Below are 57,671 nucleotides of genomic sequence, written 5' to 3'. Positions count from 1 at the left end.
AATCAGGTACGTGGTGCAACAACAGAATTTACCACCATGCAGGGCCGTTACCAGCAGGTCAGCCAGATTGATGACATGTTAGGGGATGATACCAATAACATCTCCACGACGCTTGGCAATATGTTTACGGCAATGGAAGCGGTCAGTGATAACCCGCTCGATCCTGCTGCGCGTCAGGGTGTATTGTCGCAATTTGAAGCGCTGGCGAATCAGTATCGTTCTAACAGCAAGACTCTGAATGGCCTTGATAAAAATACCAACACGCAAATCAGTCAAAGCGTTGAAGATATCAACTCCTGTACCACTCAGTTAGCAAATCTGAATGCGGAGATCGACAAGATTCATGGCCAGACGGGCGGAATGCCTTCCGATTTACTCGATAAACGCGATCAACTGTTAAATAAACTGAGTACGCAGATCGGCATTAATGTCACGGAAAATAAAGACACGGGCAGTGTGAATGTCTCAATGCAAAACGGCATGTCACTGGTCAATGGCAGTAAGTCTTACAATTTAAAAGCGACTCCGTCAGATAAAAATCCGTCTCAGATGCAGGTTGCTTACATCGATGCCACCGGTAATCCCCAGTTGCTGGATGAAAATGCCACGACAGGTAATCTCGGCGGTTTGTTTAAATTCCGTAATACCGATCTGGTCGATGCCCGTAATCAGCTTAATCAGTTAGCGCTGAAAATGGCGTCGAGATTTAATGAGGTCAATAAAGGTGGCTATGATCATAACGGTAATCACGGTGGCGATATTTTCAGTCTCGATGCTCCGCAGGCAACAGGCTATAACTCTAATAGCGGCAGTGCTTCCCTGGGAGTGACCATAGATAACGCCTCAGCGGTTAATGCCGAAGATTATACTATCACCTGGAATGGCACATCTAATGCCTGGGAAGTGAAAAACAGCGAGGGTAAAGCCGTTACGCCAACCGTTAATCCTGGTGGTTCACTCTCATTTGACGGCATCACCGTGACACCGACAGGTACACCCAATGATGGTGACAGCTTTACGCTGAATCCTGCTTCCGGCGCGGCAGATAGCATTAAAGTGGCGATTACCGATGGTGATGGAATTGCTGCCTCCGACTCGCAAGATGTGACAGACCAAAGCAACAACAAAAATATTGCGATACTGCTCGGTCTTAAGGATGAAAAGATTGTCGGAGATATGACCCTGACCGGTGCTTATGCCAACCTGGTAAGTTCTGTGGGATCGACGGTCAGCACCCTTCAGGCAGAACAGGATACCGCCGGAAAAGCCTGCGACCAGTGGGCAATGCAACAGCAGGCGGTTTCAGGGGTAGATATGAATGAGGAATACGTCAACTTACAGATGTTTTCTCAATATTATCAGGCCAATGCCGAAGTGCTTAAAACAGCTAACAGTCTTTTTGACACACTGTTAAGCCTTAAATAATACGTCACTGACATATTCTATTTTGAGATAATCGCTATGCGCCTTAGCACCAGTTTTATGTATCAGCGTCAGTTAGACAGTATGTCTAAAGCCATGACCAATTATAACGATCTCTCCGTGCGCCTTTCTGCCGGTCAGACTCTGTTGAAACCGTCTGACGATCCAGGTCAGGCATCACAGGCGGTGATGTATCAAAATGCGCTTTCACGTCTGGGCGAGTTTGATACTGCAAGAAAATATGCTCAGGATGCCCTCGGGCAGGAAGATAACACGCTGACGTCTATATCCGGCTTACTGACCGAAGACCTTGCTGGCAAAATTGTTCAGGCGGGATCTGAAACGTACAGCAAAGCGGACCGCGAAGCGCTGGCGACAGAATTATCCGGGATCCGCAGCCGTTTGCTCGACCTGGCGAACAGCAAAAACAGCGATGGACAGTACATTTTTGCGGGCTATAAAACAGGTGCTGCACCGTTTCAGGCCGATGGCACCTACGTTGGCGGTACGACGCCAATGACACAGAATGTGTCAGACAGTACGGAAATGCAGACCGGTACGACAGGTGATGCGCTTTTCCCGACTGATGCGGTAACGGGCGATAATATCCTGCAATCCTTACAGAAGACCATTGACGCGTTAAATAATCTGCCGGAAAACCCGAACGACGCTGAACGTAAAACGTTTGAAGAAACCATTGGGCAAACCAATACTGATGTACATAAAGCCATTGATAACCTGGGAAAAATCCAGGCGCGTGTAGGCTCAAGTCTGCAACAGCTGGAAACGCTGGGAAGCAGTGCTGATACTCAGGCGATTACCGTACAGAGTCGACTGCAGGAATCAACCGGTTCTGACTGGGACACCATGATCAGCGTATTATCTGAATCGAAAATGTCTGAATTTGCTTTAAATTCATCCATGAGCGTTTTTCAGGCAATGCAGCAGCTTTCTATATTCAAAACGCTTGGGTAAATATTGAACCCTGACCTGATTCAGGGAAGGGGAAATATATCTATTATTAGGGTAATCACTTACCAGTAGGGTATTTTTTACTTTGGTTAAGAAATCATGTTAAAACACTTTAATATTTCGACCTGGATGAATATCCTGCTGGGTATGTTCATCTTATTTCTCGTGTTGGTATCCGGTTTGAGTTATGTGAACTCAAATAACGCATCAAGGAATTTTGACAGAGCCATCTTATCTCTGGATAAGAATGAATCTCTGATGATGGCGGCTATCTATACGCTTGACAGTTTCAGCGGAATTAATTCGCTGATGATGCACAATATTACCAAACAAGAAATTACTCAGGATGAAATAGATACTTATCGTGATGTGTTAAATAAATCACGTAAGCTAATCAGCCAGTTTATGGATAAGCCGTTCACCACCCAGGAAGAACATAACCGGGCGCTGGTTGTCAAAAAAAGCTTTGAGGATGCTCTGGACAGAGAAACCAATAAAATGGGATTCATCACGCATCCGGAAGATTATCCAGGCAATATCGTTGCTGACGATATGGACGTGCAACATGCATTACGCACTAGTATTGACGCTTATCTGGACGAAGCCGCTCGTGTTACCAACAAATTTAATGTCGAGTCAGACATAGAAACGCAAAGAATAACCACCATCTCGGTGATTACGCTATTGCTGGGCTTTGTAATATTTTTAGTTTCGCGGATCTGGTTGAAACGCAATCTTTTTCAACGACTTGAGATGGCAAAAGAGGCGTTCAGGGCAATAGCCAGCGGCGACCTGAGCCATCAGACAAAAATTGGTAATCTGAATGAAATCGGCTTAATGCTGGCTGAAGTTGAAAAAATGCGTTTGTCGCTGACGGAAACGGTTAATGGCATCCGTGGCGGCGTGAAGCAGATTTACCATAATGTTCATGAAATTGCTAGTAGCAACAATGACTTGTCATCACGCACGGAAGAACAGGCTTCTGCACTGCAGCAAACTGCTGCCAGTATGGAAGAGCTAAAAATCACCGTTCGTCAGAACGCCGATAACGCCCACAGCGCCAGACAACTTGCAGAAAGCGCCAGCATTAGCGCACGCAACGGCGGTGATGTGATGAGTAATCTTGACGGAATTATGCGTGAAATATCAGACAGTTCCCGCCAGATTGCAGATATCAACGGCGTTATCGACAGCATTGCTAATCAGACCAATATTCTGGCGTTGAACGCGGCAGTAGAAGCGGCGCGTGCAGGTGAACAGGGGCGCGGGTTTGCCGTTGTTGCCGGTGAAGTTCGCAACCTGGCTAAACGTAGCGCAGATGCAGCAAAAGAGATTCGTTTGCTGATTAATACTTGTGTCGCCAACATGAATACCGGTTCTCAGGAGATGGTTGTCGCCGGGGAATCGATGAAGGAGATCGTCAAATCTGTCATTCAGGTTACTGATATCATGGCAGAAATTACCTCAGCTTCTGATGAGCAAAGTATCGGCATAAGCCAGATTGCGCAGGCAATCAATGAAATGGATCTGGTTACGCAACAAAATGCTGCGATGGTAGAGCAGGCCGCTAAAACCACCAGTGATGTCGAAACGAATGCCGGGGAATTGGATAATATGGTTTCTTCTTTTGTTGTCGAAGAAGAAAAAGATAAACGTTCCTGGAATGTTAAAAAACAAACCAGAAAACATGTATTACCTGATGTATCGAAAAAAACACCAATTCAGTCAGATGATGAGTGGGAATCATTCTAAATTAAAATAATAGTAAGATACATATCAGGATAATTATTAGGTATATAAAAGATGAATTTACCTTTGATTATTGAAGTCCTGATATGTTTCACTTTAATCGCTTTTATCAGGCTATGTGATTACCCGGGAATGCCGAATAATAAGCCTTCATTGTAATAATACGGAATATGGTAAAGTGAAGGGGTTATATAATCTGGCTGTAACATATAATAAGAGTGATTTATGGGCGCAATTTGGCGGATTGGTCCGCCACGAAGCCCTTAAATTGCAAGCTCGACTCCCTGCCGGGGTTGAACTGGATGACCTGATGCAGGCTGGTGCAATAGCAGTGATGAACGCAGTCGATCAGTTTGATCCCAGTATGGGGGTGAAACTGAAAGTTTTTCTGGCGCAGCGTGTTCGCTGGGCATTCATTGATGAACTGCGTGAAAATGACTGGGCGCCGCGCCGCATAAGGCGAAAATCGCGTGAAGTTAGCGCAGCGATAGCTCGCGTGGAACAGCGAACCGGCAATGCAGCGACAGAACAAGAAGTCGCAGCGGAACTGGAAATGTCGCTGCAGGATTACCAGACTGTTTTACAGGAAACAAACTCAAGCCTGATATGTTCGCTTGATGAGCTGATGGAAGATGGGGTTGAAGGGTTCGAACTTTCTGAATTTCAAACTGATGAGGAAAATCCTTTAAACGATATTCTGCGTAAAGATCTTATGCAGAAAATTAGTGAAGAAATTCAGCAGTTACCCGAGCGAGAGCAGTTTCTATTAAATCTGTATTATCAGCAGGATCTTAATATGAAAGAGATTGGCCTCTTGTTATCTGTGACAGAAACACGCATCAGCCAATTACACAGTCAGACAATCAAAAGATTAAGAGCAAGGCTTGAAATGCATGCAGATATTAATCTGCAATAACTTGATGTCCTGAGGTTGGTCATTCAGTTACAGATATTATTATCTAATATGTGATTGTCGTTCCTCCTGTACAGATATGCAACCATGAGCATTCGCCTTCGTGATTTTATTATCACGATAGAGATTTCTCTTTGTCGTTGTTTACGCTGCCGTCGGGATGTTCGGTAGTTTTTCATCGTAGTGAACATCTCTGTCAGCCTTTTTTATACCAGGCATGACCGATGGTAAGGAGCGAACATGCTTGTTTTATTAGGATATTTTGTAGTTTTTGTGACTGTGTTTGGTGGTTATGTCCTCGCCGGAGGATATCTGATGTCATTATATCAGCCAACCGAATTTTTGATTATCGCTGGCGCAGGTCTGGGTGCATTTATCGTTGGTAATAATGGCAAGGCTATTCGTTCAACTATAAAAACATTTCCTGTCTTATTCCGGGCTAAGGCACTTTACTCAAAAGAAATGTACATGGATTTACTGGCCATGATGTTTTTACTGCTAAGTAAAGGACGTCAAAAAGGGCTAATGTCACTGGAAAATGATATTGAAGATCCTGAAAGCAGTGATATTTTTTCTTCTTATCCCCGCTTATTGAAAGATAAAAGCGTGATGAATTTTATGGTTGATTACCTGCGACTGATGATCAGTGGCAGTATGAACGCCTTTGAAATGGAATCTTTAATGGATGAGGAAATTGAAACCTGCGAAATGGAATATGAAACAACGGTTCACAGTTTGCAGACTGCAGGTGATGCTTTACCGGCATTCGGTATTGTGGCGGCCGTTATGGGGGTCGTAAACGCCCTTAGCGCAGTAGATAAACCCGCCGCTGAACTTGGTGCTTTGATAGCCCATGCGATGGTGGGAACCTTTTTAGGGATCCTACTGGCCTATGGTTTGGTGCTTCCGCTGGCGTCTCTGTTACGGCAGAAAAGTGCCGAGCAAATAAAAATGCTTCAGTGTATTAAAACTACGTTGCTGTCATGTATTCATGGTTCTGCGCCGCAAATTGCGGTTGAGTTCGGTCGAAAAACCCTCTTTACCAGCGAACGTCCGGGCTTTGCCGAGCTTGAGGAACATGTTCGCCAGGCGAAATATTCGGCCAATAATTCTTCCACAGGTGAGGCCCCATGAAGAACAACGGGACCGGCAACATTGTTGTTGTAAGACGCTCAGGTAATAAAAAAGAAGGTTTACATGGTGGTTCGTGGAAAATTGCTTATGCCGATTTTATGACTGCCATGATGTCCTTTTTTTTGGTTATGTGGCTGGTTTCTTCCTCCACGCCAGAGCAGCGTCATCAGCTTGCAGAGTATTTCAAAATCCCCATCGGCGTACCTATGGCCGAACATGGCGACAAAGATACTCAGAGCCAAAGTATTATTCCCGGCGGTGGCGAGGATGTTGTTCATCAGAATGGGGAAGTTCAGAAAACTGTTTTGCAAAAGCAGGAAGATCATTTCTATTCGGGAAATAAAACGCTGAAGCATGCAGAGTCAAAGCTGCACGACATCATGAAGACGGATGCCCGTCTGAACAAATTCCGTTCAAATTTACGTTTATCGTTGACCCCGAATGGACTGTTGATACAGATAACGGACAGCCAGGAACGCCCGATGTTTAAAGTTGGTAGCTGGACACCGGAAACCTATATGGTCGGAATTCTGGAGGCATTAGTGCCTGTTTTGAACCAATTACCGAATCACATAATGGTAACCGGACATACTGATTCGTTGCCTTATGCCGGCGGCGACGCAGGCTATAGCAACTGGGAACTTTCCGTTGATCGTGCTAACGCGGCGAGAAGAATACTTATTAATCATGGTCTGGAAGTTGGCAAATTCTTACAGGTTATCGGTGATGCTGACAGTATGAATCAGACCGGTACAGCGAAAGACGATCCCGTCAACCGTCGTATCAGTATCCTCGTGCTGAGTGAAGAGAAAGAACAAGAAATTATGAACGAGGATAAGTTGCTTAACAGTGATGTGACAGAACAAAAACTCTCTGCGCCATCCAGCACACTTGGCACCGCTAACCCGCCGTTACACCCCGCGTCCGAAATTCCTGTTCAGGAGAAGACGAAATAAGATGGATATCAGCGATTTTTATCAGACTTTCTTTGATGAAGCCGATGAGCTATTGGCAGATATGGAAGGGCATTTGCTTGAGCTTAATCCGCGAACGCCTGATAAGGAAAGCCTGAACGCTATCTTCCGAGCCGCTCATTCGATTAAAGGCGGCGCGGGGACATTTGGTTTTACCATATTGCAGGAAACAACGCATATTCTGGAAAATATTCTGGATGATGCCCGCAGCGGAAAACTCCAGCTCAATGAAGGCATCATTAATCTTTTTTTAGAAAGTAAGGATATTATGCAGGATCAACTTGATGCATATAAATCTTCCCGCTCGCCGGATGAGGACAGCTACCGGTATATTTGCGAGGCACTGAGACAGATGGCCCTGGAATCCAGGGAGGGCACTGTTAATAACAACACTCAGTCCGAGCCGATAAAAGAAAGTAAAAAAGATACAGGAACGGGAGAAGATATTTTAAAGATTACCCTCAGGGATCTGGGAGAAAAGGATTTCGAACCTCTTGTTGAGGAACTTAAAAATCTTGGCGAGTTGCAGGATCTTAAAATTGAGAAAAGCAGCCTGCAGGCTCGTATGTTTACCACTACCGCTGCGGATGATATTCTGGCGGTATTATGTTTTATTCTGGAACCAGAACAAATCACAATTGATGTTTGTGATGACGATTTTGTAGAAAATACCTGTCCGGATACAGGCGGTGTTGCGGGAGAAACAAACGATAGTGGATTTTCTGCAACAGCCAGTTCCCCGACTGGCGCTGCGCCAGCAAGAAAACTGCGTGGTGCCAGCGAATCCCGTAAACAAGGTACTGAATCCGGTAGTATTCGTGTCGCCGTAGAAAAAGTAGATCAGATAATTAACCAGGTCGGTGAACTTATTATCACCCAGACCATGCTTACACAGTTATCTGCGGGGCTGGATCCTGCTCAGTACGATTCGCTGATTAACAGTATTGCGCAACTCGAACGTAATGCACGGGATTTGCAGGCATCGGTGATGTCGATCCGTATGATGCCGATGGAATATGTCTTCAGCCGTTTTCCGCGTTTAGTTCATGATCTTGCTAATAAATTAAATAAACAGGTAGAACTGACGCTGTGGGGCGGTTCTGCTGAACTGGATAAAAGTTTAATCGAACGCATTATCGACCCTCTTACACATCTGGTACGTAATAGTCTGGATCACGGTATTGAGCCGATTGATGTCAGGCTCGCTAATGGTAAACCTGCTACCGGTAGCCTGACGCTATCGGCAGAGCACCACGGCGGTAATATTGTTATCGAAGTCGTGGATGATGGCGCCGGCCTCAACAGAGAAAAAATCCTTAATCGCGCTCATGCGCAGGGCGTCGCTATTAGTGATAACCCCAGCGATGAAGAAGTCTGGATGCTCATTTTTGCAGCGGGTTTCTCCACCGCAGAGAAAGTTACCGATGTCTCCGGTCGTGGTGTTGGTATGGATGTCGTGAAACGAAACATTCAGGATATGGGCGGCCATGTGACAATCCATTCAGAGCAGGGGCGTGGAACCACTATCCGGATAATATTACCTCTGACGCTGGCAATTCTGGACGGTATGTCTGTACGCGTTGGGTCAGAAATTTATGTTCTTCCGCTTGGCGCAGTGATGGAATCGCTGATGTTACTGGAAATGCCGTTAAACAGAATGTCCGGCGGTGAGCTGGTATTGAAAGTCAGAGAGGAATATCTGGCCCTCATAGAGCTGAATAATCTTTTCGGTATCCAGAGTGATTTACAGAGTGTAAATGAAGGTATTGCGGTCGTCGTGCAAAGTGCTGGCGTTCGTTATGCGCTACTGGTTGATCAACTGATTGGTCAGCATCAGGTTGTCGTCAAAAATCTCGAACAAAACTATCGTAAGGTGCCGGGAATTGCTGCTGCCACTATTCTGGGGGACGGCAGCGTAGCTATGATCCTGGATGTTGCTGCGCTTTATTCCAGAACAGCAATGACGCCTGCAATAGTGGATTCCGGCAAGGTTCTCAATTAAGGAATACATTATGAAACTCACAGATAACGATAAGCAGTCGGCAAAAGAAAATGTCGGTAATGAATATTTAATTTTTACTCTTGGACAAGAAGAGTATGGGATCGAGATATTAAAGGTTCAGGAAATTCGCGGCTATGAACGTGTTACACGCATTGCGAATACCCCTGATTTTATTGCCGGTGTGACAAACCTTCGCGGCGTTATTGTACCTGTAGTTGACTTTCGCGTTAAATTTCATCTCGACACTGTCGCATTTGATGAAAACACAGTCGTTATCGTGTTAAGTTTTTCTAATAAAATAGTTGGGATAGTGGTCGATGGTGTCTCTGATGTGCTCTCCTTGTCACCCGAACAAATTCGCCCGGCACCTGATTTTAGTGGCGCAAAATTAGCTACGGATTACTTGCTTGGCTTAGGTACGCTTGATTCCAGAATGCTTATTCTCGTAGATATTGAAAAATTGCTTAACAGTGAAGAAATGCAATTGGTTGAGCGTACAGCAGAAATATCAGTTGACTAAAATGTTGCTTTAGTAATTTTCATGCTTACAGGTCAGGTGAATAATGATTTTTTCATCAAAAATCAGCGAGAAGCTCAGGTTCTTACCTGACTCATTATCTCTAAAAACAACTTTTATTATTGCCGTTTCTTTTGTTGTTTTGCTCTTCACTATGTCAAATATTATAACATTATATCATTTTATTGAGATTAAGAATAACGTTTTCAGGCTAACGACAGGTTTAGATCAGATCAATAAATTGTCAAAGACACGGCAAGCGCTTGAACTTGTCTTTGAAGAATGGGATTACCGTGACAATAGTAAATCCATGCATAACATGGAATCTGCTAAAAATTATTTCCATGAGTATCTGAATGTAATTTCTGATGATGCTAAAGTTGGTTCGAAATCCACTCAGGCAGTCAGTAATGCTTTTGCAAATGTTGAAAAGGCGTTTAGTTCGGGTCGACTGAGTGAAGTGCAAAAAGAGGTCGATAATTTTGTTATTCAGGAAAATGCTCTGGATGATTATGTCTATAAATATGATGAGCCTGAAGCTAAGGATATTATTAACTGTCTGTTAACTGACTCTTATTATGTTAGTATATTCTCTTTCGGTTTTTGGATAATATTATCGGTTGTTGGCTGGCTATGGTTAAAAAATAAAGTATTCTCACGATTTGAATACATTAAAGAATGCTTTTCTTTAATTTCTAATGGCGAACTTAACCATACCTTAGACATCGGTCAGAAAAACGAAATTGGCGAAGTTATTGAGCAACTGGATACTATGCGGCTCAATTTAAGCGAAATCCTTACAACGTTTAAAAGTTCAATTGAATTAATCAGTGACAGTACTGATGAAATGGCGCATGGCAACAGCGACCTGTCAACTCGTACAGAGGAGCAGGCGGGGGCATTACAGCTTACGGCTGCCAATATGGAAGAGATTAGTACGACAGTCGCGCATAATGCTGACAACGCAAAAAAAGCGAATGAATTTGCCAGCGCGGCAAATACGACGGCACAGGAAGGGCTGACGGCGGCGCAGGCGGTTACGGAAACCATCCGTACTATTGAGCAAAGTGTTAAAAAGATATCGGAAATTAACAAAGTTGTGGATGACATCGCTCGCCAGACATATATCCTGGCGCTTAATGCTGCTGTTGAAGCGGCAAGAGCCGGAGATCATGGACGTGGATTTGCTGTCGTTGCCAGTGAAGTACGGCATCTGGCTCAAAACAGCGCCAGTGCGGCAAAAGAAATCAATGAATTGATAACCACAGCCGTTGAACATGTTAATACAGGCAATGCGCTGGCTTCCAATGCGGGTAAGACGATTAATGAAATGGTAGATGCCATTTATGATGTCAACAGCATTATGAATGATATCTCACAGGCGTCTGAAGAGCAGAGCAAGGGAATTCAGCAGGTTGCGTATGCACTGACTGAAATGGATAGCGTGACGCAGCGTAATAGCATATTGGTCGGCGAATCGGAAACCATCGCACTGAGTCTGCATGATCAGGTCAGACAATTACAGGAAATGATCGCCTTCTTTAAATTACCGATTAATGATCTTTGATTATCCCCGATGCACATCAGATATAGCACCCTACCAGGGTGTTATATCTGCCATCGTTGTCGATAACTACGATTACTATTCCTGTTTTTCTCGTTACTACTCCTGGTTTGGACTGGTTAATTTTTAGTAGTAGGCTTAATCTATTTATATAGGATTAATATAAATGCCTTTATATTAGCCAGGGTAAACACCTGAGTTAATCTCATTAAATATCTTAAGTTGGTTTATTTTTGCTACAGATTTAACTTATTTTATGGTTAATAATATGGAAACAGATGCAACAATTGAAGAGGGTGTTAATATCTGCATATAACAAGCCGTTTTTTGGAGCTAATTTTATGCAGCAACCTGTCGTTCGAGTGGGCGAATGGTTAGTCAGTCCCGATGTTAATCAAATCAGCTGCAACGGGCGGCGGACAACACTCGAACCGCGATTAATCGATCTTCTGGTTTTTCTTGCTCATCACCCCGGAGAGGTGCTTACGCGCGATGAGTTGATTGACCATGTGTGGAAGCGTAATATCGTTACCAGCCACGTTGTAACACAATCTATTTCTGAATTACGCAAGTCATTAAAAAATGGCGATGATGATGAAAATAATGAATATATCGTTACTATCCCCAAGCGTGGATATAAACTCACCGCGCCGGTAATATGGTGTGCTGAAGAAATGGAATTGACGCCTGAACAATCCGATATTATGTCTGATACTCCGCCACCGACCAATGCCCCCACCATTACCGCACCTCAATTAACGGATAATCAGCCGCGTAAATATCATCATTTCCGTGTTGTTATCGTTTGGGCTATATTTTTACTAGCCGTGCTCAGTTGTGTATTTATGGTTGCAAAAACAGCAATTAAATCTAATTTAACGACGACCAATACTCAGCTTCTGCTGAATCCACTTGATATTGATATACACCTCGTTAATGGAAATGCATGTAATAACTGGAATTTACAGCTTTTTTATGCCGTTGGCTTAGGAAGCCTGGTGACATCCACGCTTAACACATTTTCTAATTATATGGTGCATGACAAAATAAACTACAGTGGCCATGTTTCGGGAAATTCAGGGAAAACGTTAACGCTGGAGTTTCTCAATCAACGTCACTATCGCGCACAGCAATGTTTTATGTCTGTCCGCCTGGTCGATCATGCGAACGGCGAGGTTATGCTGGATAAACGTTACTTCATTACGGGGTCTAATGAGGTTGCGATCCAGAATGATTTACTGAGCAATTTATCATCGGCGCTCTCGCTATCCTGGTCAGACAAAATGACGGAAATGATGAACCATTATCAACCCATTAAAAGTCAGTCTCTGGCACATTTTTTTGAAGCACATCAGTTGTTAATGCAGGGGGATGCTGCATCGCTAAACAAAGCCAGTGAAATCCTCGAAGACGTGGCGAAACAGTCCCCGGAATTTACCTATGTTAATGCTGAAAAAGCATTGATCGATATTTTTCGCCATACGCAGCAGTTGCTTGATGACAAACAGCTTAAAACGTTATATGCCTCGATGGAGAAAATTCGTAACAGCCCAGGGATCAAGGATTCAGCGATTTACTATCAGATTAAAACTGTCGATTTGTTAGATCGTGGCAACGTGGAGGAGGCGTATCAGGCAATTAATCTTGGTATCCGAAATGAGCTCTCCTGGCTAAACTATATCCTGCTGGGAAAAGTCTACGAAATGAAAGGCGAAAACCGTCTTGCTGCTGATGCCTATATTACCGCATTTAATTTGCGTCCTGGTGAAAACACGCTGTACTGGATTAAAAACGGAATATTCCAGACATCACTAAACCGCATCGTACCCTACCTTGAAAATTATTCTTCAGCAGAATAAATGAAGCCTTATCATATTTTTTCTTAAATAATATGATAAGGCGTTTTTTTCATGTCATCAGTCACCGTATTTATATTTTACGTAATCCATCATAAGTCAGATGAACTACGGTTTTATTCTTAAGAAAGTTACTTTAATTTGTTGATATTCAACAAGATTTATCTTTTCATGATAACCGTAGATAATCCAGATAACCTTTATGGTTCTCTAAAAAACATCATTTATATATCGTTTATTGTTTATTCATTTTATCTTTAGGACTTCATTCTCCTGAATTAGTACTCTTTTCTGTAGTCGGCCAGTCTGCAGCGTTGTTTACATGTTGACTAGTGCCTTGAATATTAAATCCAGGAGATTGAAAATATGAGTTCTGCCAAACAGATCGGGCTATTTGCCTGTACTGGCGTGGTAGCCGGTAATATGATGGGCAGCGGGATTGCATTATTACCCGCGAATCTTGCCAGCATTGGTGGTATTGCAATCTGGGGATGGATTATCTCTATTATTGGCGCGATGTCGCTGGCCTATGTTTATGCCCGCCTGGCGACCAAAAACCCGCAACAAGGTGGTCCAATTGCTTATGCGGGGGAAATATCTCCGGCATTCGGTTTCCAGACCGGTGTTCTTTATTACCATGCGAACTGGATCGGTAACCTTGCTATTGGTATTACCGCAGTCTCTTATCTTTCTACTTTCTTCCCTGTATTAAATAGCCCAATTCCAGCCGGCATTGCCTGTATTGCTATCGTCTGGATCTTTACGTTCGTCAACATGCTTGGCGGTACCTGGGTGAGTCGTTTGACGACGATTGGCCTGATACTGGTACTGATTCCTGTCGCGCTGACTGCTGTTATTGGCTGGCACTGGTTTGATCTGGCGACTTACCAGGCGAACTGGAACACCTCCGGTACGACTGACAGCCGCGCTGTGATTAACAGTATTCTGCTCTGCCTGTGGGCTTTCGTTGGCGTTGAATCTGCTGCGGTGAGCAGCGGCATGGTGAAGAATCCAAAACGCACCGTTCCGCTGGCAACCATGCTTGGCACGGCAATGGCCGGTATTGTTTATATTGCCGCAACCCAGGTGCTTTCCGGGATGTTCCCTGCCGACCGTATGGCTGCTTCTGGTGCTCCGTTCGCCGTTAGCGCCGCGACGATGTTTGGCGGCTGGGCCGCACCGGTGGTTTCTGCTTTTACCGCTTTCGCCTGTCTGACTTCCCTCGGTTCCTGGATGATGCTGGTTGGCCAGGCGGGTGTCCGTGCGGCAAACGACGGCAACTTCCCGAAAGTTTATGGTGATGTTGACAGTAATAACATCCCTAAAAAAGGCCTGCTGCTTGCAGCGGTGAAAATGACAGCCCTGATGGTGTTGATCACGGTGATGAACTCTACCGGTGGTAAAGCTTCTGACCTGTTTGGTGTGCTAACCGGGATCGCCGTGCTGTTAACCATGCTTCCTTACTTCTACTCCTGTGTTGATCTGATTCGTTTCGAAGGCGTCAACCTGCGTAACAGCGCCAGCCTGGTTTGTTCAGTGCTGGGTTGTGTCTTCTGCTTCATCGCTCTGTCAGGCGCCACGTCCTTCGAGCTGACCGGGACATTTATCGTCAGCCTGATAATCCTGATGTTTTACGGTCGTAAATTGCACCAGCGCGAACATGCTGCTGACGACGTTAGCAGCGTAGACACCCACTAATTCCCTTCGTTTCTCTGCGTTCCTCTCGTTCTCCCACAACGAGACGGGAGGAGCCAGCTCTATCAGGAGATATAAATATGAACGTTATCGCGATAATGAATCAGATGGGTGTTTACTTTAAAGAAGAGCCTATCCGTGAATTGCATTGCGCCCTTGAAAAACGGGGCTTCCACGTTGTCTATCCAAACGACCGCGAAGATCTGCTGAAGCTGATTGAAAATAATGCTCAACTTTGCGGCGTGATCTTCGACTGGGATAAGTACAATCTTGCTCTGTGCGAAGAAATCAGCGCCATGAATGAGTACATGCCACTGTATGCGTTTGCAAATACTCACTCTACCCTGGATGTCAGCCTTAACGAGCTGCGTATGCAGGTGCGTTTCTTCGAATACGCGCTGGGCGCGGCAGAAGATATCGCCTTAAAAATCAAGCAAAATACTGACGAATATATCGATACCATTCTGCCGCCACTGACCAAAGCCCTGTTCAAATATGTTCGTGAAGGTAAGTACACATTCTGTACCCCTGGTCATATGAGCGGTACGGCATTCCTGAAAAGCCCTGTCGGTAGCATTTTCTATGACTTCTTTGGTGCAAACACCATGAAATCAGACATCTCCATCTCGGTATCTGAGCTGGGATCTCTGCTGGATCACTCTGGTCCGCACAAAGAAGCGGAAGAGTATATTGCTCGCGTGTTCAACGCTGAACGCAGCTATATGGTCACCAACGGTACGTCAACCGCTAACAAAATCGTCGGTATGTATTCCGCTCCGGCGGGCAGCACTGTGCTGATTGACCGTAACTGCCACAAATCGCTGACCCATCTGATGATGATGAGCGATATTACGCCGATCTACTTCCGCCCGACCCGTAATGCTTACGGTATTTTAGGCGGTATTCCGCAGAGCGAATTTCAGCATGAAACCATCGCCAAACGCGTGCAAGAAACTCCGAATGCCACCTGGCCTGTACATGCTGTTATTACCAACTCGACTTATGACGGCCTGCTGTACAACACCGACTACATCAAGAAAACGCTGGACGTAAAATCCATCCACTTTGATTCCGCCTGGGTGCCTTACACCAATTTCTCGCCAATTTACAAAGGTAAATGCGGGATGAGCGGTGGTCGTGTTGAAGGTAAAGTGATTTACGAAACTCAGTCTACGCATAAATTGCTCGCAGCGTTTTCTCAGGCATCCATGATCCATGTGAAAGGGGATGTCAACGAAGAGACGTTCAGCGAAGCCTATATGATGCACACCACGACTTCACCGCACTACGGTATTGTCGCATCGACTGAAACGGCTGCGGCAATGATGAAAGGTAATGCCGGTAAGCGTCTGATTGATGGCTCTATTAATCGTGCAATCAGGTTCCGTAAAGAGATTAAACGCTTAAAAGGTGAATCAGAAGGTTGGTTCTTTGATGTCTGGCAGCCAGAGCAGATTGACCAGGTTGAATGCTGGCCGCTCAATTCTGACAACGGCTGGCATGGTTTCCAGAACATTGACAACGAGCATATGTATCTGGACCCGATCAAAGTCACTCTGCTGACGCCGGGTATGACGAAAGACGGCACGATGGACGATTTCGGTATTCCAGCGAGCATTGTGGCGAAATACCTTGATGAGCATGGCATTATCGTTGAGAAAACCGGTCCTTATAACCTGCTCTTCCTCTTCAGCATTGGTATCGATAAAACCAAAGCTCTGAGCCTGTTGCGTGGTCTGACCGAGTTCAAACGCGCCTTTGATTTAAACCTGCGTGTGAAAAACATGCTGCCGTCACTGTATCAGGAAGATCCTGAATTCTATGAAGACATGCGTATTCAGGAACTGGCACAGAATATTCATAAACTGATTTCTCACCATAATTTGCCGGATCTGATGTATCGCGCGTTCGAAGTTCTGCCTGAAATGGTGGTAACGCCGTATCGTGCATTCCAGAAAGAACTGCATAGCGAAGTGGAAGAAGTTTATCTGGATGACATGGTCGGTCGCGTGAACGCCAATATGATCCTGCCGTATCCTCCGGGTGTACCGCTGGTGATGCCTGGCGAAATGATCACCGCTGAAAGCCGTCCGGTACTGGAGTTCCTGCAGATGCTGTGTGAAATTGGCGCGCATTATCCGGGCTTTGAAACCGATATTCATGGTGCGTATCGCCAGGCCGATGGCCGTTATACCGTGAAAGTACTTAAGTAATTAAAGTAGTAAATTGATATAACAGTTTATTTCCTTCTGTCTTATATCGATCTATTGGAAGGGGCCGGTGAATACATGCTGTCGTTCACCGGCTTTATTTTTTTCCGCTGCTCATTCCTCTTTAGCAATATTCTCAACATCTCCTGGCCGTTAAACTAAGGCCAAATCCTGATGGTTTTCTCTTACGCTGAGTGTCAGTATGTGATAGTGCGCATACTACAAAAAAGTTAATTTCGAGAAGAAAATTAAACATAATTAAGAAATAAGATAAAAACTTTCTTTTCACCCAGAAAAGTATTGTAGATAAATGTTGCTCTGTAAAATATATACCTGCTATTAACCAGCACAGAAAAAGGAGAAGCAAGATGGAAGGATATGAGATTATGTTCAGTAACCGAAAAATTAAGTTTAGTCATCAGGTATCGATCAGTTTGTTACTCGGCGTTATCGGTTTTTTTGTTGTCATCGCAGGAATAGTTCTGTTGTGGCACAATTATAATTCATAGGTAATGCCTGAGTATTTCGTTTCACCATCAGGTATTTGACTGCTGATATAGCTGATGTGAAGGGTAATTCATTTTCCTGCACGTCAGCTCGTTGAATTATCTGATGTTAACGGGATATTTTTTGTTGAAATTGTCAGCAATATCAGGTTATTACATGAAGTAAGCGCTTACATTTACATAAATCTGTAGGCCGGATAAGGCGTTTACGCCGCATCCGGCAAGAAACTACGTCGGGCTAAATAGCCATTACCGCGCACATTCATGATGTCCGCGCGAAAACACCTACTCAAGATGTCTGGCGAGTACGTCATTAATTGACTGCTCCAACTCGTCCATAACTTCTTTTGTCAGACGATTAAATTCAAAAGAGATTGTTCGGCCATTAACGCGTTTACGCGCGTATCGGTCTTTGTCATCAAAAGCCCACAGCGAAACGACCTTCGCTTTCTCTTTTTTAGGCAGCGAGATCAGCAAAGACGATTTTTTCTGAATAAGCTTCAGCAGCTTATTTTTAATCTCATCTTCCGCAAGGCCACCTTCGCTCAGAATAAGATCAATATCTTCTGAAATTTGTTCGATCAGCGTGCTCAGTTCGACATTTTTCTCGGCGAGACTTTCGTCTACCGCAGCCAGTAATTTGTAATCGGAAAAATGAAGCTCCGACTGCACTGGGAACAGTGAAACCAGCTCCTGCGGAACGGAGGCCGCCTGCATGGCGCGGGAGACTTTGGCCGGTGACAGTTTTTCCTGTGCGGCTATCTGTTTCTGATTCAGCCCTGATGCCTTAAGCGCCATCAGGCGTAACCCAACTTCACGCAGGTTATGTTCTTTCGCCGTCTGAATATCTGCCGCCAGTTTACGAGCCTCATCGGCAGACACCGTTGAAGTGGTGACCAGTACTTTCAGCGGGGTATGGCACAAAATTGCCGCCGCGCGTCTGCGGGAACCATCAATAATTTCCACACCATCTTCCCGCTCAATACCGATGCAAGGGAAAAACTGTTGCAGGCGGAGCGTGCGGGTAATGTCTTTCAGGGACTCGCTGGTCAGCGAGGTCTGATCGCGACCGTTTATCTCCTGAATGACATAGGTTCCTTTTTCGACCTCATTGGCCGGGATTGTGCGCAACGAAAAAGTAACATGACGCCCAGTGGAGAGAGTAAAGATTTGCTCCTGAGACGGTCCGCCATCATCCTCGTGCAGCGCAGGGGTTTTGAAGGTACGGCCTATGGTGACTCTCTTGGCGCTCATCATACAACTCCGTTGGTTCTGATAAATTCAATGCGGTCGAATACTGCCCGGGCGAAATCTTCAGCGGCGTGGCGGGCATTTTTCAACGCTTCGCTGCTGCCGATATAGGTGGCTGGGTTTGCCGAGACAACGGTGTCGAAGGACTCGCCGCAACGCTCAAAGCCATCCAGTCGCGGTAACGCGACATCGAGCATATCGCCGCCAAAAATCTCTTTTGCCAGGCTATGGCAAAGCTTATGGTCGGATTTATTTGACAGTTTTGACATGAAGCCGATATTGCCCCGTAGATTACACTTCATGCCGGATTCATTAATAATTTCAACCAGTTCAGGGAGTCTGGTTAAATATTTCAGCGTCGAGTGGAAATCGACCTGTGCAGGCGGAACCGGCGTTAACAGCAGATCGGCTGAGGCGATGGCATTTTTGAGAAACGCGTCAAGGTGTGGGCCGCTGTCGATAAAGATGAAATCGTAATCCTTGCGCAGTTTATCAATCACATTCTCTTTCAGCACAGCGTGAACATTTTGCCCCGGCAGGTGTTCGGCGCATAACTCATCCCAGCGTGAGGCGATAAACGCATCTTCAATTGAGGCTGGCAGTACATCTACGCCCGGCACAATGGAAGGCACGATAAATTCTGAGAGTAACTCCTCGCGCGACACATTTTGCAGCATGGCCTGTGCGGAGGTGGCCTCCACCATGCCAATGGCCCGGGTGTGGTTGAGGAACATGGTTGCCGAAGACTGCGGATCGAGATCAACCACCAGGATGCGTAAGTCTTCATAAAGCAGGTGAGGGTGGGTGCGTAGCGCATGGGCCAGAGAAACGGTAGAGACCGTTTTAGACACGCCACCTTTCAGGTTGCCGATGAAAACGGCGAATGCCGATGGATAGCGGTCGCGATATTTAGGAACGCCACGGTGATGGTAAATGTCGATAATATTCTGAATCGACATGGCGTACTTGGTGGAGCTACCAGCGGGGCGCTTATCAAACACATAGCCGCTTTCTTCCATCTCGTTGACGGCGTAGTCCACGCTGGCGCGCGTGAGACGGGGCAGCCGGGCAAGCGCCGCCTTGGCATAGACCTGATAAAACTTGTTTTCCTGCAACTCTTCTTTCTGTGACTGAATTTGTTCGGTAAGAGAAAACAGCATTTTCTCTGAACGTTGCGCAACTTTTAACAGATGGACAGGCGTATCCATGATTTTCTGCCTTTATGCTGAAATGATGAATTTCGTCAAGAATGCTACATACAAGTGGCAAAGTAAACATTTCAGATGCAATAAGGTAAAAATAGCGGGTAGCGGCTCACTTATCTGTTGAGTTGTGAGCATCTTTGGGCGTTATTCGCCAGATCGGAGTGGGGCAGAAGGCCGGGTTATGTCGTGCTGATGACGTACATAAAGCGCCTGTCTGGATAATATCGTTGTTGTATTGCGTTCAACTTGATGGAACTCTGATAGCACTATTTTCAGTCAATACGCGTCAGGGCTATAGTCCAAAAACATCGGTAATATCAGGGTATTTTTGATAAAAAAAGCCTACGCAATAGATGTTGCTCAGGCTATTGGTGGTTGTTCAGATCCCACTACCGACAGAGGGGGCTGGATCTGCTACGTATGAAAGTGGAAGACGGTGATGTTATCCTGGTGAAGAAGCTAAAACGTCTTGGTCGTGGTGATCTCCTCCCTGAAAACAGTACCAGTCTAAACTGAAGTCTCCGGTCTTTCTTCCTGCTAACAGAGAGGCTTATTACCATGAAAAAGACCCGTTATACCGAAGAACAGATTGCGTTTGCGCTGAAACAGGCCGAAACCGGCACCCGCGTAGGGGAAGTCTGCAGAAAGATGGGTATTTCTGAGGCCACCTTTTACAACTGGAAGAAGAAATTTGACGCTCAGGGCGTTACCGTCAGGTTTATTGACGATGGGAGCAGCACCGATGGTGATATGGGACAAGTGGTGATGACCATCCTGTCGGCAGTGGCGCTGGCTGTACGCCGGAGGGTCCTGGAGCGTACAAATGAAGACCGACAGGAAGCCAGAATGAAAGATGCGACAGTGTCATTTAATAAAACTGTCGCATTCAGAAAATAAAACCACAACGCCATAATTTACAAACAGAAATTCAAGGTGATATAGAAAATCATTTCAATTTTAAGACAATCCCATCTTTAAATGAAATATTGAAACTACTTAAAATATCAACTGGCATCTCATCTACGTACACGATTTTTAAGTCATTTAACGCCATTACATCTGGCAGGTTTTGAAGAGTTGCCGCAGCTAATGTTAGAGTCGCTTTTGAACCGGATTTAAAGTTAATCATTCCTGCCCAGCATTTTCCTGTTGGTTTCTGTAACTCTTGCACAGGAGCAATTGGGATAGTATTGTTCAATGGATTAATAGTTACCTTTGCACTACCTGACAACTGAATAATCTTACCCATCCCATTCCCCTGTGAAAACTGAGTTGTATGAATATCCACTGTCGAATTATCAAAAGCATCTATCGCAACATAATCTCCTTCGTTGTTATCAGGGACATCATTACATATAGTCCTTGCGAAAATATTTCCATAAGATGAATCATAAAAAGATAAACTACTCGAAAGGTTTAAATTTGAGTCAGTATGTTGCTCTAATCTAACATTTAGTAAGAGTGAAGAATTATTATTAAACCTCAATCCGCTAAGTATACTGCCCGCGATGTTATTTGTTGAAATTTCATTGGCTTGCACATCAAGTGTGCTGTATCCTGATATTATAGCGTTATAAAACAACTCAATATACTCTGCTGAAATGATGAATCTTGAATTCTGAATACCAGTAAGGTATGGGCTTTTAATTGTATCTAACCTTGACATTCCGAGGAAAACAGCGCGTAGATTTTCCAGTGTAACACGGCTATCATCGAACAATTTGAAATCAATTGCGAAATAAGGACGATGTCTCGAGGAATCAGTTAATGTTATGGTTTTTAAGTTTTTGTCACCTGCAATACGGAAATCAGCTTTTTCCAAAAACAGAAAAGTGGAATTTTTATCCTTCGTAGCTGGTACAGACCAATTAATAACGTCGGCTCCTGTACTATCCGGGAGAAGAATAAGAGGACCAGCTTGAACAGGACCAACGTGAACAGGACCAGTAGCCATACCGTAAACTTCAAGCCCGCATCCTTGCATTTTATTAAATGCTTCTGCAGGTCCCCTCAACGTGACTTCTCTGGGATAGTCAAAAGACTGATTACTTTCAGGATCCCAGTTAAACGTAGCGTCTGTATTTTTCATAATAACCTATTTTCAAGTAGAAGTTGTAACCCAAAAAAGTATTAGGTTGCCGATGAACTGCCTGTTTTGTACTTGTAATGGATTAAAGTGTTAATTCATTAGATCTGAACATGAAGCACAATTGTTGTTTTATTTTACGGAATAGGATTACAACTATATATCACGTTGCTGCCATCAATATTTCATCATTACTGATGACCAAAAAGCAACTGTATTTTTATTCATAAATAAATCTTCATTTCTAATGATGCAACATTTTATTTCATGGCCAAGTGACACTATAAATATTAATAGAATTAAAAAAGAGTTGTTGTTATTTACAAGTTATATATTGATATAGTTTGAGTTATTTTAAAATGATTAGATGTATATAGAAAATATTTTTATTATAAATCTGTGATATCAGTGATTGTAGTGGCACAGTAAATTTGACTACCTGATTAAAGGTGATATTCACACAAATAGCGGGTTGAGTCTCACCTATCCACTGAGTAGTAAGAATCTCTGGGCGTTATTCGCCAGATCGGAGCGGGGCAGAAGGCCGGTTACGTAGAGCTGATGACGTAAATAAAGCGCCTGTCTGGATGATATCGTTGTTGTGTTGCGTTCAACCTGATGGAACTCTGATGGCACTATTTTCAGTCAATACGCGTCAGGTCAATAGTCCAAAAAATCGGTAATCTCAGGATATTTTTGATAAAAAATGTCCTGCGCAATATTTATTGCACAGGACATTGGTGGTTATTCAGACTGATGCAGTAGGTAATCTCACTGCGTTAGCCAGGCACCCTTATCGGATGCTGGAGTGATTTCTGTTTAGTTAATGGTTAAATCCACCGTCATATTGTATTCAAATTTCCATGTTCCGTCGGTGAGAATGTAATGGATCAAACCGGTGTAATGTCCAGCAGGAAGGTCGGGGTTATCGCTGCGCGACCAGTCAAATAAACTTCTCGCAAGAGAAAGCCCACAACCAATCACAGTGTTGAAGGAATAAAGACCACAAGCTGTAAGCTTTCTTGCCCTTAACTTGAGCGTATACTCCTTGCCGTGTTCATCGATGATCGGTGTCTGAATCACTTCATTATCGGGATTGTTTCCTGATGATAGTGTTGTTGGGCCCATCGTGGGGGGAGCAACGATAAATGCTGTGTAAAGGTTAGGGGCGCTCAGATGCGCAGACATAGTTTGGGCTGTGTCAGTATTGATGACCCAGTGTTCAGATATCTCTGTCATAAACGCCATGTCTGGATCTGTTATCGTTGAACCATTCGTGCTTGCCGTTGTCGTCGCCATTCCTACTTTAGTACTTCGAATAGTGACACTTGTAATTCCGTTGGCATCGGTTTTTGACGTTTCCGCAGAAAGGAAGAAACCAGGTGTTGTCTGCCAGCTAACGGTAGCATCAGGGACCCTGTTATTGTTGATGTCCGTCACTATCGCTTCATAGGTTGCGTTATCCTTACCATCAGGGGCAACAATAGACTTATTACTATATATTGTATCCATTTTTGCGGTTTTAATATCTCCAATAAAGGTGACTCCAGGTGCCGCAAGCTGTGTGCCATTCACCGGTATGGTGGCGGTGACAATTGTTACGGCTGCGATTTTCGTGTGTCCGCTGACGGTGGCAACGCCCTGGTTATCCGTCAGACTGTTGGTGCCGTCTAACGTCAGATTCGGGGCGTTACTGGTCCAGTCGATCTGCACGCCCTTAACCGGATTATCGTGGGCATCTTTGACAGTAACCGACCAGGTTACGAGTTCCTTGTCATCGGCTACGGCCTGGGTTTTGTCCACTTTGCTGTCAGACAGGGCCGCTGTAGCAATATTGCCAGTCACATTCACCGTTACAGTCTGGCTGGACTGATTAATACCCGCAGTAATTTGCGACGCACCTCCTTTGGTGGTGGAATAAGCAACTTCCGCGATACCCTGACTGTTGGTGTCGGTGACATTACCAGGCTGGAAAATCCCGTTGGTATTATCGGAGCTCCAGTTAACCCGTTGGTTAATAACAGGATGTCCGGCTTCGTCCGTCACTGTGGCTTTCAGCGTTATGTTATCACCTGCTGCCACATCCGTTGTTGTGGACGGGGTGAGCGCAGAGACTGCGGCAGTAGCCGCATCGGCACCAAAGCTGATGGTTTCAGATGACTGACTTACACCATTGATGGTCGCCACAGCCTGACAGGCGAGTACATCCTCTGAGGTGAGCGTTGCTGTAACCTGACCCTGGGCGTCGGTTTTTTGCGGACTGCCGGTAAGATGATATTTACCTGTTGCTGGCTGAACCTGCCAGGTCACCTCACTCTGGCTGACGGGGTTCTTGTATTCATCTTCCACAGTGGCGGTCAGGGTAACCACATCCTTGTTATTCGCCATTGCGCTGGTTTTACTGGCGCTGACGTTAACCGGTTTTGCACTCTGTATATCAGGCGTGATGGTTAGCTGAATAGTTTTCTGGCTGTGATTGTCGCTGGATGCCGTAATGGTGGTGGCTTTCGCGAGCGTGCTGATGTAAGTCACCTTCACGTTACCCTTCGCATCGGTGTTCGATGTTGTTTCACTGAAAACACCTGCGGCATTGTCAGACTGCCAGACAACAGGTTTATTCGCGACCGGGTGACCGGATGCGTCCAGAACCTGAGCGGTCAACGTAACAATACCTTTACCGGCAGTGACACTGGTGTTATCTGCTGTCAGGCTTTGCAGCGTAGCAGACGTCGCATCCTCAGTGAATTTCACTGTGCCTGATGTTACCAGTGCTCCGCTGGCAGCATGGCCAATGTTACCGCTGATCTGATGCTCCCCACGTTGTTTTGAGGTCAGAGATACCGTCACGTTGCCGTTGCTGTCTGACGTGCTGGAGGCCGTTGACAGGAGACCTGTAGCAGGTATTGCTGCCCAGTTGATACTGATGCCCGACAGTGGGTTGCTGTTCGCATCCGTCACGATCCCCGTGAAAAAAACTTCATCGGCGCCGTTAGCGAGTGCGTTCTGTTTACTGAGTTTCAGGTCGGTAAGCTGCGCAGTGCGGGCGTCACCGATAAAGGTTACCTGTGGCGCATTAAACCCGGCACCTGTTTCTGCCTGGGCCGTGACTCCGGCATTTCCGGCTTTCAATGCGGACAGCGTGACGGACGCGACGCCCGAGGCACTGGTTGTTGTGCTCGGTGCTGAAAGCGTAACACCCGTACCAGAGGCGCTCCAGGTCACTTTATGATTTGTAACAGGGTTGCCTTTAGCATCTTTTACTGCTGCGGTGTAGGTAATAAGCTCCTTGCCGTCGGCAATAGCCTGCGTTTTATCCACGGTGACGTCAGTCACTTTTGCCGAAGTGCTGTCGGCAGTAAAGTGCAGACTTTGTGAACTTACTGCGCTACCGCTCGCGGTGCTGGCAGTAACCACCACATCCCCGCTTGACTGTGACGTTAGTGTTACCAGGCTGTTGCCACTGGCATCGGTGGTGTTCTGCGCGTTACTGAGCGTTCCCTTACCGGATGTAATAACCCACTTCACCTGGCTGCCGATCACCGGATGCTTACTGGCATCAGTGACCAGCGCCGTCAGTTGAATGGCATCATTCAGGTTGGCGATGGCAGTTTTTTTGTCGGCGTTAAGTGAAGTTACCGCGGCGGTTTTACTGTCCGCCATAAAGTGCAGGACCGGAGAAGCCAGCTTCTGCCCCTGCAGCGTGGCTGTCAGCGTAACCTCTTCCACCGTCGGAGAACTGACCTGAACAGTGACATGTCCCTGTTCGTCCGTCTGGGTGGTCGAGGCGGATAACTGCGCGGTATTGCTGGTTGAACTCCAGTCGATCTGGACATTCTTTAACGGATTACCCTGTGCGTCTTCTGCGACAGCAGTCAGCGTAGCGCTGTCCTTTCCATCGGCCAGCAGCGTGGTTTTATCCGGTGTGATGTTTTTCAGCACGGCGCTTTTGGTGTCGGCAACAAACGTCAGCGTGGTGGTTTGTTTCGCTGCACCGTTCGCGGTGGTGGCGGAAACAGTTGTCTGCCCGGCGTGTGTGGAGGTGAAATGCATGGTTGCAACCCCCTGATTATCCGCAAGGCTGCTGGTGCTGACGAAGATCAGCTACTAGTCCTGCTGACAATTCAGGAACATTTAGGGGATTGCAGAACAGGATAAGAATAGGAATTGCCGGCAGAATGATTCTGCCGACAGAATGCCAATTAAAGCAGGCTTATTTTAAGCCTGCTTTTTCGATTGTTGATGTTTTCTATAACAAGACTCAGAAGAGTTATTTGCGGCGATTCGCAGAATAAGGACGTCATCAGTCAGACCGTCCTGCTCACCGTCTGAGTCAAGAGCATGGAAAGAGTCACGCCCATCAGGGTTATCCAGCACATAAACGATTTCAGGTTCCTGGTAAGTCAGTTCGCGCTGGTTGTTATCCAGTTCAGTGAATGACTCTTCTCCAGTTTCGTCGCTGACCACGCCATATGTGCCGACATCAGGTCGGTATAAGAGCGCCTGGAACGCGTCTGGGCTGGATTCAATAATTAACATCCAGTCAGCACGGATCTGGTCGTTAAAGGCTTTATGCCCGTTATAGCGTGTTTTTAGCTGTGGAGTTGGTTCTCTGCCTGCCAGGGAAGATGGCAGAATGGCTATATCAGGTTCTCCAGTGTCCGGAGTAAAACTACCGCCGCTACCAGGGAAATTATCATGGCGATCAGCTTCGGCGGTGGATTGCTCTTCCAGAATGCTGAATGAATCCGATCCGGTATTGCCATGTTCCGGCGCGCCTCCTGCATCCTCTTCAATCGGCGCTGGCGTTTCTCTCTGCGTGCTGTCATGTTCTGACTCCTTACTTACCAGGTTTGCATCGTCAGCAAACCATTCGTCAAAACGGCCCATAAGCATCCTCAAAGGTCGATCTGTCAGGTATCGAAAGGAAGATTTTCGGGAGATTGTGATTTCGGATGAAGGAGGGGGAATTGTTGCAAATGCAAATGCACTTGCGCACAGTGCATTTGTGCGCTATAGTTATGGCATTCAGTAATCATCACGGAGGATCAAATGACTAATGACCAAAAAAATTAACATAAAGGATTTCAGGGATGCGTGGCTTGATGATTTTTTTGAATTTTCAACACCACACAAAAAGATACCTTCTGATATTCATATTACATTGTTGCGGAAGCTGGATATTATCAATGCCGCAACTACCTGGAAGGACTTGAGATCACCACCAGGTAATCGGTATGAGGAATTGTCAGGGAAGCTAAACGGCTATTCATCAATAAGGGTGAATAAGCAATATAGGTTAATTTTTAAGTGGGTTAACGGAAAGGCCGAGGACTTGTATCTCGACCCTCACAAATACTAAAACAAATACCCGGCGGATGGACCGGGTATTGACCAGAGTCCACTTAATACGCACGCTAGTAAGGGCAAAAAATGAAACAGGCAACCAGAAAACCGACGACTGTAGGTGATATCCTGCTGTACGAATACCTGGAGCCGTTAGAGCTGAAGATCAACGAGTTAGCAGAAATACTACATGTTCATCGTAACACCGTAAGTGCTCTTGTTAATAATAATCGTAAGCTAACGATGGATATGGCATATCGCCTGGCAAAAGCATTCGATACTTCTGTAGATTTTTGGATTAATCTTCAGACCGCAGTAGACCTGTGGGAAGTTGAAAATGACATGCGCGTTCAGGAAGAGTTAAGCCGTATCACTACTGCTGAAGAATTTATTTCTCAGCGGAATCTGAATAAAAAAGCAGCCTGATATTGTAAAAAACACACAAAAAGCCCACTAAAAAAGTGGGCTTTTCTTTGGAAATAATGAACATTAAACCTATCCGTACAGAACAGGATTATGAGGCCGCACTGCGTGCGGTCGAACCGATGTTCGATAACAAACCGGAAATGAACACCCCTGAAGGTGATTTCTTTGATGTCATGTGTCTTCTCATTGAAGAGTACGAGAAAAAACATTATCCAATTGAGTCTCCATCACCTATTGATGGTCATTAAGTTCCGTATGGAACAGCAAGGGCTGACCGTGAAAGACCTGGAACCGGCAATTGGTAAGCCAAACCGTGTTTACGAAGTGCTTAATGGTACTCGAAATTTGACGTTACCTATGATTCGTCGTTTACATTCCCAGTTTGGCATTCCACTGGAAAGTCTGGTTGGTGTTTGAGTTTGGCGGTCTGGAGGACCGCTTTTTTATAAAATGGGTATTAGAAAGGTAGATGTTTTGCTATTTCATGAATGGATAATCATGTTTCCAGCGAAAAAAAACGTAAAGTCTGTATTTTTTCTTAGGCAATGTTACAAAAATTCATTTAATCTCTTGCATTCACTACAGGAGATTATCTATGCATATATATTTAACCAATCTGATTCAATCTGACGCTGTCAACTTACGTCTGGCCGTTCCATTTCATTATCACGAAGGGGAACCTGGATTCATGAAACAGTGGGAAGACGCAAGGGCTGCAATCAGAAATGCAACCGATAAAAGAATAGGTCTTATATCATTCAAAAAAGACCCTCTCGTACTTGAAATCGAAAAATTTAAGGCTTTTATATTTCAAGATACTGAACTTGATAAATATTACATTATTTCACCAGTTAAACTCGCTGGGTGTGGTGAACCTATAGTTAAGTGCTAATAGCCCACTATTTATATGATGGGCTATTAAATTATTTTTATGCCCGTCCTTTCTTTACATAAACCATAAACATTTTTTCAGCTTGCTCAGGTGACGTTCCTGCCATGACAAGCGCATCAATGAACGCCTGCTTCTTCAGTGCGAACTGATCGGCAAGGCGTTGCTGAAGCTCCTTGTTTTTCTGTTTCTCGCGTTGCAAGGCCGCTTCTTTTGCTGCCGCTCGTTTTTTCTGTGCGTCTGACAACTTTCTGGCCCTGGTCAGCTGGTCACGTAGCTTGTCAATCTTGCCGTTGTCCTTTGCCAGTTTTGTGCTTAAAGCGGCCTGGCGTTTCTGATAGAGCCTCCATTCGCGTTTGGCGGCTTCAACGTTCGTTTTACTGCTACGATTGCGATTAAACTCCTTCTCGTCTTCTTTTGAGAAGTGTTTGGTTGTACGGCGGCGATCGTCACCAAATGCAATTTGCGTTGCAGCCTTTTGTAGCGCACGAGCAATACTCATTTGCCAACTGGCGGACTGTAACCGCGTCATTGAGTGGATCACGTGTTTACAGGCGACGCCTTGCAGCTTCGGGTTGCGAACTTTTGGATAGGCGTATTCTTTTGGCGGTGCCAGGGCAAAGTTACCCGCAGTGGCGATGTAACGATACCAGTATTGATGACGACCACAGTCACAATCGAAAGATACCCGCCCAGCACACAGTGATTTAGTGACTTTCAGGGCTGATTTATCGTCTTCTGCGATGTCATCGACCATCTGATCCCATTCTTCAAAGCGTATCCGGACGATATGATGCTGGTGGACAGATATATCTGATGCTTCTACGCGGATATTAATTACGTTGTGGCGAAGAGATACGGGCGTAGCTCTTTTGATACCGGAACCGTCGTCTACGGCGTTATTTGCACGCTTAATATCGATAGCCTGGCTGGACGCCACCAGCTGGGCGTATGTAATGCCAGCCGTCTTGCTGTCATATTTTTCGCGCGTTTTACTCCGTAGCTTTTCGAAACCTTTCAGATCGTCGCGAGTAAAGAACGTGCCGCCTTTCTTCTTCCCTAACTTGAGAATATCTTCGGCGGATTTGTTCCTCAGTCTGCCAGGTGTAAGCGTTCGGTGAGCTTGTCGGCGCTTACGAGTTTGTTCTTTCCTGATAAGGTCGAATATACGCGTGAAGTCCTTAGAGGACAGGCCGTCAGTGATATAGCGCCCGTCCTGGTTTTTCAGGAAATCAGGCATTTTTTATCTCCGGTTCAGCGCCAGCATAATCACGGATCTTGTTTCTCAGCCATGCCACATCAGGGAGAGTTAACGTGGTCCCGGCGGGCATTTCTTCCATTTCTGATTCATGCCCCACCAGCACTCTGAATACCCAGCGTAAATCTGCGTTCCCATACGCCCGGTAGGCAGCCAGGTCTGAACGATAGACTTCATCAAGTTTTATCGTGTACTGGAAGTTATCCGGGTGATATTCCGATACCCGTTTAATCATCTCCTGGTGGAACAGTGCGCGCAGAATATCGTCTTCAATGTATCGATCGTCGAGTCTGCTATAGCCCATAACAAAGATCCTCAGTCATAACCTGGGGAAACTGTATGCAGGGTGTGAAATGCGAGAAACAGACAGGCCACCAGCTCAGGGAGATGTGATTCATAAATCCCCTCACTGGTGACAAGTGACTTTCATTAATCTTTATGCGGGGCCAGCTTCATTACTTACTGGCAGTAGATTAAAAATTAAACGGAGCGAATGACATGGATGTTATTTTCGAAATACTAATGCTAATTGATCTGTTTATGAACGCTTCATTGACCACGCAAATACTGGCGTCAATATTTTTGTTACTCTTCTACCTGGTATTGAGGGAGTTAACAAAGCTACTGATGTGATCAAAGTATCACGGTATCTTCATCAACTTCTTTCCCAGCCAGTGACTTTGGCTGGGAGGTGCCTGCTTTAACCTTTTCATGCCCAATAATGGACAGGAACGAAGCGAGGATGCCTGTTTTGTGCTCTTTCTCGACTGTACCTGTCATCTGTTCCACATAATCTGCGCTGGCAACGTTGTGGTATACGGTCGCGTAGCAACACAGGATCATAAGAATATGTTCCGGCCTGATGTCCTGCCAGTTCACCCGGTAGACTTCTTCTCCGTTACCGTTGTATTCGGTATCAACGATGGAGTCGGGGATTTCGAAAGCACCTTTGTAATTTTGCGGCAGGGATAATAGCTTCTGGAGTTTTAGCTCTCTGTATCTTTCCATCCCTACGATAATCGCAGCTCTGCCGTCGGCATGACGTGTCTTGAGTGTTACCTGGCTTGCTCCGGTGCCAGCGGAGATCGTTGGCGTAATTTCGTCTACCAGCACCTTAAATTTGCTTTTCCGCAGGGCTGCTATAGCTGGAGGAATTTTTTGCTTTTGTTCCAATGCTGACGCGGGAAGGGGTTTTACTTCGTTAATCACGAGAGCACCGTCTTTCAGTATTGCAGTGAGCATTTGCGGTTTGCTGGTGGTCAGGCTGAATATTGCTATCTTTTCCATTGTCCTTCCTCCACGGATGACGGATACAAAAAAAGGCCGCGCATGGCGGCCTGCTTTGGCGTTATGACTCCCTACCGCGCTTCGGCTGAAAGTTAATCGTCAAAAGAACCTTCAACGGGAGCCGTTAGCGCGATGGATTATGTGCAGTTTGTGATTTCAAGAATAGTGTCAATAGTCATTTGCTATTTTTTTGTAAACGGGGTGGTGCTTATCAAAAAAACAGAGTGGTTAGTTATTATTGGGGTCTGAAGCCCAACCGTACAAAAACGTACGGTTGGGCTTCAGGCCCCTATACCGACGCTAATGAACTCTGACCGAATCAGTGATGGTTAGATTTATCGAAATATTTGGCGCAACAAATTCCGATTTTGGTTTGATAAAAAACACCGTAACGCGCCATTTTTAAGTGGAAATGTTTCAGCCTTTAGTCGTTTTATTTCCATGCCGATATAACATTTACCGCAGTCGCTTCATCATAAGCCAAGCTGCTAAATAGTAAACATAATTGCATGTTTTATTGGAATTATATTGTAACAATCCACTCCGTCTAACTTACAGGAACGATATACTATGTCACAGGTTATTAATACTAATGCTCTCAGCCTTGTAGCACAGAACAACCTCAATAAGTCCCAGACAACACTGGGTACAGCTATTCAGCGCCTGTCTTCTGGTCTGCGCATTAATAGCGCAAAAGACGATGCTGCTGGCCAGGCTATCAGCAACCGTTTCACCGCCAGCATTTCTGGTCTGACTCAGGCTTCCCGCAATGCTAATGACGGTATCTCCATCGCTCAAACCACTGAAGGTGCGCTGAACGAAGTGAACGATAACCTGCAGAATATCCGCCGTCTGACTGTTCAGGCGCAGAATGGAACTAACTCAGCTTCTGACCGTGAATCCATTCAGGATGAAATTAACGCCCGTCTGTCGGAAATCAACCGCATCTCCGATCAGACTGAATTTAACGGTGTTAAAGTTCTCAGTCAGGATCAATCTTTGTCTATCCAGGTGGGGTCTAACGATAAAGAAACAATCGGTATCGATTTGAATAAAATGGATGCTGACACCCTCGGCATGACAGATTTTACCGTGTCAGAAAATATCGCAGGGTTGCCAATTACCACAGTGATTCCCGATGGTATGTTTTATAGCGCCGAGATAACTTATACGGTAGCTGATCTGGACAATCAAGGTGATCAAAACATTCATGCGCAGGATCTCGTACAAGACAAGGCAACGGGCGATCTTTATGCGAAATGCGACGATGGGAATTACTATTCCGCTCAAGTCATAGAGAACAGCGTGGTTAGTTTTAAGACTGATACCCCAGTGACAGTGGATCCCAAAAATGTGAGTTCAGTGGTTGGTCAGAAATATAGCGGTGATGTCACCATTAGTGCTAATTCAGTGGCAACTCTGGGGGGAAAGACATTGAAAACTGACGACCAGGGAAATTTTTATGTGGACGATGGTAAAGGCCACGTCACCAAGGCTGACTACACACAGAAAAAAGTAACAAGTAAAAATGGTACTGTAAGTATTGAAGGCGAATTCACCGACACCGGTGTTGCGGTTAAGGGCGCTAATACCGTTACGCCTGATCCGCTGAAAACCATCGATGCTGCACTGTCTCAGGTCGATAAACTACGCTCTGGTCTCGGTGCCGTGCAAAACCGTTTCGATTCTGTGATTAGCAATCTGAACAACACCGTTAATAACCTGTCTGAGTCTCGTTCACGCATTCTGGACGCTGACTTTGCCTCTGAAGTGTCTGAAATGAGTCGAGCTAACATCCTGCAGTCTGCGGGAACGTCTGTTCTGGCACAGGCTAACCAGGTTCCGCAAAACATTCTGCAACTTCTGCGGTAGTTGTCTGCCCAGGCATATTGCCGGCATGGAAGGTAGTGACATATACGCCGGGCGAGTTTTCTTTAAACGCCGAGATACTGGCTGGCACCTGCGTTGGTGCGGTTGCCGGAGAGAGGCTGGTTTTCTTTTGCAGCCTGGCTTTCTTTTGTGGCTTCTGTTGTTTTGAGTTGGCTTCCGTGATTTGAGCACTGAGGTTAGCTGCCTGACCTGTGATTTTCTCACCACTGGCGGTGGTCAGCGTCACGCTAATCGGTGTGCTGCTTACTCCGTCTGCTGGTAGCGTCATTTTAGCGGCGCTGGCGGTGGTGACTGCGTGTTGAATATTAAAACTGTCAACCTGCCAGTGGATGTGATCAAGCGGATATTTGCTCTTCACCTGCACATTTACCGGCAGGGTCATAGATTCAGTGCCGGAAATTTTATCCTGCATGGTCAGCCAGATAACCTGTTGCTTACGGTACTCCAGCACAATGTCGTTGTTTCTGTTTACCAGCTCGTAACGGCTACCCATCAGCGTTCTGCTGGCGCCGACGGCGTCTGGATCGAGATGACTCGCCAGGGATTCGCCCATCTTCCAGTTGAGATTGAGGTTCACCTGGGTGTCGTTCTGATCACCTTTACCCATTTTTTGGTTCAGGCCCACGGTCATCAGCGGGAATGGCGTGTAGTTGACGCCCAGCGTCATGGCCCACGGGTTGCTCAGGCGCTTATCACTGCTGTTCTGCGAGAGCGCCACTTCCTCACCAAAGTATTGTTCCCACGCCAGTTCTGCACCTAACTGTGGATAAACGGGTAAATAACCCTCGGCGCGAATGTCATAGCCATTGGCAACACGTTCCTGATAATCGGCATAGCGTTTTGAATTTTTCCAGCCGGAAAGTCGGCGGTAACCGTTTGCGCTAAGGCGGAAGAAATCGCTGCCCAGCTCTGTCCCGACGCCCAGACGCTGATGCTTATTACCGGAGAGCTGCTGGTCGTAAAAAGTGTTGACGCCCCACATCCAGTGGTCAGCAAAGTAACGATAACCAATACCGATATTGACGATATCGCGGTCATCATTGCGGCGGGCACCAACTTGCGTAAACAGGAGATCCTGCTTCTTGTTGTCGTAGAGAGGCACCAGAAGATCTACGCTGGCATTATTAAGTGCCATTTTGCGGTCCAGCGTTGCATTAACTTTGGCAGTTCCGAACTGCTGCAACCATTGCTGCACTTCACTGGTGGCAATCGACGAGGTGCTGCCGATGGCAGAGGAGATCAATGCATCTGTTCTATTGCTCTGTTTTAATAATTCGGCAGTGCTGGTAAGAACTGAGGCGATTTTTTTATCGTCTTCATCATCCTGTGCTGTTGTTTTCGCATCGTGCTTTCCTTTTGCTTCTTGTCCGGACTTATTCTCTGGCGAATTCGTTACTGCCTGAGCAGGGAACGTAAAGACAAAGGAGTTCATAAAAATAACCATGAGCTGCAAAAATATTTGCAGGCAGGCTGTGAGTCTCTGTTTCATAATAACATCAGTCTGTTGTTTGAAATTTGTTAATAGACGGCGGACAATATTTATTTATCCGGACTAATCTTCCTTAAGGTGCTTTATTATTCTGTTCATTTTGTCTGAGACAGACACACGAAACAGTGTGTAACTAAATTCATTCAAGTGCTGTTGTAATAAATTTGGTTTTTGCTCACCCCTCCAGCTACATGTTACTGATAATAAAAACTAACGAATGTTAATGATTTTCTGTTGATAATGGAGTGTTAGGATGATTATGTGTTAGTGCGTTTTTTTTCAATAAGAACATGTCGTTGCGCGCGTCTATTGTTATAATTCCTGGTAGAGGGGGCGTTAACAAGAGAATATAGGTCTGTCTGCTATGTGAAATTACAGCATAAAATTCCGTTATTGATATGTTAGCTGGTGAGGATACTGTTATGATTTATCTCTGATTTATGTTTATATTTAGTGATATCAATGGGTTGATTGGTTGTTGTATTTTCATTTTGTGACATTTCATACTGATTTTTGTTGTCTGGTTTCTTTTTTGTCTAGGGTGTTTATCTTAATTTTTTTTTGGTGATGACAATTGTTGGGCTTAAAATGATAAATAAGCGCAATTTTTTGTGTGATTTGATTTATTGTTGTAATGAAATGTATGGCATTATAACGATATGGCTATGCTATTTATCTGCTTTAATACTCTGTAATGCCGAACTTAAAGGATTTGATATCTTCAGGTTTGAACACCGTTAAAGGACGTAATTGGCTAACTGAAACGTTGATTAAGGTGGCAGTGAAAATATCAGAATCCAATTAGGTTAAATATATTCATTAATGGCAGCATTTCCACCATTTATTATGACTAATTGCTGTTGCGGTATAACTGAACAATTTATCGGTGCACAAATGTCAGTCAGAAGACATACACCAGGTTATAAGGATGAGAGCGATGTTGAAAAGTGTATTACTTACCGGGGCAGGTTTACTTGCATTAATGCCATTGGCATATGCTGACCAGAGTGTCAACTTTTCTCCTGAGAGTGTGTCAGTTGGAACTTCTCTTTCGGTGTTAAACGGGGAGTCTCGCGAATTTATTTATGATGAAGGTGTGAAGTCGAGCCAGCTTAACTGGAAAATAAACAATGCGCCGGTTATTAAAGCTGGAATTACCTGGGACCCATTATCATGGTTGTCGCTGAATGCTAATGGGTGGACGACGTTGGCATCTCGCGGTTCTGGTATGGATGATTATGACTGGTCTTATCCTTCGCAAAGCCACTGGAGCGACAGGTCAAGCAGTCCTGACACGCATCTGAATTTCGCTAACCAGCTTGATCTGAACGTAACCGGCTGGTTGCTGAATGAAGATAATTTGCATCTCGGCGCAGTGGTTGGGTATCAGGAAACCCGTTTCAGTTGGCTGGCTGAGGGGGGGCATTATACCTATGATAATGGTGCGAATGTGGGCGATTTCCCGCGCGGTGAGCGCACCATTGGTTACCAGCAGAGATACCGGGTGCCTTACTTAGGGCTGACGGGGAAATATGTTTACCAGGATTTTGATATCACTGCACAGTTTAAATTCAGTCCGTGGGTAGAAGCTCGCGACCACGATGAGCATTACATGCGTGACCTGAGTTTTAACGAAACTGCCAGTAATTCAAACTATTACTCAGGAACTATCAACGCGGGATATAATATTACTTCCCAGGCTCGTGTCTTCACTGAATTGAGCTGGACGCGTTTCTCTGAAGGCAGGGGGGACTCAACTGTGCATGATAAAGTCACAGGTGACTCTGAACATTACAATGATGCTGCAGGTATTCAAAACTATAACTACGCCATTGGCGCAGGGATTGAGTACCGCTTCTGATGGTTAAATGCGTCTTCGGGGGGCAGTAAACGCCCCCGAATTTAAATAAAAATTACGTAGTTACAACATCCTGATAATTTACCCATCCGTTGCAGCAGCCGTCTTGCCAACATTAAGTACCTTTAGTCAGTAACTCTCTGGTGAAAAATTCAGTTATCCGGTATGTATAGCAATTGCTACACAGCAATAATCTGCTATGCTGTATAGCAAATGCTATACGGAGTGTTACCATGAAATCAGATGTCCAACTCAACCTTCGCGCCAGAGAATCCCAGCGGGCGCTGATAGATACGGCAGCAGAAATTCTGCATAAGTCGCGCACGGATTTTATCCTCGAAATGGCTTGCCAGGCCGCAGAGAATGTCATTCTTGAACGCAGAGTATTTAATCTGAACGAGGAGCAGTATGCCGAGTTTATCGATATGATCGATGCGCCGGTAGAATCTAACCCAGCATTAGAAAAACTTCTGGCAAGGAAACCACAGTGGGATTTGTAACTCAGCCTGAACCTTTATCGAGTTCTCATCAACTTGCGGAATTTGTTAGTGGTGAGGCTGTTCTGGATGAATGGTTAAAACACAGGGGATTAAAGAATCAGGCGCTTGGGGCTGCGCGGACGTTTGTTATCTGCAAGCAAGAGACAAAACGTGTAGTTGGTTATTACTCACTTGCAACCGGTAGTGTGAATCATGTCGAAGCAACGGGAAATATTCGCCGTAATATGCCTGACCCCATACCGGTGATTATCCTGGCTCGTCTGGCGGTCGATCTTTCGTTCCACGGTAAAGGACTGGGCGCCGATCTGCTTCATGATGCGGTGTTGCGCTGCTACAGAGTAGCTGAAAATATCGGCGTTCGCGCCATTATGGTTCATGCGCTTACCGACACTGCCCGACGCTTTTACCTGCACCATGGTTTTAAAGCATCACAAACGCAGGAGAGAACGTTGTTTCTCAGACTGCCGTAATAATGGGGGGCAAGGGAGATTGAAATGTGCATACTGAAGCCCTCCAGATACGATATTTAACATAATCTTTGTTATATGTACTTTAAAATCAATAAGTTACTTTTTTATGCGATTCATTGTACGCACTTAGGCATGGCTTGCGATAAATGTCACTCGGCCCCAGTCGGTTAACAGAACAGCAATATAGAACATTAAGCGCGATAGGTCAGTTATAGACGCGGACGGCGCTGTTGAGTGTCTGCTGTGAAGCAGACATTTAATTAAATAAATGACGGGATAACGATATTGCTCGTTCTCCACGGTTTACGGATTTTAAGCAAAGCTTTTTGTAAGTTATCAATTGTCACAGATCCAAGAGCAATCCTACAACGCTTATAGCGTTTATGCCTTGGGGTATACCCTAACTGTGCGACCATCGCTTACCACAAGCGAAAATTTCAATTTCATCTGGCGTGAGCCAACAACAATGAATAGCGGGTCCTTTGGGTTTCGATCACCGGTAGTTACGGTTAATCATCTTCTGCTGTACCAAGGGATGAAAAGGCTCAGGGTTCCTCCCCAGAATACGCCATCAATAAGTCCTGTTACACCGCCAAACAACATACAAAAACTTGCGGATGACCGTAATCCCGGTTGCAGATAAATGGCTGAAATAAGTATGAACTTCATGCAAAAAGTAATCACAATCAGCCCCAGGGTCAGCGGCGTCCCAGCCCTGATAATCATGCCCGGATTATCTGAATCTCTCAGCGGTGGCTGTAAGCGCCACAACCTGTATCCAAGAGCCGTGCCTGCGAGCAGTCCTGCTGCCATCATTGAAAGGCTTGCGCCAGCAAGTGCTGTCTCAGTGATAACACCATATGCCCCCCAGACAAGAAAAAGCACTGGGAGAAAAAACAACCGCCTGATTGTCATCTCCCGGACATAAAGAGCAGCAAAGCCGCGTCGCAGTAAAAAAGCCAGCAGGATCCATATCCAGACAGGTGTATCTCTTAAAAAGATTGCAATATTCATAAGTTGTCCCAGTTACGAAAGTTAATCTTTTTCAGTACAGGTGAATCGGCACACCATTACTTTTCAGTGGTATTGTTATTCGATATTTTATTTCCTGACCGAAGAATTTTCTGCAACCTGCGTTGTTGCCATAAGGCGATTTTCCCTCGCATGATAAACACGCGTATTCCCCTGAGTATGACAAGTCCTCCCCATATAACAGCTACCACAACGGACCAGTAACTTTCCGGGGTAAACAGAGAGTTAATTATCATTAATGCTGTGCATACCAGAACAGCAGTAACCAGAATCCGATAAAACCGGGTTTCCTGTGCTACCTGAATTTTGGCTTCGCTGATGCGTTCATCAAGAGCCTGGCTGGCAACGTAAGTCTCTTCCGAGAGATCAGAAACATTTATATCAAAGGCTGAAGCAATCGCACTGAGTGTTTCCAGACTCGGCTTCTGGCCTTTTTCAGTTCGCTGCACAGTCCTTACAGAAAGAGAGGCGACTTCAGCCAGTTGTTCCTGCGACCATGCCTTTCTCAGACGATATGTTTTCACCTTTTCAGCGACAGTCATCATTGTTCCCGTTCTCTGCAATGTCTGTGACAATAATACTTGCACATCAGTCCGGCACCGTATACGACACCACCATGACAGCAAGGCGACACGCCAGTGTCATAAGGTCGGACCCCGGCACATTCAGTTGGGTCTGGGGTTGGGTGACAGCCGCAGCTTCCCGTTCTTTCCGTCGACTTCCAGCATCAGCGGAACGTCTGAATTTATGCTGAATATAGAGAAACTGAAGTAAAAGAGGAGCAGGGTTACCCCTTACTGGTGATGCCGCAGTAATGATGATTATCTCGTCTTATCCGGATTCCGGTCACAAGGTTATGCTCCGTTTTTGTGGATAACCAGCTGTCCGTCAGCATGGATCAACATATCATTCACCCGGCATAGTGGATTACCTACATACGGCTCGCGAGTCCTGCGACCAGTGTCTGTCATGATGGTGGACGCAGGGCTACCTGCGGCAAACTCCGATTCAGCCATGAAGCACACTATACCGGGTGCGCACTTTCACTGGATCCACTACACAGGGTACAGCTTTCACTTCAGTATCATCGCGTTATCAGAGCCGATCATCATTCACGATACACTGTACCAGGTAAAGTTTCCTAACCGTGCCATCACGCTATCAGGTATGGTGGCAATGACGTGATCCACTATATCGGGTACTGATCACATTCTTGGCTAAAATACACACAAAACACACAGAAAAGTCAGAAGAAAATGGACTGCATCGGGGTAATGGGGCTGACGCCACCCGGTGTAGTGGAGATGCACTATACCTGTATGGTCGTTTTTATCCGCGATCGCGGCTATCGCAGTGTTTATCCCGTAAAGCGGATAAAATGCGTTTGCAGATTGACTTTATCCTCACTAAAGGATAAAACTGAAAATATCCCCTAAAGCGGATAAACTTCTTGTGGACGTATGGCATGATAAGCTTTCCGATGATCTATAGCCCAACGCAATTAGCAAATGCAATGAAACTGGTTCGTCAGCAAAATGGCTGGACGCAGAGCGAGCTGGCGAAAAAAATCGGTATAAAACAGGCGACCATTTCCAATTTCGAAAACAACCCTGACAACACCACGCTAACAACATTTTTTAAGATATTACTGTCGCTTAAGCTATCAATGACGCTATGCGACACGAAAAATGCCTCGCCAGAATCAACTGATCAGCAAGATCTGGAGTGGTAATGCCTAAACTTGTCACGTGGATGAACAACCAGCGGGTAGGCGAGTTGACGAAGCTGGCCAACGGTGCCCATACCTTTAAGTATGCGCCGGAGTGGTTAGCCAACCGTTATGCCAGGCCATTGTCGCTTTCGCTGCCATTGCAGAGGGGGAATATCACCTCTGATGCCGTATTTAACTTCTTCGATAACCTGTTACCCGATAGCCCGATTTTACGCGACCGGATCGTTAAACGTTATCATGCTAAATCCAGACAACCGTTTGATTTATTGTCAGAAATAGGGCGAGACAGCGTTGGCGCCGTGACGTTATTACCAGAAGACGAAACCGTAACGCGCCCGATAATGGCATGGGAAAAGCTTACTGAAGCCAGACTTGAAGAAGTATTAACGGCTTATAAAGCAGATATCCCGCTAGACATGATTAGGAGGAAGATGACTTTCGCATCTCGGTTGCTGGCGCGCAGGAGAAGACCGCGCTGCTCAGAATGGGCAATGACTGGTGCATTCCGAAAGGAATAACGCCGACGACGCATATCATTAAATTGCCGATTGGTGAAATCAGGCAGCCCAACGCGACGCTCGATCTCAGTCAGAGTGTTGATAATGAGTATTACTGTCTGCTGCTGGCAAAAGAATTCGGGTTGAATGTTCCCGACGCAGAAATCATTAAAGCGGGAAAGGTGCGCGCGTTAGCGGTCGAACGCTTTGACAGACGCTGGAATACTGAACGAACGGTTTTACTTCGCTTGCCGCAGGAGGATATGTGTCAGACATTCGGTTTACCTTCATCGGTGAAATATGAATCTGACGGAGGCCCAGGCATCGCGCGGATCATGGCGTTTTTAATGGGGTCCAGCGAGGCGCTTCGCGATCGTTATGATTTTATGAAATTCCAGGTATTCCAGTGGTTGATTGGCGCGACGGACGGCCATGCGAAAAATTTCTCTGTGTTTATCTAGGCCGGCGGTAGTTATCGACTCACGCCATTTTACGACATCATTTCAGCATTTCCGGTATTGGGTGGCCCGGGAATACATATCAGCGATCTCAAACTGGCAATGGGGCTTAATGCATCCAAAGGCAGAAAACGGTAATCAATAAAATTTATCCGCGACATTTTTTGGCGACAGCAAAGGCACTGAAATTCCCGGAAGTGCAGATGCATGAAATCCTGAGTGACTTTGCCAGAATGATTCCCGCAGCACTGGATAACGTGAAGACTTCATTATCGGCAGATTTTCCGGAGAACGTGTTGACGGCAATTGAAACCAATGTGTTGAGGTTGCACGGTCGGTTAAGCCGAGAATATGGAAATGAGGGTATGAATTGATTAGATAAATTGATGTTTTTACAGATTTTGCTGCTGTTTCAAGTGTCTGATCATCACCTTTCCCTCTGGCATAAACTCGGTCCCATACCGTACAAGTCCGATACCTCTCAGTTCCGCATCTATGGCGTAACGCAGCTCCCCGGGCACTTGCTGTTCGAATAAAGTTACATTAAGGGACTGCAAACGTGGTTCATACTTGAGTAGAACACCGGCCAGCGTATCGATTAGCTCGTGGGCTGTTCCGGGCATGCCTTGCAGAATTTTGGTCATATCCGGCAAACCATAATCTGGTAGATGAGATATGGTCCCGGCCCGGGCGTTCAAGATACGCTGGATGTTATCCAGCACGGATAAAATGACCTGGTCTTCTTCGTTTACAACTTCAAGGGGAAGATCCCCTGTAAAGTTGCCAGTGAGAATTTCATATAACGATGGGGATTTTCTATTGGACATTTAGACCTCAAGAATCCGCTTCAGAGTCTTTAAAAAGTGGGAGGCCTTGAGATTTTCTCCACACCCTCACAATTTTGATAATATTATTGGGGTTCCCGTCTTCTGGTGATTCAGGATAGGCTATTAGGTCTCCTTGCTTAGGGTGCTCAGTAATAACTATGAAATGGTACATGAGCTTATCTAAGTAAGTATCTAATTCTTTCCCTTTTAGAAACTTATCTTTCCTTGTTGCTTTTCTAAATTCATGTAAGAATTCGAGAAATTCATTTTCAGTGTAATCATTAAACGTACGCATAAATTCAAACATATTTTTCTGTCTGTAATTATGGATTTAATAAAGTGTCATTTACTCTTGGAATTACATAGGGTTATAACGTTCTAGTTTAAATATCTTTGAAAATAGGAAGGCTTTGGGATATTCTCCAGTTTAAAACTGCCTCAATCAATCCTTCCGGAGTACATTTTGAATTATCCTTTGGGTGAAATATTAAATCGCTCTTTTCAGGATGCTCCGTGATTTTGTCAAAGTGATTCGATAATTTTGTCAAATAATCACTAAGAGATTCCCCCTTTGGCTTTGCTTTTCTTGAATTCTTAAAAAATTCATTCAAAAAAGCAAAAATTCTTGTTGTGTATATTCTGAAAATGAGTTTTTAAGTTCCATAAATTACCTTCTATTCATTTTGTGTGGTTTTATTAATCTTTAAAAAGAGCTAATCCATGGTTTTTTCTTGATTTTTTATTTCCTTAATTACGGATTCTGGATTGTCTTCTTCTGGGTGTTAGGGTAATATATAAAATCACTCGCAGTAACTGAGCCTACTAAGTAAATGATTTTATCCAAAAGCTTGTCCAAATAATTTTCTAATTCTGTATTGCTTAATGATTTTTTTGATACTTGCTCGGGATAGAATTCACTTACAATTTCGGTGAATTCGTTCTCTGTATAATTGGAAATGTTTTCGCTCATCTCAGTTACATTTATCATTTCGTGTCTCCTATTTACCATAGTGAATAAATTTATGTTGAAATCGTGATGCCGATTTTACCATTCACACTGGTCTGCGCCAGACCGCATGGCATAAACCTCAGAGATCATCTTGGGCGAAAGTCATTTTGCGGGAATGATGTTAGTTATGGAGAAGTAGGAATTCCTTTAGCTCATTAGATAAATTTTTTTGCTCTACGTAATGTTTTTTCTTTTCCAGAGATAGCCTCCCCCAGAAAGGGTGCCAATATATACTCCACCATGCTTCTATATCGCCTTGTAGACTTCCGAATGTTTCTACATCCCGGTTAGGGAATACAGTGCTCGGTAGCGGTGGTTCTAAATATAAAGCGTAAATATTATCAATGAGGTTGTTGTCATTAGTTATTATATCTACTGCTGTTTGACCAAATTCTTTAAATTGATAATAGTGAAGAGTGCTGTTTTTGAGCGAATAAATAGCTTTATTGCTGGTTATCTTTTTGTTGAACCTTTCCTCGATCGTATCAACTAGCTTTGCTAAGTCATCGGATTTAATCATGAACCTGGTTGAGTATGCATATACCCCGCTCCCAACAAAAAAGAATGGTGGGTATCTTCTTTCTGAGTCTGGGATTGTGATAAAGGTATTTTCAGAATAGATATCCTGAAGGTTATTTTTTTTTTGCTAAATAAACGATCGAAATTAATTTTCATCAATATAATCCGCAACCAAGTCCGCTCCATAATATCCAGCGACTCCGAATATCATTCCCCAACAAGTCCATTTTTGTTACTAAATTAAGACCGTTACGCAGCAGTCATGATGATATTCTATTCATGATTCTTTGACCTAGAAGTCCTTAAATAATGGAAGCTCTTGATATTTTCTCCATTTAATTATTTCATTTAATGCACCTTCAGGCGAATCATTTTCAGGTGTGTCTGGGTAGTATATAAAGTCACTAACTTCTCCGGTCCCAACCAGTACAGTCAACATATCAAGGAGATTATCTAAATAAGTTTCTAGCTCGTTACCCTTAGGTGATGACGATGATCTATGTTCTGAGTAAAATTCATTCAAGATTTTCATGAATTTATTTTTAGTATAATCTTCCAATTTGTTTTTAACACACCTATTGTTAATCATAATCAGCTTTGCATTCCTCATAATGTGCAAGCAGAAATGTTTGGTTAGATTATCTCATCAGATAGCCATATTGAGTTCAGGTATTAATTCTTAACTATCTTTAAAAAGTGGAAGCCCTTGGGATTTTCTCCATCTTATTATTTCCCCGATCACCCCATCAGGGCTATCTTCACGGTCGTCTGGGGGATAGAATAACAATCCATTACCTTCAGGGTGATTTACAATTAGGTCAAAGTGCGCAACTAAATTATCTATATACTGCTGCCGCTCTTTTCCTTTTAATTTTTTTGGGTTCGTGAAAAATTCATTTAAAAAGGTTCTGAACTCATCCTCTGTATAATCCTCAAGCTTTGGCTTAAACTCCATAAATCACCTATTTTTCTTTGAGTGTAAATTAATATGATTTCTAACTGTGTTTACGCGCATGTTTTCAAAGTCATAAACAGCCCCACTATCAATAATACGTTCTATATGGTGTATTTCAAATCTTTTTCTTCCACCAACTTGTTCTGGCACTATGCTGAAAGGAGCATTCCCATCTCTTATTTCCATCTGGTTAACCCTTTTAAACTGACTCATCAATTCAGGACATTCTGCCACAGCAAGCCAAAACTCTTCTCTAAAATGGTCAAAGTTACGGAAGGGTTTTCCTCTAAGTTTATCAGCAACCTGCGCAGGTACAGGTGCCCCCAGACCAGAGCTCGCAGCCTCAAGCCATTTCTCTGAACCTGATAGCGTCTCCCCCTTCCCTGTTGCCACACCTGGCTCATCCCTCGCGGTTTTGAGATAAACATAAATCGGCTTAATCCCTGAATCCGCAGGGAACACCAGAATGTAATCGTTAAGATCGCGTTCTTCCGGCACCGGGAAAGGTGGTGTCGTGTATTCATCTTTACCGTCAGGAATTGGCGTGACGAGTATTGTTGCCTGGTCTATTGGCTTGATGTCGCTGCCGGTATGTGAGGGAAGGTCACTGCCCTCAGGTCTCTCTGGCGTCCAGGTAATCAGCGGACCATCGGCACCGTGAGCTGGAGTGAACTCATATTGATTATGCTCACTATTCCACACCATGTTTGCTGTGCGGACACCTTCATACGGGGTACCTTCACCCGTATGGACGCCATAGACCCGCATGTTGCCCTGTTCATCCTGGCGCCAGAAGAATCTCACCCGGGTTGTCGCTTTTGCCCCGGTGATGGCTTTCTGCCGCAGCTCTTCCTCGTACCAGAATTCATCCCGGCCAGGAACCCTGTCACTCCCCTCGCCCGCAGATGGAACGTAGAGTGCGGACATCATCGCTCCTACATACGGAATTCCCCGGGCCGCGCCCAATACGCCGGTCAGGGACCATTCTCCCCAGACCTGGGTCATCACGCCCGTAGCAGCCCCAAGAGCAAGTGGTGCAGCCGTTGCCTGAGCGCCCCCGGCGTCAGGCTTACGCTTTTTGGCTGACTGGGCATGCTGAACGACTTCATCATCTGCATGCTCATGCTGATGGCCATAACCGCAGCAGTCGTCCTCGACAGGCTGGGCAAAAATTGTCATCTGTCCAAAGTTATCAACGGGCTCTTCGGCAGTACCGGCATCCGTGCAGCCTTTCTCCTTCAGGCAGGATTTTGCATACACCGGCGTCACCCACGGGGTGAGCGTTTCGGGATTGAATTCTCTCATGGTCGCTGGAGGCGGTAAGGATAAGGCCTCCGGAGGTTTAGCACTGGCTGATGCCGCCATCGTCCTTTTCACCTTCCGTACATACGACGCTGTCGTACCATACTCGACCTTCCCGGCCTCAAGCTTCAGATAACTGCCACCACCAATCAGCGTGATACGTTTTTTTCCGGCAAAGGAGATGTCACTCGCTGAGCTCAGCGTCAGCTTCTTCTCAGCGAACAACCGCATACTGGCGTTTTGCGCCTGGACATCTATTGGCCCTTCCCCGGATTTCAGGCTCAGTTGACCGGTGCGGGCAAAGAGCCCCAGCTTCTCCCCGGTCAAAGCGGTCGCATTGCCCATCACTCCAGCACTGAAGTCTTCTCCGGCGTTAAGCGCAAGGTTCCGGCCCGCGGCCAGCTGCATATCTTCTCCACTGGTCAGTGCCATGCCTTCCGGCGCCGAGAAAAGCACCGCTTCATTGAGCGGTTTCAGCCGCTGCTCAAACATCTGTATCTGGCTGTCGACATCCCCCTTCAGCGCCAGGGCCTTTTCTGCGGCCATTTCCAGTTGTTGCAGTTGCTGATTAAGCCTGTCGATTTCCTTCAATGCAGCATCCATGTCCAGAGCATCACCCTGCGCTTTCGCCTGGACATCCGCAGCGACAAAGAGTCCCTTTCCTGCTCTCAGGACTCCCCACTCATCGGTGCGCAGCTCTGTGCCTTTACCGCGAAGTTGTCCTTTGCTGTTCACCAGGTGCCCGTTGTTGAGCTGCGTTTTACCGTATTCCGTGGCGAGTTTGATGTGCTCCTCACCACGCTTGTCTTCCATCCGCAATTTTGAGTTGGCCGGTGTCCGGAGGATGTTCCGGGTATGATTGTCCCGGTTCACAAGATCGGGATGTTCGGAGTCGTGTAGTGCACAGGCGATGTACGGCAGATCAATATCGCCATTGCTGTACGCAATCGCCACTTCGGTGCCATCGATGAGCGGCGTATGCCAGCCCAGCGTTTCACCGGCATAAGGCTTCGCCATCCGCAGCCAAAGGTAGCCGTAACCGGGTTCCGTCCCCTCCCGGTCGAAGTCCTGCTTCACCCGATAGCGCCCCTGCTCATCCAGATGTGCGTAGGTATCATTTTTTTCGCGACTTTCGATCCGTGCCGGAAGCGTACCCGCGATGACCGGACGCGGGATCTCTGCCGGACGGAAGCAGTAACGTTCGGTGTAAGGCTGGCCCCAGACCGACACATGCAGACGGGAATCACGGGCGCCCCGGAAGGTCACCAGCGTAAGGATGACGCCCTCTTGCAGGGCCGTAATGACATCGCCCTGCGGCTCCAGCACCTGCCCGGGTGTGAGGTGTGCAGCATTGCTGAACAGGTGAATACGGGCCGACCTGTTGAGCTCCCGCTCGTGGTGAAGTCGGGCCCAGAACGCGCCAGATTCGGTTTCCGGCTCCGGGCTGGCATCGTCTCCCGCTTCACGATAAGGGGCTGCGTAGCGGTAATGCTCCCCGGTGGTGACCACATCATTACGCACGCTGACCGCCGCATTCATCGGCATGGTGGCTGTCCGGTAGTTGTAATCACGCGTGGTGACAGTGCCGGTGGCAATGTTGTGCCAGGTCCGCACATCCCAGACCGATTCTGCCACACTGTCGAACAACCCCGACGGCTCGCTGTAGGGCAACTGCACATCAAACTGATAGTTAAGCTGGCTGTCGGCCAGTATGTAAGTATCCAGACCGCGCACGTCGTCCATCTCCGTACGCCAGTAAATACCCACCTCAGACAGAATGCGCTGAATGAACTGCAAATCCGTTTCCCGCCACTGAGTGATAATTTCACGTGGTGGGTAGGTGCGCTCCAGTCTGAATTCAAAATCGGGACCTTCCAGACCGTGTTTACGCAGCACCTGCTCAACCACCTCAGGAACAGACTGGTTCTGATAGACCACGCACTGTCGGGTATATCCCAGGAGCGCCAGGCGCGAACTGATCGTAAGCCGGTAGTGAGACTGGTCCTTTGAGGTGGAAAGCCATTCCAGGCGGGTCACCATGCCGTGCACACTTTTACCGCTCCGCATCCGGAAAGAGGCATATTTCATCAGCACCTCTTCCGGGGGGATATTCGCCTGAAGCGTTGTGAACTCGATGTCCCAGCTGAAGGGTTCGCTCAGTGCTTCCCTGCCGTAAAAGCGCAGAACATCCGGCTTCACTGAGCTGTCAAAAATATCCAGAAAATATCGGGTCTGTCCGTCAAAAAGCGCTAACCAGTTATCCATCACGTCACTCCTTCACCGGCACGAGGCTGAGCCAGCCATCACCCAGTTCAATCGTGCGGGGGTTGTCCGGGTCCAGATCGTCACGGGTCAGCACCAGGCGCCAGCGGTTGTCCTTCTGATCCGGGCGGTTAAATAATCCCACCACCGCCACGAACTGAGCGTCTTCATCCATGGGCATATTGAGTGTCATGCTGCCTTCTGGCATCACCAGCAGCTCTTTAGACGCCAGTACGTCGTCTTTAAGTACCGTATCGGCATTGCGCAGCAGTGTCTGGTAATCGGCGGCATCAACCGCTTTACGATCCCTGAGCTGATAAACTCTCACCATCGTTGCCAGCGGTGTCTGTGCGCCATCAGCGTTAATGGCCGTACGCGGGGTAAAATCCAGATGCAGCGTTTTGATTTTCTTGTAGAAGATGGATTTCGTGATGCTGACCGTACCGTCCGTGACAGTCTGAGTCAGACCGCAGCCAGCGAGCAGGCTACAGGCAATAAGCGTCAGCGCCCACCAACGGGTTACTGTTGCCATTCAAAAGTTCCTTTATTGAGAGTGGGAGTACGTGATTATTCGAAGCGGTAGTGCCCGTCTTCAGCGGACGGTAGCGCAGAACATTGCAACCCTTCATAGCAGCCCAGACTGACGGTCAGACTTCCCCGACTATTGCTGAGCTTGCCTGCTTTCAGGCCCAGCAAGCCGGTGCGGCCCAGCTGGATACGTCTGCCTTTGCCAAGGCGTGGCTCAGGCAACAATCGTACGGGTACGGTGAGGCGCAGTCGGGCGTCACTGCGGTAGCCGAGATAAACGCGCAGCAGGACCAGTAAATCGGTATGGAGGAAACCACCTGGTAACCACCCTTCGGCTTCCTCCGGATCTTCTGTCTCCAGCGTCACCAGTACCCGACTGCATGCTTCCTTTGCCGTTTTACCCAGCGTGGCTCGCTGAGAAAGACAGATGCGGTTCCCGGTACCCAACCCGCTACGGTTATCGATATGGACCTTAACCGGATCGGGCTCGGTGATAATTGCCCGGGTATTCGGTGCCAGTAGGCTTACCAGGGCCCGAATGCCTTCTGCATTGCGGGTGGGTAATCGCATGGTACCCAGCAAGGCCAGAAAGCGTGAAACCGGCGTTGCCACCTGTTCAGCGGTGCCCGGTATACCAAGGCCGACCAGCCCCAGCAGACACTGAGATGTGGCATCGCGGCCACCTGCCTCGAAGGTGGCCGGCCAGGCGTATTTCCGCCAGATCCGATAATACTGGGTGGTGATACGGTGGCTGAAAATATCCAGAAACGAGGTAACTGCCTCGTGCCCTTCGCGGCGCTGCGCAATGTCGTCCAGCCAGGACGTCGGCAGAGGGGAGTCCACGCCATATATCCCCAAAAATGTCGTACGGACCGTTGGGGGTAATTCCGGGTGGTCTTCGTCAGTCTCCACCGCTTTGAGGGTACTGACCGGGAAACCCATACCAGGCCAGGGCCTGAAGCGGACCGGATCGTTGGCTGGATGGCTGGAGGCGCCCAGTTTCGGCGCGTCCGGATTTTCCTGCTCCAGCAGCTGGCAGAAACGATAAAAATTGGCCCGCCAGATATCTTTGCTCAGGACTAGTGTTAGCCCGGGACGTACTGGCTGTGATTCTCGCGCCATCTCAGTCGTTTTCCTGTCGGTTGCAGCACCAGCGTAAGCTGGTTGAAGAGGTGAATATCAGCGTAGCGCGCGAAGAACCGGTGCAGCATTTCGCCGAAGAGATTCACATCCCCCTCGCCTGCAAAATTATCCATGTTCAGCGTGACCTCTATGTCTACTCCCCGGAGCATAAAGCCCTTCTCAAAACGGCGGAGCAGGGTGTGCTTCACGGCGACGATAGCTTCAAGCCGACGTCGGTTCATTTCATCATCGGTCCAGTCGTACAGCGCCAGCGTTCCCCGCAGGACTTCCGGATTGTCCATCATGCTGAGGAAGTTTGAGCCGAGGTGGCTCATCACCCGCCAGTGAAAACGGTCGTTTGCAGGGGGATACAGCGGTATCGTCGGTGCGGTGACGTTCAGTACCCTGACGGGCACTTTGCCGGTTTTTGCCACCCTGTCCAGGAGCGTACTTTCCAGCGCTGTGCGCGGAAGCTGCCCGTTGGTACCGGTTATTCGCATCGAAAGGGATTCTGGTTTATCGGACAGCTGCTCCAGCTCGAACGAACGCCCCCCGAGAATCAACCAGGTGTCATACAGGCCAGAGGGGCCGCGTTTCACGCGGGTGTGGTAATAACGTTCAGGGGCATCGTGGCGCATCATACCGCCCCGGTGCCGGAAGCTGGTGAACGGTACATAGGGGTGTTTGCCATTCTTTACCGCGCCATGGATATCATCGACGCTGTAAATCTCGGTGTGACCATCCTGAAGACGCAACGGCCTGAGCAGGTATTCGTTATCCAGCGGGTTAAGCGTCAGCGGATCGGCCTCCAGGGTGAAGAGGTTGATGACCGGTGCACAGTGCAGCCGGAAGTTTTCCGTTTCAAAAGGCAGATCGGATGACCAGGCTTCACTGAGCACGATGTCGATTTCAAACCAGGAGCTGGCTTCAGTTAGCCCGATGGTGTCGAGGCCACGCAGTTCAACAAACATAAATTTCGGTCGGAAGCTGAAATACTCCAGCAGCAGCTGGTAACCACTGAAGGCAGTATCGGCTTTCTTCCACAGGCCGTCATTGTCGTCAAAGCCCATGGGTTTGCACCAGCCATCAAACTGATGACGTTCGGTGTATGTCCCTGAATGGCGGGCGTACATGGCGTGAACGCGACGGGTCAATGCCAGGTGGAGTGCTGAACTGATCGGACTCTCTGCGTTGAGGAATATGGCGACTTTGTCGATCCCGGCTTTGCTCCAGTCCACTTTTTCAGGGCATTCGAAGCGCAAACGGATAGCAGAGCGGCCATCGGTTTCAGTATGAAGGCGGGCATCCGCAAGATGCAGTGGTTGCAGAGGAACATCGCGAGTCGTCCGGTACTGGCAGGCGGTTTTATGCGGCCCGACAGGGCGTGATTGTACGGAGAAACCTTCGGCAAGAAGTTCAGCCTGACGAAGGCCACACCAGTCAGGAGAGAATTCGACGATAGCCAGCGACGGGATGGTCCGCATATAGTGTGGCCACAGCAGACTCACCAGCCCTTCGGTCAGTTCCGGCAGGTCATCATCCAGCTTCTGACGCAAACGGCCCATCAGGAAGGCAAAACCTTCAAACAGGCGCTCTACATAAGGATCGCGGGCGCCGGGTTTATCCAGATTAAGCATCGCTGCCCGATCCGGATGGGCACGGGCGAACTCTTTGCCCGCCTCACGCAGATAGCGCATCTCTGCTTCGTAATAGCGAAGGGTTAAATCATCCATGCATGGTATTCCTGAAAATTATTAAAGAGAATATTAGCCACAGAGCACCATGGCACTGGCCGGGTCAATGGCGATCAGACCCACCAACGGGCTTTATCAGATTCACTGTGACCGGCTTTCATTCGTAGCAGCTTCAGGCGTTGGGCCAGGACTTCAAACAACAGAGCGGGCTCCGAGTCTTCCAGCGTCAGCACTGGCGAAACGTCATCTACCGGCATGGGGCAAGTGAATCGGTTTCCCGCCACTTATCAACCTGACTGAATACACCTGAAGACCAGCCATCTACCTGTTTAGCAAAGGCCAGCACAGGATGAATGCCTCTGTTCATATTTACTCAACACCTTCAGTGCCAGCAGCAACGTTAAAAATGGACGCGGGCAGCGTAAATCCCTGTAGCTTTAGTAAGGCTAGCGGACCGTCGCCCAGCTCGCTGCGCATGATGAACTTCAGAGGATTGCCATCGGCGGTGATCCACACCAGTTGTGTACGGCTGGCATCGAGTGGAGTGATCAGGGCTTTGTCCAGCAGGCGAATGAAGCCCCAGTTACCCTGGTTACTGGCGAAGAGTTGCATACCGCTGTTTACACTACGCCAGATGAGCGACACACCTGGATAGTAAGTATTCCCCGGCCAGGTGAAGCTCTGCCAGCTTTCCATCTGATTGAAGTAATCCAGGTTCTGCTCATCGAGGGTAAGCTGCACTCTGGCAACATCCCGTGAAGGACGCGCCATCAGTTCGAAGTGAACACTCGCATCGCCCTGAGAGAACATGATATCTGACAGTTCCGCCAGCTGATTAATCGCCCGGAGAAAATCCGGACTCACAACCATCCCCTGACTTGCGGAAGGATCAACGACCCAGCGATTCCCTTCCTGGCGGAGGATCCCGCCGAGATTAGTTTTCAGGAAGGTAGTGATTCGACCCGAGTCGCTACGCAGGAACTGAGCCAGTAGCGGCAGGGAGGCATCGCTGCCGGTGGCTTTAAACGGGTACCGTCCCGCAAAGGCCTTATTCCACTGATCGACAATGGTTGTCTGCCAGCGGACATTGAGGCTACCCGCAGCCGGGGCAATTACCTGCCGCCAGGCCAGATCAAGCGGTTGCACAAATAACGACTGGCCAAATCCATTCCACCCCTGCCCCAGACTCGCCGCAACCAGACTGCCGTAGTCGCGGGTATCGGTCAGATCGATGGCTTTGCCCTGGAATACTGTCTGGGCCAGCATCTGCGACATAGCCTGCGGATCCGGGGCGCTGGTGACTTGCTGAAGCTTCAGCCGCACCTGAGTTACGCGGGCCAGCCAGGACTGGAAACTGAGGTTACCGTTGGCACCGGTACCCTCTTTACCTTCCATAAGCCCCATCAGCGGTCCAAACACGCCATCAAGCGGACCTTTAGGGCCCTGTGCCTGTTCAATAAACTGTCTGGCATTTTTTTTCTGACCGATCAGCTTTTTCGCTGAGTCCACGATTGAATCAGCCAGAGCCTCACCTTTCTGCCCTGTTTTCCCCTGCCAGGCCAGCGTGTTCATCAGTGCCACTAGCGGGGACTGGCGGACATCACCGATCAGACTGAGCTGGGCAATCGCCTCAGACAGTGACGTGGCTTCCTGCCACTGTATGCTGTTGACCATGTTGAGCCAGGCGTTACCAAAATCGGTGAAATAGCGTTCAGTCAGGCGGGCCTTCAGCGCCTCCGGGGAGATATCGCTCCCTGTCTGATGGGTCTTGTCCGACAGTACCCAGTCAATTTCATCGCGGCGGGTTTTCACGACCTCATCAATCGCATCCTGTACCTGCTCTTCCCAGGCCTGACGCGTAAACATTCCAGGAACGACTTCATCAGTGCTGAATACCGTTGAGGCATCGGTGTCGCCAGTCATATCAGCAAGCGTTAAATCAGGCCAGTTGCTGGCCACGCGCTTAAGCATCTCCTGATATAACCCGGACTCAGCGTTCCGCTGGCCAATTTGCTTAAGCAGAATTTGACGGACTGTGCTGATTAATTGGGCATCAGGCTTAATTTTCCATTCCGGATGAGCCGGGAGGTTTTGCGCATAAAAACCCAGCAGTTTCGGTGCGATGTTCTGCCATATGCCATCCGGCACATTCTGGCGTTTCGGTAAGGCTTTCAGCGCGTTTTTTGCCAGCCAGCCGGCGTCCGCTTTGTCCGGACGCGCCAGCATCAGATAACTTTTGAGTATGTCATATGTATGCTGTGTGCCCTGCGTACGGGCATCACTGGCAGGAGGTAGTTGCACAAAGGCATTCAGCTGCTGCCTGAGACTGTCTGCTGTAGCATCCCTCATTAGCTGTGCGTTATTTTTCGCATACAGCGGCCAGAGTGCGGCCAGCGTGTCGCTGTCCTGATTAAGACCAAATCGTGTGTACCATGGCGCGCCGGTCGTCTCACGATGTTGCAGACGGGCAATGGCCTGCTGGAGTACGAGCTGATTGTGCAGACGTTCAGCCAGTGATTTTGCAGTATCCGCTGCCTGTCTTGCCGTTTCCTGCGCCTGATAAATCTGAGTACGGTTAACGATCAGAGACAGCAGTGTAGCGGCCCCCCACAGGACAATCAGGGAAAGCAGAATTAACCGCAGCATCTTCAGCCAGTCGAAGCCCAGCTTCCTGCCGCTGACGGCATCACAGTCATCAATGACGGCTTTCCAGGTCAGTGTGTCGGGGCGTGTGTTTGGGACCGAACCGACAACGGCCACTTCAGGACTGAACATGACACCGCGTAAACGCCAGACCGCAGATCCCTGCATCAGCCCGCCGAGCAAAACATCCAGACTGGCTTTCAGCTCCTGCCGCAGTTGGAGGGATAACTGAAGCAGACCGAAATCAGCCGGATTATTCAGTATCTGTGCCATACCTGCTTTTTGCAGATGCAGTGCCAATGTAGAAAACCCTTCACCCGCGTCTTTCACGGTGCCATCAGGCCCGAATATGACCCCTGTCGCAGCAGTTTCCGCGCCCTGCTGAGCATCGGTGGCGTTGTCAGTCAGCCACAGCCAGACAGGCACCTGCCAGCCCAACTGATGGTCGGCTTTCTGACGGTAACGCAGGAGGGCATCCCGTTCGCCATCCGTTGGAAGGGCTGAAATACTCATCACCTGAATGATGCCATCAACCGGTTGCCCGGATCGCAGGCGCTTCAGTTTTGAAAGGAAGATCTCGTCCGGAAGTGACTGCGCGTCACCGCCATAAATCAGCACATTGCCGTCGCCTTCCTGCCAGAGGTCATTACACAGGCCCGGGGCAGCTTTGTGAACGTCGTCCTGGTTGCCCATCACCAGAAGGAGTCGCACTCTACGCTTCCAGCGACGTCCATAGCGAAAGCGCAGGTGTTCGGATACGGCGTCTTCGCTGAAGACCGGTTCATCGTCGTCTTCTTCACCGGGAATGGTGCTCATTACCGGAGTGACGCTCTCAGCCTTTTTCCGTCCCCACTGGAAATACAACCCAGATTTACCGGCGAGGTCGAAAGCCTTCTCCGTCAGCCAGCCGAGTAAAAACAACGTGGCAACCAGTATGGCGCAGAATGTGAGTATCCGTTGGCCGTCATACGGACCGAAGCCGGTGGCCGAAGCTACGTTTTCCGGAAAGGCATAAAACAGAAATGCCACGATGGCTGTCAGGAAAAAGGCGACAGTTACAACGGAGCCGATGAGAGTTTTTACTTTTACCTTAGACATTCTTGGGCGATTCCTTGCGAACTTCTTCTTTGGTGATGACAGCGATCCAGACGTCGTCTTTGTCAGCGGTGGGTTGGGCGGCGATAACCTGCGGGCCATTATCTCTGCATGCCACTGAGGCAAGAATAACAGCGAGCCAGGGGGCGGCGCGGCTGGCATATCCCAGAACGGAATCAATTCCATGATTGTCTTTTGACAAGCTGAATGTTACCCCGTTATCTTCACAAGCCATATTCCATCCACTTCCGCCTGAAAGGACTGGACCTGTATACCAGGCCGTTTTTAGTGCCTCAGGGGCTGTTGCGGCCCATAACAGCGCCCTGTCCAGCGTTTTTACAAGCTGGACTTCCTTACCCTTTTCTGGGCGATGAAGGCATACTGCATCTGGATAGCCAGCAGCCTTACGGTTGCTGAACACCACAAGAGTAATGGCATCGGCGTCACCTTCATCAGGTTGCGCGGGCAATGAAAACGTCACCTCTGCAAGAATGCCTGGAGTGTTCCAGCGCTGATCAAGCCAGGCATCAAATCCCGCCAGACCTTTGCCTGCGAGGACTCTGAAAACTCTCCCGGTTCTGGCCGTGAGTTCATTTCTGAAGTGCTCCTCCAGTCCGGGACGGATATCATCGTCACAGTCCAGCATCAGGCAGCAAGGAATATCCTGCGAAAGGATGTCGGTAATTTTTTGTACATGGGCGACGAGTGTTGACGTTACAGAGATGAGTTCTGTATCCAGAGCTGTCTGAAAACTGGGTAAGGCTGCATACCTGACAGCAGATTTGGAACCACGTGGCGTGGAGGTCTCTGAAGCTGGAACAGTATGATTAACAGCTTTAACCAGTGCAGCGGGAGTATTTCCTGAAAAGTGTTGAACATAGGTATCGAGTATCCAGCCACAGCGCTGACCACGACAAGTTTCGCTATCAATAAGCGCTTCGCGTTCCGCATTCCTGGACTCAGCCCCTACCTGCTCTACTTTATATGCAAACCTGCGCAGGGAGAAAAGAAGCCCCCAGAGACAGAAAGGCAATCCCAGCGCAGTAAACCAGAAAATAAAGCCAGTGCGTTCTGCCGTCCAGTTCCAGAGCGTTAACGCAATTCCTCCTGACATGACAAATGCCAGGAACAGCAGCCATCGGCGGGTATCAGGTCGTGGAACCTTCGACGCCTTTTCAGGGATAGCATCCAGCAGGACTGGCATACTCAGGCAACCTTTGCAGAAGCAAAAGAGCTGATCAATGTACAGCCACAACCACATTTATGGCCGTGAAAGGCGACCGGGATCCCGTTATCAAGATAATCAGGATTACCTTCGATGATGGTTGTCGGACCATGTAGAGGTATCGGGCAGAAAACCATATCACCTTTACGCGCCACGCCAATCCCACCAAATATCATGGTGTCAGAACAGGTCATGACTGAACCGCCGTGAGTGGTTTTGTCGCCTTTTCGAATAATTTGCAACATTTGTATCTCCATTAATTTATTGTTTACAGGGCGGAATAAATTAATATTTATTATTCAAGTGTTTCAGCGTTGATCCAGAATATAAGAGGTAAACCTTTGATATTGATATAACCAATATTTACCCATTTATTATCTTGTGAAATCCGTATAACCCTTACCTTATCTCCGGAAACAAGCTAAGCACTGGTCTTATTATTACGCGAAAAATAAAATAAATTTTATTTATTTTTTGCTTTGACTTTCATGAAAATTCCGCTCGGATATTCAGAAATGGTTTTTAATGCAATTTCTTTCGCCTTTTTGTTTTTCTTTGATATATATCCTATTTTCCTTAGATGGTAAGACGCACTGAAGCATGTAAGCCATTCCAGAACTGACTAATATTTCTTTTCCTCCGTCCTGGTATATCCATATACCTCTCCATCCCAGTCGCTAACCTGACACCTGGCTATCTTATTCACCAATTTAACAATCAATGCATTAACATTAAATTTAAAACTCTTCGATGAGTTAAAATGAAATTTATTTTTGTTGGGGGGCTTATGGAAAATTAAATCTTTCCTCATTCACGTAAGGAATATCAAGTATATATTACTTATAATACTATCGTGTCTAAATGAACTCGGTAAGCAATCACTGGATTGAATAATCCTTCCATTTTTCTTGATATCAAACGATATTGTATATTTATTTTTTTCAGAACCTTCGATTACATTAATGACATAATTGTATTTGCCGCGCTTGAAGCCATAATAAGTAATTCTCATTTTGCTATCTTTGGTGTGCCTCAGGTTATTCCTTTCATTAAAAACCACTTTTAACTCTGTTTTACCATTCTTTTCAAAACTATAATTAATTTCTTTTGTAATATTATCAATGAAGAATGAAGCTTCTTTACCTCCCTCTCCAGGTAATGAGCAAGTAATGATTTTAGTGGATTCTTTGTAAATAGACCCGTTTTAGTTCCATGCATTTTTTGAGAACCCGGCCAAATAATGGTGAAGTCGGTATTCCTCCGGTGTCATATTGTTCAGTGATTCATGCGGGCGTTCACAGTTAT

Annotated in this window: 43 protein-coding genes and 7 pseudogenes (1 of these 50 running past the window's edge); 24 read left to right on the top strand and 26 right to left on the bottom strand. The window is 46.8% G+C overall.

Going from position 1 to position 57,671, the window contains the following annotated elements; genetic code table 11:
- The 12 genes from flgK to cadA form a co-directional block, all read left to right on the top strand.
- Positions 1-1,425, top strand: partial view of a flagellar hook-associated protein FlgK gene (gene flgK, locus D9742_RS06685; protein ID WP_130209531.1) — the 3' portion only. 213 nt of this gene lie to the left of the window's left edge; 1,425 of the gene's 1,638 nt are visible here — the last part of the coding sequence; its start codon lies off the left edge, out of view; it ends in the stop codon at positions 1,423-1,425.
- A 36-nt stretch (positions 1,426-1,461) separates the two neighbouring features.
- Positions 1,462-2,397: a flagellar hook-associated protein FlgL gene (gene flgL, locus D9742_RS06680; RefSeq protein WP_130236381.1), complete on the top strand. Its 936-nt coding sequence runs from the start codon at positions 1,462-1,464 to the stop codon at positions 2,395-2,397.
- A gap of 96 nt (positions 2,398-2,493) precedes the next feature.
- Positions 2,494-4,146 (top strand): methyl-accepting chemotaxis protein, encoded by a 1,653-nt coding sequence (locus D9742_RS06675; RefSeq protein WP_130209527.1) that lies wholly within the window; start codon positions 2,494-2,496, stop codon positions 4,144-4,146.
- Positions 4,147-4,321: 175 nt separating this feature from the next.
- Positions 4,322-5,059 (top strand): RNA polymerase sigma factor FliA, encoded by a 738-nt coding sequence (locus D9742_RS06670; protein ID WP_130209525.1) that lies wholly within the window; start codon positions 4,322-4,324, stop codon positions 5,057-5,059.
- Positions 5,060-5,296: 237 nt separating this feature from the next.
- Entirely contained in the window at positions 5,297-6,190 is an 894-nt protein-coding gene (gene motA, locus D9742_RS06665) for a flagellar motor stator protein MotA (RefSeq protein ID WP_130209523.1), read from the top strand.
- Positions 6,187-7,146: a flagellar motor protein MotB gene (gene motB / locus D9742_RS06660; protein WP_130236380.1), complete on the top strand. Its 960-nt coding sequence runs from the start codon at positions 6,187-6,189 to the stop codon at positions 7,144-7,146. Before motA ends, motB begins: the two co-directional genes overlap by 4 nt.
- Before the next feature lies 1 nt (position 7,147).
- The gene (cheA, locus tag D9742_RS06655) at positions 7,148-9,166 is read left to right on the top strand and encodes a chemotaxis protein CheA (RefSeq protein ID WP_130209519.1); all 2,019 of its coding nucleotides are present in this window, start codon (positions 7,148-7,150) and stop codon (positions 9,164-9,166) included.
- Between the two features lie 10 nt (positions 9,167-9,176).
- Complete coding sequence (locus tag D9742_RS06650) at positions 9,177-9,686, top strand: chemotaxis protein CheW (RefSeq protein ID WP_130209517.1); 510 nt, start codon at positions 9,177-9,179, stop codon at positions 9,684-9,686.
- Between the two features lie 43 nt (positions 9,687-9,729).
- A complete protein-coding gene (locus D9742_RS06645) occupies positions 9,730-11,250 on the top strand; it encodes a methyl-accepting chemotaxis protein (RefSeq protein ID WP_130236379.1) in 1,521 nt (506 codons plus the stop codon).
- Positions 11,251-11,588: 338 nt separating this feature from the next.
- Positions 11,589-13,106 (top strand): lysine decarboxylation/transport transcriptional activator CadC, encoded by a 1,518-nt coding sequence (gene cadC, locus D9742_RS06640; RefSeq protein WP_130236390.1) that lies wholly within the window; start codon positions 11,589-11,591, stop codon positions 13,104-13,106.
- A gap of 363 nt (positions 13,107-13,469) precedes the next feature.
- On the top strand, positions 13,470-14,801 hold the full coding sequence (gene cadB, locus D9742_RS06635) for a cadaverine/lysine antiporter (protein ID WP_130236378.1): 1,332 nt from the start codon (positions 13,470-13,472) through the stop codon (positions 14,799-14,801).
- 77 nt (positions 14,802-14,878) lie between these two features.
- A complete protein-coding gene (gene cadA / locus D9742_RS06630; protein WP_130209511.1) occupies positions 14,879-17,011 on the top strand; it encodes a lysine decarboxylase CadA in 2,133 nt (710 codons plus the stop codon).
- Positions 17,012-17,799: 788 nt separating this feature from the next.
- On the opposite strand, the gene D9742_RS06625 is transcribed toward cadA, so the two are convergent.
- Both D9742_RS06625 and D9742_RS06620 read right to left on the bottom strand, forming a co-directional pair.
- The gene (locus D9742_RS06625; protein WP_240725565.1) at positions 17,800-18,771 is read right to left on the bottom strand and encodes a ParB family protein; all 972 of its coding nucleotides are present in this window, start codon (positions 18,769-18,771) and stop codon (positions 17,800-17,802) included.
- Positions 18,768-19,973 carry an AAA family ATPase gene (locus tag D9742_RS06620; protein WP_130236377.1) on the bottom strand — a complete coding sequence of 402 codons (1,206 nt, stop codon included), beginning with the start codon at positions 19,971-19,973 and terminating at the stop codon, positions 18,768-18,770. The genes D9742_RS06625 and D9742_RS06620 overlap by 4 nt, the downstream gene beginning before the upstream one ends.
- Positions 19,974-20,366: 393 nt before the next feature.
- Here D9742_RS06620 and D9742_RS06615 point away from each other — a divergent pair.
- Positions 20,367-20,447 (top strand): annotated as a pseudogene (locus D9742_RS06615) (recombinase family protein); the annotation flags it as partial.
- An 81-nt stretch (positions 20,448-20,528) separates the two neighbouring features.
- A complete protein-coding gene (locus D9742_RS06610) occupies positions 20,529-20,867 on the top strand; it encodes a transposase (RefSeq protein ID WP_130236376.1) in 339 nt (112 codons plus the stop codon).
- Between the two features lie 49 nt (positions 20,868-20,916).
- On the opposite strand, the gene D9742_RS06605 is transcribed toward D9742_RS06610, so the two are convergent.
- From D9742_RS06605 to D9742_RS06595, 3 genes are all read right to left on the bottom strand, one after another.
- Positions 20,917-22,059, bottom strand: coding sequence for a hypothetical protein (locus D9742_RS06605; protein WP_130236375.1), 1,143 nt, complete (start codon positions 22,057-22,059; stop codon positions 20,917-20,919).
- Positions 22,060-22,875: 816 nt separating this feature from the next.
- Positions 22,876-26,106, bottom strand: coding sequence for an Ig-like domain-containing protein (locus D9742_RS06600; protein ID WP_130236374.1), 3,231 nt, complete (start codon positions 26,104-26,106; stop codon positions 22,876-22,878).
- A gap of 165 nt (positions 26,107-26,271) precedes the next feature.
- A complete protein-coding gene (locus D9742_RS06595; protein WP_240779370.1) occupies positions 26,272-26,943 on the bottom strand; it encodes a phage tail protein in 672 nt (223 codons plus the stop codon).
- A gap of 169 nt (positions 26,944-27,112) precedes the next feature.
- Here D9742_RS06595 and D9742_RS06590 point away from each other — a divergent pair, with 169 nt between their 5' ends.
- The 4 genes and pseudogenes from D9742_RS06590 (at position 27,113) to D9742_RS06575 (ending at position 28,717) form a co-directional block, all read left to right on the top strand.
- The gene (locus D9742_RS06590) at positions 27,113-27,415 is read left to right on the top strand and encodes a type II toxin-antitoxin system RelE/ParE family toxin (protein WP_130236373.1); all 303 of its coding nucleotides are present in this window, start codon (positions 27,113-27,115) and stop codon (positions 27,413-27,415) included.
- 71 nt (positions 27,416-27,486) lie between these two features.
- Positions 27,487-27,825: a HigA family addiction module antitoxin gene (locus D9742_RS06585; protein WP_000806446.1), complete on the top strand. Its 339-nt coding sequence runs from the start codon at positions 27,487-27,489 to the stop codon at positions 27,823-27,825.
- A 56-nt stretch (positions 27,826-27,881) separates the two neighbouring features.
- Positions 27,882-28,242, top strand: a pseudogene (locus tag D9742_RS06580) (helix-turn-helix domain-containing protein).
- A 178-nt stretch (positions 28,243-28,420) separates the two neighbouring features.
- On the top strand, positions 28,421-28,717 hold the full coding sequence (locus tag D9742_RS06575; protein WP_130236372.1) for a hypothetical protein: 297 nt from the start codon (positions 28,421-28,423) through the stop codon (positions 28,715-28,717).
- Positions 28,718-28,754: 37 nt separating this feature from the next.
- Here D9742_RS06575 and D9742_RS06570 read toward each other — a convergent pair whose 3' ends face one another.
- From D9742_RS06570 to D9742_RS06560, 3 genes are all read right to left on the bottom strand, one after another.
- Entirely contained in the window at positions 28,755-29,954 is a 1,200-nt protein-coding gene (locus D9742_RS06570) for a phage tail protein (RefSeq protein WP_130236371.1), read from the bottom strand.
- The gene (locus D9742_RS06565) at positions 29,947-30,276 is read right to left on the bottom strand and encodes a baseplate protein (protein WP_130236370.1); all 330 of its coding nucleotides are present in this window, start codon (positions 30,274-30,276) and stop codon (positions 29,947-29,949) included. The genes D9742_RS06570 and D9742_RS06565 overlap by 8 nt, the downstream gene beginning before the upstream one ends.
- 329 nt (positions 30,277-30,605) lie before the next feature.
- Positions 30,606-31,259 carry a maturation control protein gene (locus tag D9742_RS06560; protein ID WP_130236369.1) on the bottom strand — a complete coding sequence of 218 codons (654 nt, stop codon included), beginning with the start codon at positions 31,257-31,259 and terminating at the stop codon, positions 30,606-30,608.
- A 570-nt stretch (positions 31,260-31,829) separates the two neighbouring features.
- On the opposite strand from D9742_RS06560, the gene D9742_RS06555 reads away from it, so the two are divergent.
- Positions 31,830-33,131, top strand: a complete 1,302-nt coding sequence (locus D9742_RS06555) for a FliC/FljB family flagellin (RefSeq protein ID WP_130236368.1) — start codon at positions 31,830-31,832, stop codon at positions 33,129-33,131.
- Here the strand turns inward: D9742_RS06555 and D9742_RS06550 are convergent.
- The gene (locus tag D9742_RS06550) at positions 33,091-34,581 is read right to left on the bottom strand and encodes an inverse autotransporter beta domain-containing protein (protein ID WP_165382766.1); all 1,491 of its coding nucleotides are present in this window, start codon (positions 34,579-34,581) and stop codon (positions 33,091-33,093) included. The genes D9742_RS06555 and D9742_RS06550 overlap by 41 nt on opposite strands.
- A 994-nt stretch (positions 34,582-35,575) precedes the next feature.
- Here D9742_RS06550 and D9742_RS06545 point away from each other — a divergent pair.
- The 3 genes from D9742_RS06545 (at position 35,576) to D9742_RS06535 (ending at position 37,466) form a co-directional block, all read left to right on the top strand.
- Positions 35,576-36,499, top strand: a complete 924-nt coding sequence (locus tag D9742_RS06545) for an omptin family outer membrane protease (protein ID WP_130236366.1) — start codon at positions 35,576-35,578, stop codon at positions 36,497-36,499.
- A 230-nt stretch (positions 36,500-36,729) separates the two neighbouring features.
- Positions 36,730-36,996, top strand: a complete 267-nt coding sequence (locus tag D9742_RS06540; protein WP_130209503.1) for a DUF1778 domain-containing protein — start codon at positions 36,730-36,732, stop codon at positions 36,994-36,996.
- Positions 36,984-37,466, top strand: coding sequence for a GNAT family N-acetyltransferase (locus D9742_RS06535; protein WP_130209501.1), 483 nt, complete (start codon positions 36,984-36,986; stop codon positions 37,464-37,466). The genes D9742_RS06540 and D9742_RS06535 overlap by 13 nt, the downstream gene beginning before the upstream one ends.
- Positions 37,467-37,979: 513 nt before the next feature.
- Here D9742_RS06535 and D9742_RS06530 read toward each other — a convergent pair.
- From D9742_RS06530 to D9742_RS23130, 3 genes are all read right to left on the bottom strand, one after another.
- On the bottom strand, positions 37,980-38,480 hold the full coding sequence (locus D9742_RS06530) for a DUF6622 family protein (protein WP_130236365.1): 501 nt from the start codon (positions 38,478-38,480) through the stop codon (positions 37,980-37,982).
- 56 nt (positions 38,481-38,536) lie between these two features.
- Complete coding sequence (locus tag D9742_RS06525) at positions 38,537-39,040, bottom strand: helix-turn-helix domain-containing protein (protein WP_130209643.1); 504 nt, start codon at positions 39,038-39,040, stop codon at positions 38,537-38,539.
- Between the two features lie 312 nt (positions 39,041-39,352).
- Positions 39,353-39,514 carry a hypothetical protein gene (locus D9742_RS23130; RefSeq protein ID WP_165382765.1) on the bottom strand — a complete coding sequence of 54 codons (162 nt, stop codon included), beginning with the start codon at positions 39,512-39,514 and terminating at the stop codon, positions 39,353-39,355.
- Between the two features lie 449 nt (positions 39,515-39,963).
- Here D9742_RS23130 and hipB point away from each other — a divergent pair, with 449 nt between their 5' ends.
- Together hipB and hipA are read left to right on the top strand one after the other, a co-directional pair.
- Positions 39,964-40,230 (top strand): type II toxin-antitoxin system antitoxin HipB, encoded by a 267-nt coding sequence (gene hipB / locus D9742_RS06520; protein WP_130209497.1) that lies wholly within the window; start codon positions 39,964-39,966, stop codon positions 40,228-40,230.
- A pseudogene (gene hipA, locus D9742_RS06515) lies at positions 40,230-41,559 on the top strand (type II toxin-antitoxin system serine/threonine protein kinase toxin HipA). Before hipB ends, hipA begins: the two are co-directional and overlap by 1 nt.
- 18 nt (positions 41,560-41,577) lie before the next feature.
- On the opposite strand, the gene tssE reads toward hipA, so the two are convergent.
- The 14 genes and pseudogenes from tssE to D9742_RS06425 form a co-directional block, all read right to left on the bottom strand.
- Entirely contained in the window at positions 41,578-42,012 is a 435-nt protein-coding gene (tssE, locus tag D9742_RS06505; protein ID WP_130210702.1) for a type VI secretion system baseplate subunit TssE, read from the bottom strand.
- Between the two features lie 7 nt (positions 42,013-42,019).
- Positions 42,020-42,319, bottom strand: coding sequence for a bacteriocin immunity protein (locus tag D9742_RS06500; protein ID WP_130210704.1), 300 nt, complete (start codon positions 42,317-42,319; stop codon positions 42,020-42,022).
- An 823-nt stretch (positions 42,320-43,142) separates the two neighbouring features.
- Positions 43,143-43,541, bottom strand: coding sequence for a hypothetical protein (locus D9742_RS06485; RefSeq protein ID WP_130210706.1), 399 nt, complete (start codon positions 43,539-43,541; stop codon positions 43,143-43,145).
- Between the two features lie 678 nt (positions 43,542-44,219).
- On the bottom strand, positions 44,220-44,495 hold the full coding sequence (locus tag D9742_RS06475; protein ID WP_130210710.1) for a bacteriocin immunity protein: 276 nt from the start codon (positions 44,493-44,495) through the stop codon (positions 44,220-44,222).
- 3 nt (positions 44,496-44,498) lie between these two features.
- Positions 44,499-45,326, bottom strand: a pseudogene (locus tag D9742_RS23355) (S-type pyocin domain-containing protein); the annotation flags it as partial.
- Positions 45,327-45,827: 501 nt separating this feature from the next.
- Positions 45,828-48,062: pseudogene (gene vgrG, locus D9742_RS23350) on the bottom strand (type VI secretion system tip protein VgrG); the annotation flags it as partial.
- A 4-nt stretch (positions 48,063-48,066) separates the two neighbouring features.
- Positions 48,067-48,591, bottom strand: a complete 525-nt coding sequence (gene tssJ, locus D9742_RS06465) for a type VI secretion system lipoprotein TssJ (protein ID WP_130210714.1) — start codon at positions 48,589-48,591, stop codon at positions 48,067-48,069.
- Positions 48,592-48,626: 35 nt separating this feature from the next.
- Positions 48,627-49,709: a type VI secretion system baseplate subunit TssG gene (tssG, locus tag D9742_RS06460; protein ID WP_130210716.1), complete on the bottom strand. Its 1,083-nt coding sequence runs from the start codon at positions 49,707-49,709 to the stop codon at positions 48,627-48,629.
- A complete protein-coding gene (gene tssF / locus D9742_RS06455) occupies positions 49,673-51,442 on the bottom strand; it encodes a type VI secretion system baseplate subunit TssF (RefSeq protein ID WP_130236363.1) in 1,770 nt (589 codons plus the stop codon). Before tssF ends, tssG begins: the two co-directional genes overlap by 37 nt.
- 33 nt (positions 51,443-51,475) lie before the next feature.
- Positions 51,476-51,642 (bottom strand): annotated as a pseudogene (locus D9742_RS06450) (type VI secretion system protein TssA); the annotation flags it as partial.
- Between the two features lie 130 nt (positions 51,643-51,772).
- On the bottom strand, positions 51,773-55,144 hold the full coding sequence (locus tag D9742_RS06445; protein ID WP_130210720.1) for an ImcF-related family protein: 3,372 nt from the start codon (positions 55,142-55,144) through the stop codon (positions 51,773-51,775).
- Entirely contained in the window at positions 55,137-56,345 is a 1,209-nt protein-coding gene (locus D9742_RS06440) for a hypothetical protein (RefSeq protein ID WP_130210722.1), read from the bottom strand. Before D9742_RS06440 ends, D9742_RS06445 begins: the two co-directional genes overlap by 8 nt.
- 2 nt (positions 56,346-56,347) lie before the next feature.
- Positions 56,348-56,611, bottom strand: a complete 264-nt coding sequence (locus D9742_RS06435) for a PAAR domain-containing protein (protein WP_130210724.1) — start codon at positions 56,609-56,611, stop codon at positions 56,348-56,350.
- A gap of 959 nt (positions 56,612-57,570) precedes the next feature.
- Positions 57,571-57,671 (bottom strand): annotated as a pseudogene (locus D9742_RS06425) (integrase); the annotation flags it as partial.

It is taken from the genome of Escherichia sp. E1V33, assembly GCF_004211955.1.
In the GTDB taxonomy this organism is placed as follows: Bacteria; Pseudomonadota; Gammaproteobacteria; order Enterobacterales; family Enterobacteriaceae; genus Escherichia.
The sequence above is the reverse complement of the archived record's forward strand: the minus strand, read 5'-3'. Positions and strand labels throughout refer to the sequence as shown.

What these genes read in the sequence shown, in the direction of transcription:
- D9742_RS06645 (WP_130236379.1), top strand. Translation starts at nt 9,730, where the DNA reads ATGATTTTTTCATCAAAAATCAGCGAGAAGCTCAGGTTCTTACCTGAC.
- D9742_RS06590 (WP_130236373.1), top strand. Translation starts at nt 27,113, where the DNA reads ATGACCAAAAAAATTAACATAAAGGATTTCAGGGATGCGTGGCTTGAT.
- cheA (WP_130209519.1), top strand. Translation starts at nt 7,148, where the DNA reads ATGGATATCAGCGATTTTTATCAGACTTTCTTTGATGAAGCCGATGAG.
- D9742_RS06545 (WP_130236366.1), top strand. Translation starts at nt 35,576, where the DNA reads ATGTTGAAAAGTGTATTACTTACCGGGGCAGGTTTACTTGCATTAATG.
- cadC (WP_130236390.1), top strand. Translation starts at nt 11,589, where the DNA reads ATGCAGCAACCTGTCGTTCGAGTGGGCGAATGGTTAGTCAGTCCCGAT.
- D9742_RS06500 (WP_130210704.1), bottom strand. Translation starts at nt 42,319, where the DNA reads ATGTTTGAATTTATGCGTACGTTTAATGATTACACTGAAAATGAATTT.
- D9742_RS06550 (WP_165382766.1), bottom strand. Translation starts at nt 34,581, where the DNA reads ATGAACTCCTTTGTCTTTACGTTCCCTGCTCAGGCAGTAACGAATTCG.
- D9742_RS06560 (WP_130236369.1), bottom strand. Translation starts at nt 31,259, where the DNA reads ATGGAAAAGATAGCAATATTCAGCCTGACCACCAGCAAACCGCAAATG.
- tssG (WP_130210716.1), bottom strand. Translation starts at nt 49,709, where the DNA reads ATGGCGCGAGAATCACAGCCAGTACGTCCCGGGCTAACACTAGTCCTG.
- tssF (WP_130236363.1), bottom strand. Translation starts at nt 51,442, where the DNA reads ATGGATGATTTAACCCTTCGCTATTACGAAGCAGAGATGCGCTATCTG.
- motA (WP_130209523.1), top strand. Translation starts at nt 5,297, where the DNA reads ATGCTTGTTTTATTAGGATATTTTGTAGTTTTTGTGACTGTGTTTGGT.
- D9742_RS06475 (WP_130210710.1), bottom strand. Translation starts at nt 44,495, where the DNA reads ATGGAGTTTAAGCCAAAGCTTGAGGATTATACAGAGGATGAGTTCAGA.
- D9742_RS06445 (WP_130210720.1), bottom strand. Translation starts at nt 55,144, where the DNA reads ATGTCTAAGGTAAAAGTAAAAACTCTCATCGGCTCCGTTGTAACTGTC.
- D9742_RS06440 (WP_130210722.1), bottom strand. Translation starts at nt 56,345, where the DNA reads ATGCCAGTCCTGCTGGATGCTATCCCTGAAAAGGCGTCGAAGGTTCCA.
- D9742_RS06585 (WP_000806446.1), top strand. Translation starts at nt 27,487, where the DNA reads ATGAAACAGGCAACCAGAAAACCGACGACTGTAGGTGATATCCTGCTG.
- D9742_RS06530 (WP_130236365.1), bottom strand. Translation starts at nt 38,480, where the DNA reads ATGAATATTGCAATCTTTTTAAGAGATACACCTGTCTGGATATGGATC.
- tssE (WP_130210702.1), bottom strand. Translation starts at nt 42,012, where the DNA reads ATGTCCAATAGAAAATCCCCATCGTTATATGAAATTCTCACTGGCAAC.
- flgL (WP_130236381.1), top strand. Translation starts at nt 1,462, where the DNA reads ATGCGCCTTAGCACCAGTTTTATGTATCAGCGTCAGTTAGACAGTATG.
- D9742_RS06605 (WP_130236375.1), bottom strand. Translation starts at nt 22,059, where the DNA reads ATGAAAAATACAGACGCTACGTTTAACTGGGATCCTGAAAGTAATCAG.
- D9742_RS06525 (WP_130209643.1), bottom strand. Translation starts at nt 39,040, where the DNA reads ATGACTGTCGCTGAAAAGGTGAAAACATATCGTCTGAGAAAGGCATGG.
- D9742_RS06555 (WP_130236368.1), top strand. Translation starts at nt 31,830, where the DNA reads ATGTCACAGGTTATTAATACTAATGCTCTCAGCCTTGTAGCACAGAAC.
- D9742_RS06620 (WP_130236377.1), bottom strand. Translation starts at nt 19,973, where the DNA reads ATGGATACGCCTGTCCATCTGTTAAAAGTTGCGCAACGTTCAGAGAAA.
- D9742_RS06675 (WP_130209527.1), top strand. Translation starts at nt 2,494, where the DNA reads ATGTTAAAACACTTTAATATTTCGACCTGGATGAATATCCTGCTGGGT.
- D9742_RS06540 (WP_130209503.1), top strand. Translation starts at nt 36,730, where the DNA reads ATGAAATCAGATGTCCAACTCAACCTTCGCGCCAGAGAATCCCAGCGG.
- D9742_RS06610 (WP_130236376.1), top strand. Translation starts at nt 20,529, where the DNA reads ATGAAAAAGACCCGTTATACCGAAGAACAGATTGCGTTTGCGCTGAAA.
- hipB (WP_130209497.1), top strand. Translation starts at nt 39,964, where the DNA reads ATGATAAGCTTTCCGATGATCTATAGCCCAACGCAATTAGCAAATGCA.
- D9742_RS06485 (WP_130210706.1), bottom strand. Translation starts at nt 43,541, where the DNA reads ATGATTAAATCCGATGACTTAGCAAAGCTAGTTGATACGATCGAGGAA.
- D9742_RS06595 (WP_240779370.1), bottom strand. Translation starts at nt 26,943, where the DNA reads ATGGGCCGTTTTGACGAATGGTTTGCTGACGATGCAAACCTGGTAAGT.
- D9742_RS06435 (WP_130210724.1), bottom strand. Translation starts at nt 56,611, where the DNA reads ATGTTGCAAATTATTCGAAAAGGCGACAAAACCACTCACGGCGGTTCA.
- D9742_RS06625 (WP_240725565.1), bottom strand. Translation starts at nt 18,771, where the DNA reads ATGATGAGCGCCAAGAGAGTCACCATAGGCCGTACCTTCAAAACCCCT.
- D9742_RS23130 (WP_165382765.1), bottom strand. Translation starts at nt 39,514, where the DNA reads ATGGCTGAATCGGAGTTTGCCGCAGGTAGCCCTGCGTCCACCATCATG.
- cadA (WP_130209511.1), top strand. Translation starts at nt 14,879, where the DNA reads ATGAACGTTATCGCGATAATGAATCAGATGGGTGTTTACTTTAAAGAA.
- D9742_RS06600 (WP_130236374.1), bottom strand. Translation starts at nt 26,106, where the DNA reads ATGCATTTCACCTCCACACACGCCGGGCAGACAACTGTTTCCGCCACC.
- D9742_RS06575 (WP_130236372.1), top strand. Translation starts at nt 28,421, where the DNA reads ATGCATATATATTTAACCAATCTGATTCAATCTGACGCTGTCAACTTA.
- D9742_RS06570 (WP_130236371.1), bottom strand. Translation starts at nt 29,954, where the DNA reads ATGCCTGATTTCCTGAAAAACCAGGACGGGCGCTATATCACTGACGGC.
- motB (WP_130236380.1), top strand. Translation starts at nt 6,187, where the DNA reads ATGAAGAACAACGGGACCGGCAACATTGTTGTTGTAAGACGCTCAGGT.
- D9742_RS06565 (WP_130236370.1), bottom strand. Translation starts at nt 30,276, where the DNA reads ATGGGCTATAGCAGACTCGACGATCGATACATTGAAGACGATATTCTG.
- tssJ (WP_130210714.1), bottom strand. Translation starts at nt 48,591, where the DNA reads ATGGCAACAGTAACCCGTTGGTGGGCGCTGACGCTTATTGCCTGTAGC.
- cadB (WP_130236378.1), top strand. Translation starts at nt 13,470, where the DNA reads ATGAGTTCTGCCAAACAGATCGGGCTATTTGCCTGTACTGGCGTGGTA.
- D9742_RS06650 (WP_130209517.1), top strand. Translation starts at nt 9,177, where the DNA reads ATGAAACTCACAGATAACGATAAGCAGTCGGCAAAAGAAAATGTCGGT.